Origin of the sequence: Mucilaginibacter sp., from assembly GCF_025362475.1 — a bacterium.
In the GTDB taxonomy this organism is placed as follows: Bacteria; Bacteroidota; Bacteroidia; order Sphingobacteriales; family Sphingobacteriaceae; genus Mucilaginibacter.
In genome coordinates, this window is sequence record NZ_JANYGH010000005.1 from 230,687 (window position 1) to 284,726 (window position 54,040).

The 54,040-nt window shown below is 39.2% G+C and carries 36 protein-coding genes (1 of these 36 only partly in view); 21 read left to right on the forward strand and 15 right to left on the reverse strand.

Going from position 1 to position 54,040, the window contains the following annotated elements:
- Positions 1–1,855 carry the 3' portion of a c-type cytochrome domain-containing protein gene (locus Q0R88_RS02855; RefSeq protein WP_295711950.1) on the forward strand. Its footprint begins 302 nt before the window's first position, so the window shows 1,855 of its 2,157 coding nt (coding positions 303–2,157); its start codon lies off the left edge, out of view; it ends in the stop codon at positions 1,853–1,855.
- Between the two features lie 45 nt (positions 1,856–1,900).
- Here Q0R88_RS02855 and Q0R88_RS02860 read toward each other — a convergent pair whose 3' ends face one another.
- From Q0R88_RS02860 to Q0R88_RS02870, 3 genes are all read right to left on the reverse strand, one after another.
- On the reverse strand, positions 1,901–3,298 hold the full coding sequence (locus tag Q0R88_RS02860) for a L,D-transpeptidase family protein (protein WP_295711952.1): 1,398 nt from the start codon (positions 3,296–3,298) through the stop codon (positions 1,901–1,903).
- Between the two features lie 158 nt (positions 3,299–3,456).
- Positions 3,457–3,870, reverse strand: coding sequence for a hypothetical protein (locus tag Q0R88_RS02865; RefSeq protein WP_295711954.1), 414 nt, complete (start codon positions 3,868–3,870; stop codon positions 3,457–3,459).
- Between the two features lie 151 nt (positions 3,871–4,021).
- On the reverse strand, positions 4,022–5,308 hold the full coding sequence (locus tag Q0R88_RS02870; protein ID WP_295711956.1) for an acetyl-CoA hydrolase/transferase C-terminal domain-containing protein: 1,287 nt from the start codon (positions 5,306–5,308) through the stop codon (positions 4,022–4,024).
- Positions 5,309–5,627: 319 nt separating this feature from the next.
- Here Q0R88_RS02870 and Q0R88_RS02875 point away from each other — a divergent pair, with 319 nt between their 5' ends.
- From Q0R88_RS02875 to hemN, 4 genes are all read left to right on the forward strand, one after another.
- Positions 5,628–6,815 (forward strand): PAS domain-containing sensor histidine kinase, encoded by a 1,188-nt coding sequence (locus Q0R88_RS02875; RefSeq protein WP_295711958.1) that lies wholly within the window; start codon positions 5,628–5,630, stop codon positions 6,813–6,815.
- Positions 6,812–7,864, forward strand: coding sequence for a response regulator (locus Q0R88_RS02880; protein ID WP_295711960.1), 1,053 nt, complete (start codon positions 6,812–6,814; stop codon positions 7,862–7,864). The genes Q0R88_RS02875 and Q0R88_RS02880 overlap by 4 nt, the downstream gene beginning before the upstream one ends.
- An 81-nt stretch (positions 7,865–7,945) precedes the next feature.
- On the forward strand, positions 7,946–8,977 hold the full coding sequence (locus tag Q0R88_RS02885) for a 2-hydroxyacid dehydrogenase (protein ID WP_295711962.1): 1,032 nt from the start codon (positions 7,946–7,948) through the stop codon (positions 8,975–8,977).
- A gap of 3 nt (positions 8,978–8,980) precedes the next feature.
- Positions 8,981–10,351, forward strand: a complete 1,371-nt coding sequence (hemN, locus tag Q0R88_RS02890) for an oxygen-independent coproporphyrinogen III oxidase (RefSeq protein ID WP_295711964.1) — start codon at positions 8,981–8,983, stop codon at positions 10,349–10,351.
- A gap of 16 nt (positions 10,352–10,367) precedes the next feature.
- Here the strand turns inward: hemN and Q0R88_RS02895 are convergent, their stop codons facing one another.
- From Q0R88_RS02895 to Q0R88_RS02935, 9 genes are all read right to left on the reverse strand, one after another.
- The gene (locus Q0R88_RS02895) at positions 10,368–11,102 is read right to left on the reverse strand and encodes a YoaK family protein (protein ID WP_295711966.1); all 735 of its coding nucleotides are present in this window, start codon (positions 11,100–11,102) and stop codon (positions 10,368–10,370) included.
- 71 nt (positions 11,103–11,173) lie between these two features.
- On the reverse strand, positions 11,174–11,863 hold the full coding sequence (locus Q0R88_RS02900) for a sulfite exporter TauE/SafE family protein (protein ID WP_295711968.1): 690 nt from the start codon (positions 11,861–11,863) through the stop codon (positions 11,174–11,176).
- Complete coding sequence (locus Q0R88_RS02905; protein ID WP_295711970.1) at positions 11,860–12,282, reverse strand: FixH family protein; 423 nt, start codon at positions 12,280–12,282, stop codon at positions 11,860–11,862. Before Q0R88_RS02905 ends, Q0R88_RS02900 begins: the two co-directional genes overlap by 4 nt.
- A gap of 3 nt (positions 12,283–12,285) precedes the next feature.
- Positions 12,286–13,659, reverse strand: a complete 1,374-nt coding sequence (ccoG, locus tag Q0R88_RS02910) for a cytochrome c oxidase accessory protein CcoG (RefSeq protein ID WP_295711972.1) — start codon at positions 13,657–13,659, stop codon at positions 12,286–12,288.
- 10 nt (positions 13,660–13,669) lie between these two features.
- Positions 13,670–14,569, reverse strand: coding sequence for a cbb3-type cytochrome c oxidase N-terminal domain-containing protein (locus tag Q0R88_RS02915; RefSeq protein WP_295711974.1), 900 nt, complete (start codon positions 14,567–14,569; stop codon positions 13,670–13,672).
- Positions 14,566–14,757, reverse strand: a complete 192-nt coding sequence (locus tag Q0R88_RS02920) for a hypothetical protein (protein WP_295711976.1) — start codon at positions 14,755–14,757, stop codon at positions 14,566–14,568. The genes Q0R88_RS02915 and Q0R88_RS02920 overlap by 4 nt, the downstream gene beginning before the upstream one ends.
- 7 nt (positions 14,758–14,764) lie before the next feature.
- Positions 14,765–16,891, reverse strand: a complete 2,127-nt coding sequence (gene ccoN, locus Q0R88_RS02925; RefSeq protein WP_295711978.1) for a cytochrome-c oxidase, cbb3-type subunit I — start codon at positions 16,889–16,891, stop codon at positions 14,765–14,767.
- 85 nt (positions 16,892–16,976) lie between these two features.
- A complete protein-coding gene (gene ccoS / locus Q0R88_RS02930; RefSeq protein ID WP_295711981.1) occupies positions 16,977–17,138 on the reverse strand; it encodes a cbb3-type cytochrome oxidase assembly protein CcoS in 162 nt (53 codons plus the stop codon).
- Positions 17,135–19,525: a heavy metal translocating P-type ATPase metal-binding domain-containing protein gene (locus Q0R88_RS02935; protein WP_295711984.1), complete on the reverse strand. Its 2,391-nt coding sequence runs from the start codon at positions 19,523–19,525 to the stop codon at positions 17,135–17,137. Before Q0R88_RS02935 ends, ccoS begins: the two co-directional genes overlap by 4 nt.
- 462 nt (positions 19,526–19,987) lie before the next feature.
- Here Q0R88_RS02935 and Q0R88_RS02940 point away from each other — a divergent pair, with 462 nt between their 5' ends.
- Entirely contained in the window at positions 19,988–21,769 is a 1,782-nt protein-coding gene (locus tag Q0R88_RS02940) for a hypothetical protein (RefSeq protein WP_295711987.1), read from the forward strand.
- A gap of 225 nt (positions 21,770–21,994) precedes the next feature.
- Positions 21,995–23,296: a divalent metal cation transporter gene (locus tag Q0R88_RS02945; protein ID WP_295711990.1), complete on the forward strand. Its 1,302-nt coding sequence runs from the start codon at positions 21,995–21,997 to the stop codon at positions 23,294–23,296.
- A gap of 52 nt (positions 23,297–23,348) precedes the next feature.
- Here Q0R88_RS02945 and Q0R88_RS02950 read toward each other — a convergent pair whose 3' ends face one another.
- A complete protein-coding gene (locus Q0R88_RS02950; RefSeq protein WP_295711993.1) occupies positions 23,349–24,038 on the reverse strand; it encodes a VIT1/CCC1 transporter family protein in 690 nt (229 codons plus the stop codon).
- Positions 24,039–24,269: 231 nt separating this feature from the next.
- Here Q0R88_RS02950 and Q0R88_RS02955 point away from each other — a divergent pair, with 231 nt between their 5' ends.
- The 7 genes from Q0R88_RS02955 to Q0R88_RS02985 all read left to right on the forward strand — a co-directional run bounded on the left by Q0R88_RS02955 (position 24,270) and on the right by Q0R88_RS02985 (position 41,933).
- Positions 24,270–25,070, forward strand: coding sequence for a patatin-like phospholipase family protein (locus tag Q0R88_RS02955; RefSeq protein ID WP_295711996.1), 801 nt, complete (start codon positions 24,270–24,272; stop codon positions 25,068–25,070).
- A 383-nt stretch (positions 25,071–25,453) separates the two neighbouring features.
- Positions 25,454–29,560 carry a hybrid sensor histidine kinase/response regulator transcription factor gene (locus Q0R88_RS02960; protein WP_295711998.1) on the forward strand — a complete coding sequence of 1,369 codons (4,107 nt, stop codon included), beginning with the start codon at positions 25,454–25,456 and terminating at the stop codon, positions 29,558–29,560.
- 502 nt (positions 29,561–30,062) lie between these two features.
- A complete protein-coding gene (locus Q0R88_RS02965; RefSeq protein ID WP_295712001.1) occupies positions 30,063–33,383 on the forward strand; it encodes a TonB-dependent receptor in 3,321 nt (1,106 codons plus the stop codon).
- A gap of 10 nt (positions 33,384–33,393) precedes the next feature.
- Complete coding sequence (locus tag Q0R88_RS02970) at positions 33,394–35,253, forward strand: RagB/SusD family nutrient uptake outer membrane protein (protein ID WP_295712004.1); 1,860 nt, start codon at positions 33,394–33,396, stop codon at positions 35,251–35,253.
- 102 nt (positions 35,254–35,355) lie between these two features.
- Positions 35,356–38,691 (forward strand): VCBS repeat-containing protein, encoded by a 3,336-nt coding sequence (locus Q0R88_RS02975; RefSeq protein WP_295712006.1) that lies wholly within the window; start codon positions 35,356–35,358, stop codon positions 38,689–38,691.
- 4 nt (positions 38,692–38,695) lie between these two features.
- On the forward strand, positions 38,696–40,036 hold the full coding sequence (locus tag Q0R88_RS02980) for a vanadium-dependent haloperoxidase (RefSeq protein ID WP_295712009.1): 1,341 nt from the start codon (positions 38,696–38,698) through the stop codon (positions 40,034–40,036).
- A 76-nt stretch (positions 40,037–40,112) separates the two neighbouring features.
- Complete coding sequence (locus Q0R88_RS02985) at positions 40,113–41,933, forward strand: beta-galactosidase family protein (RefSeq protein WP_295712012.1); 1,821 nt, start codon at positions 40,113–40,115, stop codon at positions 41,931–41,933.
- Positions 41,934–42,057: 124 nt separating this feature from the next.
- Here Q0R88_RS02985 and Q0R88_RS02990 read toward each other — a convergent pair whose 3' ends face one another.
- On the reverse strand, positions 42,058–42,609 hold the full coding sequence (locus Q0R88_RS02990) for an RNA polymerase sigma-70 factor (protein ID WP_295712015.1): 552 nt from the start codon (positions 42,607–42,609) through the stop codon (positions 42,058–42,060).
- A gap of 143 nt (positions 42,610–42,752) precedes the next feature.
- Between Q0R88_RS02990 and Q0R88_RS02995 the strand changes: the two genes are divergently transcribed.
- The 7 genes from Q0R88_RS02995 (at position 42,753) to Q0R88_RS03025 (ending at position 53,360) form a co-directional block, all read left to right on the forward strand.
- Positions 42,753–43,850, forward strand: coding sequence for a FecR domain-containing protein (locus Q0R88_RS02995; RefSeq protein ID WP_295712018.1), 1,098 nt, complete (start codon positions 42,753–42,755; stop codon positions 43,848–43,850).
- A gap of 258 nt (positions 43,851–44,108) precedes the next feature.
- Positions 44,109–47,408, forward strand: coding sequence for a SusC/RagA family TonB-linked outer membrane protein (locus Q0R88_RS03000; RefSeq protein WP_295712021.1), 3,300 nt, complete (start codon positions 44,109–44,111; stop codon positions 47,406–47,408).
- An 18-nt stretch (positions 47,409–47,426) separates the two neighbouring features.
- Positions 47,427–48,938, forward strand: coding sequence for a RagB/SusD family nutrient uptake outer membrane protein (locus Q0R88_RS03005; protein WP_295712024.1), 1,512 nt, complete (start codon positions 47,427–47,429; stop codon positions 48,936–48,938).
- A gap of 24 nt (positions 48,939–48,962) precedes the next feature.
- Complete coding sequence (locus Q0R88_RS03010; protein WP_295712027.1) at positions 48,963–50,012, forward strand: LamG domain-containing protein; 1,050 nt, start codon at positions 48,963–48,965, stop codon at positions 50,010–50,012.
- Between the two features lie 57 nt (positions 50,013–50,069).
- On the forward strand, positions 50,070–51,410 hold the full coding sequence (locus Q0R88_RS03015; RefSeq protein WP_295712030.1) for a sugar porter family MFS transporter: 1,341 nt from the start codon (positions 50,070–50,072) through the stop codon (positions 51,408–51,410).
- Positions 51,411–51,420: 10 nt separating this feature from the next.
- Complete coding sequence (locus Q0R88_RS03020) at positions 51,421–52,581, forward strand: glycoside hydrolase family 130 protein (protein WP_295712032.1); 1,161 nt, start codon at positions 51,421–51,423, stop codon at positions 52,579–52,581.
- A 371-nt stretch (positions 52,582–52,952) separates the two neighbouring features.
- Positions 52,953–53,360: a GNAT family N-acetyltransferase gene (locus Q0R88_RS03025; protein WP_295712035.1), complete on the forward strand. Its 408-nt coding sequence runs from the start codon at positions 52,953–52,955 to the stop codon at positions 53,358–53,360.
- Between the two features lie 453 nt (positions 53,361–53,813).
- Here the strand turns inward: Q0R88_RS03025 and Q0R88_RS03030 are convergent.
- Positions 53,814–54,040 (reverse strand): hypothetical protein (locus Q0R88_RS03030; protein ID WP_295712038.1); only part of this gene is annotated, 227 nt, incomplete at its 5' end.

A 54,040-nucleotide genomic window follows, 5' to 3' on the forward strand; every position in this document is an offset into this window, starting at 1 on the left:
TAAAGAGGCTGGTTATGAAGGTAACACGTTACAATGGCACAAATGGCTTGGGGTGAGTGTCGAGTTTATGGGTTATGGGGTATACCTTATTCGAAACACGCCGAAATATACAGCTACACTGGCCAAAACGGGGGCATTAGTTACCGTGTTTTGCTTAATAGTTGCCGGGCACTTTGGCGGGAATCTTACCCATGGCGAAGATTTTGTTTTGGGACCCATCATGGACAAAGAGAAAAATCTGGTTCCGATTGATAAGGCGTTAGTTTATCAGGATGTGATAAACCCAATCTTCATGGCGAAGTGTCAAAGCTGTCACAACCCCGATAAAATGAAGGGTCGGCTTATGCTTACCAGCCAGGAGGCGATACTGAAGGGTGGTAAAAGCGGGAAACTCTTTGTGCCCGGCGACCCGGCAATAAGCTTACTTCTTCAGCGCGTGCATTTGCCCGAGGGCGAAAAAAAACATATGCCGCCAGTGGGTAAACTACAACTTACTGATGAGGAGAAAATGCTCCTTTATCTGTGGGTAAAGGGCAATCCCGACTTTAAGAAAAAAGTTATCAGCTTGCCGGTAACAGATTCCTTAAGGATGATTGCATCAAAACTGCTAAAGCCCGTTGAAAGCACTGAGGAGGTTTATGATTTTTCTGCTGCGGATGATAAGGATATTAAAAAGCTGAACAATAATTACCGGGTTATTTATAAGCTGGCTAATGAGTCGCCGGCATTGGCGGTAAATATCTACAATAAAAGCACTTACAATATTAAGGCTTTGGAAGAGTTAAGTCCCGTTAAAAAACAGATTGTAGCACTCGACCTTAATAAAATGCCCGTAAAGAATGCCGACCTGAAAGTTATTGCCAGGTTTGAAAACCTTCGTCAGCTTAACCTTAATTTTAGCGATGTTACCGGCACTGGTTTAAAAGAGCTTGCCGCGCTTAAATACCTTAAAAGTCTCTCGCTGGCTGGCATAAAATTAAGTTCTGCCGATATAAAGCAACTTACCGCCCTAAAAAGCTTAACTGAACTGGCGGTATGGGATACCGGCTTAAAAACTGCCGAGTTGGAAACCTTTCAAAAAGCCAACAAGCATGTTAAACTTTTAACAGGATTTAAGGATGATGGAAAAGCCATAAAATTAACCAGTCCGCAGTTAAAAAATACGGCAATTGTATTTAAGCAAAGCTACCAGCTGGAATTAAGTAATCCTATTAGGGGAGTTGATATCCGTTACACTACTGATGGCAGTGCTCCTGATAGTATCCATTCCGCATCCTATAAATCCAGCGTAACATTTACACAAAGTACAGTGATAAGGGCACGGGCTTTTAAAGCAGGATGGATAGTTAGTGATACTGTTCAATTCAATATTTACAAAAGCACTTATACACCAGATAGTGTGGCTTTTTTGAAATACCCGGATGATAAATACAAAGGCGACGGCCCCAAAACAATAATTGATAAAGAACTGGGCGGAAATAATTTTGGCAATGGTAAATGGCTTGCATCACAAAAGGATATGGAAATGCTGTTGTGGTTTAATAAGCCCGTAGACTTGCACTCTATTAACCTCGACGCGATGCGTAACACCGGGCCACAGATATTTTTACCCTCTAAAATTGAAGTATGGGGCGGAGCTGATCAAAATCATTTAAAGCTTTTAAGCCATGCAGCTCCTGCTATGCCACTTAAAACTGATGCGTTCGGCATTATGAGCCTGGAGTGTAAACTAAAAACATCCCAATCGGTATCTTGTGTAAAGCTGGTAATTAAACCACTGGCAAGCGTGCCCTCCTGGCATCCGGCCAAGGGCAAGCCGGGCTGGGTTTTTATAGATGAGGTTTTTGTTAATTAAGACGTCCAGGCTAAAAAAATGGCGACACTTTCATCTATAAAATCCCTATTTCATACTTAATGATTGATTAACATTATAGAACTTCATTTCAAGGCTTTTATCCAAACTGTAAATATCATTGTAGGTAACTATTTCCCCGTCCTTTATCTCACAGGTGAGGTAAGTGATTTTAATTGGCAGCGGTTTTTTTAAAGCGATGTTCTTATTAACATGATTGAGCATCCCGTTATGAAAGGAGGCAATTTTACTTTCAGAATTATCATTTTTTAATAAAAGTGTTCCCAGCTTTTCTGCATGTTCAACACCGATAGATCCATTACTCAGATCCCTTTCTTTTTTCATGAATAGTGCCTGTTCCTTTATATCATGGATATATATATTATACGTATTAGGGAAGTGAAAAGCAAGTGAACCTGGGGCATCGATGAAAGATCGTTGAATGTTCGTATCCTTTTTATTATCAGTAGCCAGTTGATTGTTTTGCAGGTGGAGGTTATCTGTTTTTACCTTAGGTAATATTTTCCCGGGTAACATTTTTGGCGGAATCTTCAATTTTGGAGCAGTGGTAACGTAACCAACAGTACTTTGCAATGTTGGGGTGGGGGTTCCTGGTTTGCCGGCTATTATCCTGAAAAAGTAAGTAGAATCCCGAAGGCGTAGTTTTAATGTATATGATGGAATATTAATATGGATATAAGCACTGTCTTCAATATTTACCCATCTTAGCCGTTCCATATTAATTGCAATCTTCCTGATCACGGCCTGGGGAGTTTCATAGCAATCATTTTGGTATAAGCCCTCGAGCAAATGCATTTTACGCTGCATATCCCTGTATTCTTTTGATTTTGGCTGTACGCTCGCTATCGCGCCCATAGTGTTGGTTTGTTTAAGCGCCTGTATCAAAAATTTATCGGCTTGAAAACGGCCATTTACATTACCATCAATTTTACGGGCCGGATAATCAGGATTAAGTTTTCCGTAGTGCAGGTTGTTCATAAATGTTATAATAGCGTCAGTAAGCATAATATCAAACCGGGCCTGTTGATCCAGGTTTATTTTGCCTGGTGTATCTAATATATTATGCAGTTTATCGTAAAGTAGTTCTTTGGGGTGATAATCAGCATGAGAAAGTCCGAATTGTAATACGCAGTCAAGCATGAGCATAGCCTGCCAGGTGGGCCCTTCTCCGTTTTGCGGCTTTATCCAAACAGGAGTAAATCCATTTTGCTTATATAACCGAAGCACTGATTTAGGGTAATATAAATGGCTACTTAAATCTTTGCCGTTTACTTGTTTCTGAATTTCTTTACTAAATAAACTATCGCTTTGGAATACGTTTTTATCTGTATTATTAATGATTTTGGCGCAAACTTCCTGGCTATTAAAAGTTACCAGGATAGCGATTCCTATTAACAAAAAGTGTTTAACAAAAGTGTTTTTCATAACCATTAAATTGTGCTATAAAGTTCGGTTAAACCCGTTAGGCGAATAATGATCTATATCACATTTTAGATTGATAGTAAGCACCTGGAAGACAAAAAAAGAGGCCGCTCATAACCAGTATGACGCAACCTCTTTCAATTATTAATTATGGGGTGAGATTAATTTACAATCAACTTATCTTCATGCTCAACATCGAGTATAAGATTAAACAGTTCCTGCTTAATTAAACGGAATTCGCGGGTTAGGTTGGTCATAAAATATTCTAACTGTACCTGCGTTGAGGCTAATGCTTCCGTATCTTCAGGAATAATATCTTCGGCCATTAACTCCAGTTGTTTTATTTGCTTGTTAAGCAAGTCGTCAACTTCCATTTGTTCCAGTTTCTGAAGTGTTTTTCCGGTAGTAATGAGTTTATCAATATGGTTATTGTCCTTTAAGCGGGATATGTTGCTATCCAGCAAACGATGCAGGAACGAAGTTTCAATTTTGAAAAACTCAAGATCTGAGAGCCATCGCCGAGCGATGACATAATATTGTAATGATCTGGCAGACATGGCGGTTGTTGTTTCCATATAAATTCAGGTTTTATTTTTTTAATTCCTGTTAAGTAATTTATAAATATCGAAACTGTTAGTAGGTACTTAGATGATGATCGTCATTTATAAAGGTGACAGTTCTCATATTTTCAAATGCTAAATTGGGCGTCCGCTTATTAAACAGGTTTTATCGGGCATGTTCAAATCTTTGGAAATAAGAATTTTCCAGTATTTCCCGATGATCAGGGTGCGCAAGTTCTATCAATGCCCTGGCTCGTTGCTTTAAGTTTTTGCCGAAAAGATTAACTATGCCATACTCGGTAACCACCCAATGCACATGCCCTCTCGTGGTTACAACACCCGCACCTTGTTTCAAAAATGGCACTATGCGGCTAATGCCTTTGTTTGTTTGTGAAGGTAATGCGATGATTGGTTTACCCCCTTCAGACAGCGATGCACCATGGATGAAATCCATTTGCCCGCCGATACCTGAATACTGATAGGTACCAATAGAATCGGAGCAGACCTGGCCCGTTAAATCAATCTCAATGGCACTGTTAATGGCCGTAACCTTCGGATTTTGACGAATGATGCTGGTGTCATTTACATAACTTATATCCATTACCCTTACACTTGGATTATCATTTACAAAATCATATAACTTACGGGTTCCGGTTATGAAGGCGGTTACCGAGCGGCCGTTATTTAATTTTTTCTGGCTATTGTTTATTACCCCTGCTTCAATAAGTGGTATGATGCCATCTGAGAACATTTCTGTATGCAGACCTAAATTTTTATGTGTGCTGAGGTTTTTTAGTACCTGGTCAGGAATACTGCCAATACCTAATTGTAATGTTGCTCCGTTATCGACGAGCGAAGCTACGTGGTAACCAATTTTTTCAACCACAGCATTGGTTTCAAAAGCATAATTTACTTCCGGTAGTTCGGATTTATGCCAAACCATAGCGTTTATTTTATTTATATGGACAAAACTTTCTCCATGCGTTCTGGGCATTAACGGGTTTACCTGGGCAATAACAATTTTGGCAGTGTCAACTGCTGCCCTGGCAATATCTACCGAAGTACCAAGGGAACAATAACCATGAATATCTGGTGGTGATACCTGGATTAAGGCCACATCTATTGGCAGAATGTTTTTTCGAAACAATTGGGGGATCTGGCTCAGAAATATCGGAACATAGTCTCCATCGTCACTATTAGCTACGGCCCTGGTGGCCGCCGAAACAAACAGCGAATTAAAGAAAAAGGATTTACGATGTTCGGGCCTGTCAAAATTCACATCACCAAGTGTTGTGATGCTAACCAATTCTACGTTATAAAGATCATTGTGCCTTTTTTGTAAGGCTTCAACTAAACACACCGGAGTAGCGGCACTGCCATGTATAAAGACACGGTTACCGGGCTGCACCAATTTCAATGCTTCGTCTGCAGAGATATATTTTATATCAATCATATAAATCTTAAGCTTATTTAAATTTCGTTTCAAAACTAAATCCAATTTAGCATTGAAAAGCTGATTGCCGACATGTTAAAACCTGACAGTGATCATTAAATGTACAATATGGCATCAAGCAGTTCTTTGTGATATTCTTCACCGAAATGGTTACCGGGAAATTGTTGTCATTGCACTTAGGACTTTTAAATAGTGGCCTAATTACTTTATATTATAAAAAATGACCATCATCACATTTCTATATGAAAACAGTTATATTTTAATTGGAGCTTTATGTTAATATTTGTGATGGATATCAATTTTTTGATAAAACTGCCTTATGGAAAACACCGCCCTGTTAAAAGCTATTATTGATAATGCCATTGATGGTATTATTACAATTAATGGCCGTGGAATTATTGAAAGTATTAATCCATCGGCCTGTAAGCTTTTTTTGTGTAGTCCAGAAGAGGTGATAGGCCAAAATGTTTCAACGCTTATGCCTCCGCCGGATAAAGAGCAACATGATGAATATATCAATCGTTATCAACGAACAGGTAGTCCACATATAATTGGTATTGGACGTGAAGTAACCGGATTGAGAAAGGATGGGTCAACATTTCCATTCCGGCTTGGTGTAAGCGAGGTTCCTTTTGCCGAGAGAAAAATATATACCGGATTTATCCATGACCTTTCGAGGGAAAAGGAAGCCGAAGATCAGTTAAGGAATTATGCCGCTCACCTGGAAGAGTTGGTTGAACAGCGTACAATGTCGTTGAAAAACACGGTGCAAGCCCTGCAACAAGCAAAAGAAGAGGTTAGCATTTCTCTTGAAAAGGAGAAAGAGTTAGGCCATTTAAAAAGTCGCTTTGTTTCTATGGCTTCTCATGAATTCAGAACGCCTTTAAGCGCTGTGCAACTATCAGCCTCTTTGATAGAGAAATATGCCCAGCCTTTTGATAATCCTAACATCAGGAAACATGTGGGGAAAATAAAAAATGCGGTAGGTAATTTAACAACCATCCTGAATGATTTCCTGTCGCTGGAAAAACTGGAGGCCGGGAGGGTAGAGGCTTCATGCACACGGTTTGATCTGGTTAAACTCGCTGAAGAAATAACTGAAGAACTGCAGGTGGTGGCCAAACAAAATCAAAATATTATTTATCAGCATACCGGCACTCATAGTATAGTTAACCTTGACCAAAATCTGCTGAAAAACTGTGTCATCAATCTTATCGCGAATGCCATCAAATATTCTGGCGAGAATACTTTTATAGAGTTTAATACGGAAATCACTGATCATGTATGCATTATTACCATCAGAGATAATGGTATTGGGATACCAGATGCCGACCAGAAGCATTTATTTGAAGCATTTTTCCGCGCTCACAATACGGGCAATATTCCCGGAACCGGTTTAGGTTTAAATATTGTGGCACGTTATACCAGTTTGATGAACGGGCATATAGAATTTAAGAGTAATATTAACCAGGGAACCATATTCACTATTACATTTCCAATATCATGAGTAAAAAAGTTTTGATTATTGAAGATAATAACGACATCCGCGAGAACGTGGTGGAAATTCTTGAACTTGCCGGTTACCAGGTGTTTGATGCCAATAATGGAAAAAAAGGAGTCGAAATTGCGTTAAAGGAAATTCCTGACATTATTTTATGCGATATAATGATGCCCGAATTGGATGGTTACGGTGTTTTATATATGCTGAATAAGAATCCGGAAACCGCGGCTATCCCGTTTATATTTTTAACTGCAAAAGCCGAAAGACTGGATTTAAGAAAAGGAATGGAAATGGGGGCGGATGATTATCTTACCAAACCATTTGATGATATGGACCTCCTGAACGCCATTGAAAGCAGGCTGAAGAAAAAGGAAATCCAAAAAAACTTTTATAGCAAGTCATTAGATCGTTTAAATAACCTTATCTCCAAAAATGACGGGCTTTCTGAATTAAAAAAGATCATCCAGGATCGCAAAAGCCGTCACTTTAAAAAAAATCAGGTTATTTACTATGATGGGGACAAAGGTTCTGGCCTTTACCTTGTTATTAGCGGAAAGGTAAAAACGATTAAACTTGCAGAAGACGGACGGGAATTGATGACCGGTATTTACGCCCATGATGAATACCTGGGTATTAACGCTCTGCTGGCCAATGAGCCTTACGCAGATACAGCAACCGCTTTGGAAGATAGCGTATTGTGCCTTATCCCAAAAGATCAATTGGAGCAATTACTTAATCTGTATCCGGAAGTTGCCCGCGAGTTTATTAAACTTTTAGCAAATGATATAAGGGATAAGGAAGATCAGCTTATGCAGCTGGCCTATCATTCAGTACGAAAAAGAATGGCAGAGGCCATGATCAGGCTATATCGCCAACAAAGCGACGGTAAAGAAGGCTTTAAAATTACGCGGGAAGACCTCGCCGCTATGGCTGGTATGGCTACGGAAACTGTTAGTCGTACTTTATCAGATTTTAAGGACGAAGGATTGATTGAAAAAAAGGGCAGCCTGATCACCATTTTGGAGCCTGAAAAGCTTGCTAAAATGAAAAACTGATATAGGTCATTTTTTTGACTGACCTGGCTCATACTATAGGGGCAATCATAACGATAACTTTGTTTTATAAAAGTATTTTGGATGAAAGCGGTAGCCTATAGTATTAAGCCTTTTGAAAAAGAATATTTGGCGAAAGCCAATCAAAAGAAGCACGACATAACACTTATTTCCAACCCCCTGGGGCCGGATACGGTTATCTATGCCGAAGGGAAGGATGCGGTAATTGTTTTTACCAATGATGATGTATCTGCAACAGTTATTGAAAAACTGGCTGCCCTGGGAGTAAAGTTTATAGTAACCAGATCGGCCGGGACAGATCATATTGATAAAGATGCAGCAGCTATTTATGGTATAAAAGTAGCCAACGTGCCATCTTATTCCCCACAGGCAATTGCAGAACATTCCGTAGCAATGGCATTTGCCCTAAACCGGCAGGTAGTTAAGGCCGACCAGCATAGCCATGAATTTGATTTCAGAAACGATGGACTGATTGGCTTTAATTTTTCCGGAAAAGTGGTTGGACTGATTGGCTTAGGGAATACCGGGCAGGCAGCCGCATCGATATATCATGGTTTGGGATGCCAGGTAATAGGATATGATCCCTATTTTCCGAAGAATCTGCGCTATGTGAAACCTGCATCATTGGAGAATCTCCTAAGTACTGCCGATATCATTTCATTGCACATACCACTTACGCCGGATACCAAACATTTCGTCCAAAAAGCTACGCTTGATCAAATGAAAAATGGCGTGATGCTGATCAATACTTCAAGAGGTATGCTGGTTAATACCGTAGATGTGCTTAAAGCTATTGAAAGTAAAAAAATAGGCTATTTGGGGCTTGATGTATATGAGTTTGAAAAAGGTTTGTTTTTTGAAGATCATAAAAATGACCCCGTTAAAGATTCGTTATTAAAAAGTTTGATGAGCTATCCCAATGTTTTGATCACCCCTCATCAGGCCTATCTCACTAAAGAAGCCTTACAGGAAATTGCCGACCAGACCATTAAAAGCCTTGATCTTTGGCAATTGAACAAATGTGTTGGTAAAGCCTGCGCATGTGCACAGGAATGCAAAAAAAATCCAACTACAGAAAAGGTTATCCATTCTTAAGCTATGGAAAATATTAACAAGCAATTAGCCGATAAATATAATGTGGCTGTTCCGCGCTATACCAGTTATCCTACTATGCCGTATTGGGATAGTGACACTTTTAACACTTCACTCTGGAAACAATCTGTCAAATTTTCTTTTGACGAAAGCAACACTTCATCGGGAATTAGCCTTTATATACACCTCCCTTTTTGCGAAAATCTTTGCACTTATTGCGGGTGTAACACACGTATCACAAAAAATCACCGTGTAGAAAAGCCTTACATTGAAGCTGTTTTAAAAGAGTGGCAAATGTATTTGCAGGTATTTGAAGGTACGCCGGTGATTCGTGAAATACATCTTGGTGGTGGTACTCCAACATTTTTTAGCGCTGAAAATTTACATCAATTGGTTGATGGGCTGCTTCAAGGCGTTCACATTCATAAAGACGCTGCATTTAGTTTCGAAGCCCATCCGGCAAATACTACTGTTGATCATTTACAAACCTTGTTTGATCTTGGTTTTCGCCGATTAAGTTTAGGAATCCAGGATTTTGATCCAAAGGTACAGTTCATTATCAACAGGAGTCAATCCTTTGAGCAAGTATTGGCAGTAACGCAACAGGCCCGAAGAATTGGCTATACATCTATTAATTATGATTTGATTTATGGGCTCCCATTGCAAACATTAGAAGGTTTGATTAATACCATGAATATGGTTTCGGGCTTAAAGCCAGATAGGATCGCCTTTTACAGCTATGCACATGTACCATGGCTTAAGCCAGGGCAAAGGCGATTTACAGAAAATGATTTACCAAACCCGGATATGAAAAGTAAGTTACATGAAACGGGGCGAAACCAGCTCATTAGCTTTGGTTATAAGGAGATTGGTATGGATCATTTTGCTTTACCGGGAGATGAGTTATTGGAGGCCGAAACATCAGGTCATTTACATCGTAATTTTATGGGTTATACAAGCCAGCATACCCAATTATTGGTTGGGCTGGGGGTATCATCTATAAGCGATTCCTGGTATGCTTTTGCCCAAAATGTTAAAACAGTTGAAGAATACCTTGAACTTACAAAAAAAGGAGAGTTGCCTGTTTTTAAAGGCCATGTACTTACCAGCGAAGATCTTATTATACGCAAGCATATTTTAAATATAATGTGTAAGGGATATACTTATTGGATCCATTATTCAGAGCCATGTAAAGCCGTTTTTGAGGGGATGGAGAAGCTTCAGTCGCTTGAAGAAGATGGTTTAATTAAACTGGACTCGTTGGGTTTAAAGGTTACACCAAAAGGAAAACGTTTCCTGCGTAATATCTGTATGTGCCTGGATGCAAGGCTGTGGGCAGATAAGCCAGCCACCCAATTATTTAGCATGGCTGTTTAATTGCTCTAACTCCCGATCATTTATTAAACAAACCTTTAACGTTTCTGTAATAGCGTTTGACCGTGATCCGGAACACGTCATATATTAAAGTGTATATGAGTATGGTAACCGGTACAAAAAAAGAATAAAAGCTAAATGAGCGGAAAAGCCATGCACCACCCAACGCACCGCACATAAAGAAAAAAATAATGGCCATGCGTAACTTTATTCTTGGCTTTAATGCGTTATTTTCTTCGGGTTTATTTTGGATAAACTGAGCCAGTTCAATGCCCAGATCGGTAAATGTGCCGGTTAGGTGCGTTGTTCTGACCACCGAACCGGATACCATAGAAACAAGTGCATTTTGTAAGCCCATTGCAAAAAGCAGGCTGCCCGCAAATATTTCCTTTGCAACTAAGCTGTGGTCATATCTATACCCCAACAGGGCTACGCTGATAAGTATAGTTGCTTCAATCAATATTGGAATTACGTATGAATATTGTTGGTTTTTGCCGATCCTGGAAACAATTAAGCTTGATATGAAAGCTCCGGCCAAAAAAAGGAACATCCAAAGTGCAACTACCCTTGCAGTTCCCCAGTTTTGCAAAGCAATCTGCTCTGCAAATAATGCAGCATGACCGGTTACATTGGTAGTTAGAACACTAAATCCCAGGAACCCTGCTGCATTAACAAAGCCTGCAGTAATACCTAACAATGATGCCAGTTTTACATTATGCTGATAGGTTCTTTTTGTTCCCAGGTGTCTTAACATTCTTCAAAGTATTACCCAGTGGTATCGTGTTTAAGAAATTAAATATCAGTTAAAATAACAGGAAACTGTGTTTAATGGCAGGCATTAATTCCTGAGGATTGTTTAGCCGGGCTTAAATAGGGGATATCCAAATTAAGGCCACGCAAAACAAACCAAAGCCCAAGGCAAACCATGAGATAAGGCATTCCTTTATTAATACGGCGCCTTACAGCCGGACCGATAAAGCCAGAACTGACCGTCGCCAGCAACATGAGCGGAAATGTTCCCACACCAAACCAAAACATATATTGCGCAGAAGAAAATGGCGAAGAGGTATTAACAGCCCCGGCAAGGGCCAGGTAAACAAAACCACATGGAAGAAGGCCGTTTAACATTCCAATTGCTAAATGCCCTGCTTTGTGTTTCAATGCATAATTTATTAAGCGATTAACAGGCGCTAATATTTTAGGCATTAACCGGCTTTGCATAAGTTTTATTTTAAATAACCGTGAAAACCCAGCCATTATGATAAGTATACCTGTTAATATACTCACACTTTGCTGCAGGCCAGCCAACCAAAGTTGCTTACCAATAAAACCAATAAGTAATCCTAAAAACGAATAGGTGATAACACGGCCGGCATTGTAAATAAATTTATCTGTTGCTACAAGCCACCATCGCGCATGAAATGATGGTATAGCAAATGCAAGCGGGCCACACATTCCTATGCAGTGTACACTGCCAAATAAACCAATAAAGAAAGCTACCTGGTTACTGCTCATTTTATATCTACTTCCTGTTCGTATAAATAGGCTTTTTTATTACTTTGCCATTCCAATACTACCCTCCACCTGCCTTCTGTTAAGGCCCTGGCCGATATTTGTGTTACCAGGCCAGTATCAGTATTTAATTGAAATGTTTTATCTAGGGCCTCACTTGATGGCCTTATAAATTTAATATTCCCTTTGGCTGGTTCTGCAAAAGTGACGCTTACTTGCTTTTCGATAATGCTTATTAGCGGTCGGGCATGATCCTTTACCACTTGCTTTTCCTTATCAAAATCTTTATCAAAGTTTAAGCCTTTTTCATAATAATGATGGTCGTATTCGTCGGCCGGTAAAGCAAACATCTTTACGCACATTAATATAATAAACAGCATAAATAAACCCATGCCTATAATAATTCCTTTTCCCCAATTCATAATTTAATCATTTAATGGCCCAACAAATGTGGTGCTTACTGTTTTAATTACTTTTTTATTCACTACCAGGTTTATTTTAATATCCGTTTTTGGAGCGTGAATCTGCCGGGAAGGTACCAGGAGGAAAAAAACAGTTTTTACAGATCCGCCGGCGGCAACCTTGCCCGGTGCCTGGATATATCTTATCCCGATGGCCGGGTCGGCGGTTTGGAGCGTGATGTTCTTGTCCAGGTTTGATTTATTGATGATCTCGGCGTTATAAATATTACTGATAAAACCTCCCTTTTGCTCCTGGTACAGCATGCCGGCGCTGCGCATAACAGTAATATCCATATCTCCACGACTGAAAATAAAATAACTGAGCACGGTGATCAAAACAACGATGATACCGCTATAGCCAGCCATTCTACCTGTAAAAGATGGTTTTTGCTGTTTATGGATCATGTTTTCTGAGTAAAAACCGATGAGGTTAAGCGGCTTATGAATTTTTTCCATTACCTCGTTACACACATCGATACAGGCCGTACAGTTAATACACTCCATTTGTGTTCCCTGCCTTATATCTATCCCTGTGGGGCAAACAGACACACATAAACCACAATCCACACAGTCGCCTTTAGTATTAACAGGTTCAATAGTTCTGGATAATTTACCGCGTGGTTCGCCACGTACTTCGTCATAAGCAACAACAAGGGTGTCCTGGTCAAGTAATACTCCCTGAAGCCGTCCGTAAGGGCATATTACAGTGCAAACCAGCTCGCGTACCTGGCTATATACCAGGTAAAAAACAACGGTAAATATCCAGATGCTTAAAAATCCCGACCAATGCAGTTCAACAGGCTCTCTGATGATCTTGAACAATGTTTGGCTGCCAACCAGATAGGCCAGGAAAGTATTTGCAATAAGGAATGAAAAAATAACAAACAGGAGGTGTTTGGCTGTCTTTTTCCATATTTTTTCCTTGTTCCAGGGACCGGCATCTAACTTTTTTTGTTTGTTTGCATCGCCTTCTATCCAAACCTCTATTTTTCTGAAAAACATTTCCATAAAAATAGTTTGCGGACAGATCCAGCCACAAAAAATACGGCCGAAAGCGATTGTAAATAAAACAACACAAACTACAAAAACAAGGGTAGCCAATACAAACAGGAAGATATCCTGGGGCCAGAAAACCTGCCCCAGGATTACAAATTGCCTGTCGATAAAGTTTAGCATCAATAAAGGCTGCCCCTTTATTCTGATTAACGGACCTGTGAAAAACAGTATTAAGTATGCATAGCTAATCCATGAACGCCATTTATATAATTTACCTTTCCGTATCAGCGGATATATCCATTTACGCTTCTCTGTTTCTTTCCCTTCCAGTAATCCGTCCATGATCTGTATTTTAATTGTTAGATGCTAATTTGTTATCCGCATCTGATTCTTTAGTTCCCTGGGGTTCTTTAGCCCCAGCAGGCTTCGTTCCGTGTATAGATTTTATATAGTTAGCCACGTCGGATATCTGTTTGGGTGATAGTTGCTTTTCCCAGGTTGGCATGCCTTTTGCCAATACGCCATACTTAATTGTTTTAAACAAATCGTTTATTTTGCCGCCATGCAGCCAATAATCATCTGTAAGGTTTGGCCCAACACTGCCCTGCGCGTGGTCGCCATGGCAAGGTGCGCAAGTTGATTTAAAAATAGTTTGCCCAGACGCTATCACCGCGGGATCATGTACCAGTTTTACAGTGTTTTCGTCAACCCGGTTAGCAGCTTTGCTTAAAAATACCTTCTTTTCTATATCAGCCTGTACCATTTCTGTTTTATATTCTGCATATTGTAACTGCCCTGTTTTAAAAACATGGTAATTAAGCAAGTAGGCAACGCCAAAAACGATAGAGCCGTAAAACAAGTACATGAACCAGCCGGGTATTGGGTTATCCAATTCCTGTATGCCATCATAATCATGCGCTATCAGTATCTCATTTTCTTGTTCCATCGGCCTTAGGGAAAGCAGTTTTTGCCAAACCTCGGCTTTGGGTTTCTTTTCTTTTTTTGCAGGTTTCATTTCTGCAATGATTTGCTCTTCGGTATAGCCCTCATATTTAAAAATGATCCTGGTTAAAACTTTAAAAGTTTTCAGTAAAATCAACATAACTATGAGGAATAAAAGAAGCATAGTTACGATAGCCCCATAGCCGATGTAATTCATTATATCGGTAGGAATCAGGCTATCGCTTGCCGCCATAGCCGGTTGCATAAGCAATATTAAGGCTGAGGATATGATGATCCGGTGAAATTTCATGATTGGTAAGGTTGTTGTAAATCGGTTAAACTATCTTGTAGCGGTAAATCACTCATATGATCTACATGCGGTTTGCGAATACGGATAAGCATAACCGTTACTACAATAAAAAACACAAAGAATATCCCCAAAGAGAAAAGCAGGTAAGCCTGGTTTGCGTTAATGTTTTCTGTGAATTGCTTAAACATGATGTAATTATTTATTGGCTGTTTTATTTGCTTTGATATCTGTTCCCAAACGTTGCAGGTAAGCAATAATGGCGATGATCTCTTTGTTGCTTTTTACCTTGATGTGGTCCTGGTACAGGTTGTCTTTTATTTCTTTTGCCTGTTTATCCAGGTCCTGGTTAGCTATATTCTCGTATCCTACTGGATAGGGAACACCCAAAGTGCGCATGGCGTTTATTTTAACCCGGGTTGATGTGGTATCCAAATTTTGAGTTATCAGCCAATCGTAATTAGGCATGATACTTCCCGGCGACATCAGCCTCGGATCCATTAAGTGATTATAGTGCCAGGCGTTTCCATATTTCTGTCCTTCCCTGGCTAAATCCGGACCGGTACGTTTAGAACCCCAAAGAAATGGGTGGTCATAAACAAACTCGCCTGCTTTACTGTATTCACCATAACGCTCAGTTTCTGATCTGAAGGGACGTACCGTTTGTGAGTGGCAGTTTACGCAACCTTCTCTTATATAAAGATCCCGGCCCTGTAATTCAAGCGGCGTATAAGGCTTTACAGCAGCAATTGTTGGTATGTTTGATGATATGGTTAAGGTTGGCATCAGCTCAATAAAAGTTCCAACAAGGATAACAAGCAATGCGGCTATAAGCATCTGAATAGGTTTACGTTCAAGCCTGCGGTGCCAGCTGTTTTCTCTCGCAATGGTATGTACAGGCTCAAGGGGCATAGCCTGGGCTGCCTCATTAGCTACCAGTTTACCTTGTAAAGCGGTGCGCGTAAGATTATAGGCCATAACAATAACGCCTAACAGGTACATGGCGCCACCTGCAGAACGCATCATATGCATGGGCAGGATTTGCAAAGTAGTTTCCAAAAAGTTTGGATATTTCAGCATTCCCTCTGATGTAAATTCTTTTAACATCAGGCTTTGCGTAAAGCCGGCCCAATACATGGGTATGGCATAAAATAAAATACCCAGGGTGCCTATCCAGAAATGGAAAGAAGCCATTTTTTTAGAGAACAGTTCTGTTTTATATATACGGGGGATAAGCCAGTATAAAATGGCAAAGGTGAGGAAGCCGTTCCAGCCCAGGGCGCCAACGTGAACGTGCGCGATGATCCAATCGCTGAAGTGAGCAATGCCGTTAACCTGTTTCAAAGAAAGCATTGGTCCTTCAAAGGTGGCCATACCATAAGCGGTTAAGCCAACAACCATGAATTTTAAAATAACATCATCCCTTACTTTGTCCCATGAACCACGAAGGGTAAGCAATCCGTTGATCATACCACCCCAGCTTGGGGCTATAAGCATAATAGAAAATGCGACACCTAAAGATTGTGCCCAACCCGGTAAGGTAGTATATAATAAGTGGTGGGGGCCTGCCCAGATATAAATGAAGATAAGGGCCCAAAAGTGCAGAATACTTAATTTATAAGAGTAGATAGGACGATTAGCCATTTTGGGCAAAAAGTAGTACATCATGCCCAGGTATGGGGTAGTTAAGAAAAACGCAACCGCGTTATGGCCATACCACCATTGTACCAGGGCATCCTGAACGCCGGCATAAACCATATAGCTTTTAAAACCTGATACCGGAAGCTCAAATGAGTTAACAATATGTAAAACAGCAATGGTAATAAATGTGGCAATGTAAAACCAAATGGCTACGTACAAATGTCTTTCCCTGCGTTTAAATATCGTTCCAAACATATTGATGCCAAAAATTACCCAGATAATGGTGATGGCAATGTCAATAGGCCATTCAAGTTCGGCGTATTCATGTGAGGTGGTAAATCCTAATGGCAGTGTAATTACGGCCGAAACAATGATGAGTTGCCAGCCCCAGAAATGGATCTGGCTTAAAGCATCACTAAACATGCGTGCCTTAAGCAGGCGTTGTAAGGAGTAGTAAACTCCCATAAAAATGGCGTTACCAACAAATGCGAAAATAACCGCATTGGTGTGAAGAGGGCGGATACGTCCATAGGTTGTATACTGGTTACCCATGTTGGCGGCAGGATGGTAAAGCTGAATGGCTACAATTAAGCCTACAGTCATTCCAATAATACCCCAGATTACGGTAGCGATACCAAAATTCCGGACGATCTTGTTGTCATAATAAAAATTTTCGGGCTGCATAAAATGTTGTCTTTTTCTGGTTGTAAAACTATTGAGGAGTGGCGGGTGACAGAATGATGACAGTTGGCTTTAAAGGTGATCGTAGTCACTTTTTATCCTCATCTGGATGTTCATCATCCAGTAAAATGCGAATGGAGGGCGTATACAGGTCATCATTTTGCCCGCTGCGCTGTGCCCATAAAAAGGCACTTAAAAATCCAAGGGCCAGCAATACGCTGCAGCCGATGAGGAAATAAATGATGCTCATATTAATTTTCTTCTTTTTGCTGTAAAATGTGTGGCCAGTGTGGTAAAGGATATTATGGTAACGGTACTCAATGGCATCAGTACAGCAGCTATAAGCGGGGAGAGGCGCCCTGTTACCGCGTAACTTAAACCGATAATGTTATATGTTAAGGAGATGAGGAAGGACAGGTGGATAATGTTAACCGTATCTTTTGAAAAACGAAGAAATGCCGGTAATTTATCAAATGAACGTCCATCCAGGATGGCATCGCTCCCGGGCGAAAAGTTATTTACATTATCGGTTACAGCAACTCCAAGGTCACTTTGCTTAAGTGCTCCCGAGTCATTCAGTCCATCACCTAACATCATCACTTTATGCCCTTTTTGCTGAAGATTCTGGATCATATCAAGCTTTTGTTGAGGCGACTGATTAAAATGCATCCTGGAATCATCATGAAAAAAATGGATCAGTTCATTCCTTTCATGATTCTGATCTCCCGAAAGCAGGAACAGCTGGTAATCTGGCGATAGTGAACTGATCTTCTCCATACCATCACGATACTCATGAGCAAATCCAAAATAGCCCAGGTAATAGCCGTCGATCATTAAATGAACGCGCGTTATTTGCTTTGTATCTATGTAATACCCAAAAATGAGGTCGCCACTTCCAATATGAAGCTGGTGCCCTGCAATGTTGGCGTTAATGCCCTTGCCTGGTATTTCTATATATTCATTTACCGGTAATTTCCTCATGTCGCCTAAAAATTGGCATATCATTCGGCTTAAAGGATGAATGGAATTTGAGCAGGCGCTATACACCATTTGCTTTTGTACATCAGATAATTCTCCGCTCAATTCAATCCGTTTGCTGTTGCCGGTGGTTATGGTTCCTGTTTTATCCATTACCAGGGTATCAATACGGGCCAGTTGCTCTACTACAGCTGTGTTTTTCAGGTAGAAAAGGTTGCGATCGAAAATACTCAGCGCGGCCGACATGGTGAAAGGTGTGCTTAAGGCAAGCGCACACGGGCATGCAACAATTAACACCGCAGTAAAGGCATCTATTCCTCTTCTGAAATTAAACGGAAGCCAAGCCATCAGCGAGCCAATGGCAATTATAATTAATACAATAGTGAAATATTTGCTAACCGTTTCATTAAAGGTTTTCATGCGGTTATCCTGCTTGCGGGTAAACGCTTCATTGTTCCATAGTTGGGTGAGGTAACTCTGTGATACAGGTTTAACAACTTCCAATTCTATTGCTTCGCCGGTTTGGCGGCCACCGGCGTAAATTATCTCGCCCAATGTTTTATTAACGGGTACAGCTTCTCCTGTAACAAAGCTAAAATCTATCAATGCCTTGCCTTTTAAAAGAATGGCATCTGCGGGAATGATCTCATTATGACGGATCACCATGCGATGCCCGGTTACTAACTGGGCAAGCGGGATAGGCTTTTCAATTTCATCAGTTAAAACCTGAACAGCAACCGGAAAAAAGGACCTGTAATCTCTTTCGAACGAGATATGGTGATAGGTTTTTTGTTGCACAAATTTGCCTACCAGTAAAAAAAATACAAGCCCGCAAAGGGTATCTGCAAAGCCTGCACCGGTATGTGTTAATATTTCTGCCACTGTACGTGCAAAAAGCACCGCGATACCAAGGGCCAAGGGAAAGTCAATATTCAGTATTTTGCTTTTTAAATTTGTCCAGGCTGAAATGAAATAGCCGCGGCCACTGAAAAATACCACCGGTAACGCAAAAAGTATATTTAAATACCCAAAGAACTGTTTAAAGCTGTGTTCATATACCGAGAGCCCAAAGTATTCAGGAAAGCTAAGAAGCATTACGTTACCAAAACAAAACCCCGCTACAGCTATTTTTTGAACAAGGTTACCTTTATCTGCCTTGTTTTGTTTTTTTATGATATCCTGCAGACTGATGAGCGGTTCATAGCCTATATCATAAAGAAGCTCTACCAATTGCTGTAAACCGAGCTGTTGGTGATCAAAACGCACAACCAACTGTTTTTTCAAAAAATCAACCCTTGAATAATGGATAGCAGGATTGAACCTGTTTAGCTGCTCAAGTAGCCAAAGGCAGGAGCTGCAATGTATGTGTGGTATATAAAAGGTGATGAGGGAGATGTGATCATCTGTGTAGTCAAGTAGTTCTTTTAAAATCGAGGGTTCACTCAAATAATCAAACCGTTTATCAATTCTTGCCCTGGTGGCGCCCGGATGATCATTGTAGTTATAGTAGCTGCAAAGGCCGCTATCTGCTAATATTTCATAAACGCTTTTACAGCCGTGGCAGCAAAATTGCTTTTCATCAATACTAAATGATGTGGTTAAACATTCATCACCGCAATGGTAGCAGGTTGTTTTTGCAATTGTAGGGGCTTCCGTCATTTTGTTAAATTTGGGTTGCTCAAAAATGAACTTTCAGCAGTTCACACAGAATGATGCGTGTTGTGTAAAAAAGTGATCTCGATCACCTTTTTGATTAATTGACGGTGTACATTTCATCCTGCCACCTTTCATTTCAACACCCCATCGGCATTTTTAGCAAATCCAGATCACCAGGATAACGATAAGCACCGTAGTGTTTCTGCCCCCTATAGATTATATATGATGAAAGTTTTCCCAACAAATGACTTTCATCATTTATTGCAGCTGCCTTACCCTATAGTTTTGCGGCTTATTAGTTTAAATGGAAATACCAGAGATTTTAAATGTAACTATTGTTGAAGCCCATTTAACGCATCCTGGCGTATTTGAAAGGTTTGGCGCACTTAAGCAAGGATCATCATTTGTAATTCAGAATGATCTCAAACCATATATTAACTATCACAGCCTAAAATATATACTATTATGAGTCATACATTTCACATCCCGGTTTTAGGATTGGGTTACTCCATTGATACCCCTTTAAAGGTTGCCCGTTATGGCATTTCATCAGTTATGTCAATTGTAGATGATGAACTGATTGAAAGGATACGCGGATATCACACACAGCTTAATGGCTGGGTATATGTTCCTATCCTAAAAAAAGAGGAGGACTATCGTGCTAAACGAATAACTGCTTATCTTGATTTGGTTGCCAACCTGGTTGATAAACAGTTTGAAGAATTGAAGCAGCTGCCTTTTGAAACAGGTAATGATCTGTGCAGGTATTTTGAATTATTACCCGAAAGCGCGCGTTTAAAACAAGGCTATGATTTGATGATGGATTATCCTGAAGGAAATCAAAAACAGTTTTTTCAGGAATTGCTTAAGAAAGAAATGACCAAGGGTGCCATCGACGTTAATATCATGTCGAAGGTTGATAAAATGAATTATACCGTTCAGGGAGAATCAACGGGCGAGCAGAACACAGATGCGCTTGCTGCTCTTCGTGGGTTTGCTAAGAGCAAGCTTACATCCTCTGTGATTCTATCTGCCGGTATGAACCCGAGGTTATACAGCTACCTGGAAACATTTAATGATTTCTTGCCCAATGAGCACGGAACAATCAATAAAAAAGTTATTTTGAAAGTGAGTGATTTCCGTTCGGCATTTATACAGGCTAAATTCCTGGCCAAAAAGGGTTTGTGGGTATCTGAATTCCGGGTAGAATCAGGACTTAACTGTGGAGGTCATGCCTTTGCTACTGAAGGTTTTTTGTTAGGACCGATTCTGGAAGAATTTAAGCAAAAGCGACAGGAAATGGTGAACGAGTTATTCCAAAGCTATCAATCAGCCCTGCTTGAAAAAGGAATTATTTGCGCTGTATCTCCTAAACAAAAATTAAGTGTGCAGGGAGGGATAGGTACAGCACAGGAAAATAGGTTTTTGATTGAACATTATCAATTAGACGCCACGGGTTGGGGTAGTCCGTTTTTATTGGTTCCCGAAGTTACCAATGTGGATAAAGGTACACTCGCGCAGCTGGAGCATGCTGTAGAAAGTGATTTCTATTTGAGCGGTTCTTCACCGCTGGGTATACTTTTCAATAACTTTAAAAATAGTACTGCCGAGGTTCAACGGCTTAAGCGTCTTGAAAACGGAAGGCCAGGCAGCCCCTGCATAAAAAAATATCTTAGTACCAATACAGAGTTTACCGAAAAACCTATATGTACGGCATCCAGGGAATATCAAAACCTGAAAATACAGCAACTGCAAACCTTGGATCTACCCCAGGCAGAACATGATAGGCAATACCAAACAATTACTGAGAAAATTTGCCTATGTGAAGGGTTGTGCGCATCCGCCTATCTCAAGTATGATCTGTTGAAACCGAGAGAAAATAAGGCTGTGGCTATTTGTCCGGGTCCAAATCTGGCGTATTTCTCCGGAATCTATTCTCTTGAGGACATGATAAAACATATTTATGGGGCAACAGACCTGCTTGGTAAAATTAAACGGCCACATATGTTTATAAAAGAGTTAAACCTTTATATTGATTATCTTCAAACCGATATCCAAGCTCAACTTAAAGATGTTACAGACAAGAAAAAGAAACAACTTTCTAAATTTAAACTACAGCTGCAAGAGGGGATTAATTACTATAAGGCACTTTTTACGGAATCAACTAATCAAACCTCACAGCTATTACAGGAATGGGTACATGAATTAACCACTTCAGAGAAAGAATTAAGTGGAATAAATATCTAAATTGAAGTAAATTAACAACACAAAAAAGAGGCAGTCGCATTATATGAAGACTGCCTTTTTTATAAACGGAGAGAGAAGGTTCTTTTTTGGTTGATTTTTAAGTAAAAATTAGGTTGATGTAGAGTGTTTTATCTGGTTTTCTTAAATGCTTCCTATTTCCCGGGCTAATATTTATTTTAGGTTCATTTTAAACCCGTATATTGAAATGCCAATATTAATATTTATATGGAATCAAAGGGGCAGCAAAAGAAATCAAAAAACAAATTTTTAAAATTCCTTACAATTTTAGGTCCGGGACTTACTACAGGCGCCGCTGATGATGATCCGTCCGGCATTGCAACGTATTCCCAAACTGGCGCACAATTCGGGTATGGGCAATTATGGACAGCGCTGTATATGTTGCCGTTTATGACTGCCGTTCAGGAAGCATGTGCACGTATTGGTTTGGTAACAGGTAAAGGTATTTGCGCCGTTGTTAAAGCACATTATAGTAAATCTGTTTTATATGCCGTGGTGGGTTTGGTAGTGGTAGCAAATACAATAAATATAGGGGCCGATATTGGTGCCATGGCATCCGCAGCACAATTGTTATTTCCGGCGCCATTTGTTGTTTTAACCCTGGTATTTACGATAGTTATTCTTTTATTAGAAATATTTACCAATTACAAAACCTATTCAAAAATATTGAAATGGTTGTCCATTGCTTTACTGGCTTACCCTTTAACATTATTTATAGTTCATCAACCCTGGGGAACTGTTTTAAGAGCGAGTATTGTACCTCACTTTGAGTTTAGTTTCAGTTTTTTATTTATAATAACTGGTGTTTTAGGTACTACCATATCTCCTTATATGTTTTTTTGGGAGGCGTCCCAGGAAGTGGAAGAACAACAGGCAGAAGGCCGAATATTTCATAACAAGCCCCAGGTTAGCTGGTCACATATCAGCAGAATGAGAATAGACAATAATTTTGGTATGCTTTTTTCTGAATTTGCTACCTGGAGTATTATTGTTGTAGGAGCAACGGTACTTCATAAAAGTGGTGTAACTGATGTTAAAACTGCCGCTGATGCTGCAAGGGCTTTGGAGCCTTTGGTTCATAGTTTTCCAAATGCAGGTTTTTTGGCCAAACTGATATTTTCTGTTGGCATTATTGGGTTGGGTTTATTAGCTGTTCCCGTGCTTTCGGGTTCTGCAGCGTATGCCGTTTGCGAAGCATTTGAATGGAAATCAGGCTTGAACTTAAAATTCAGGAGGGCGCCCGCGTTCTATTCGGTAATCTGCATTGCCACGATGATTGGCTTATTAATTAATTTTATTGGTATCGATCCGGTAAAGGCCCTTGTTTATGCGGCAGTGTTAAATGGCGTTGCAGCTGTACCTTTACTATTTCTGATTATAAGGATTGCGGGCAGTAAAGAAATTATGGGGCAATATAAAAACCAATGGCTTTCCAATACCCTGCTTTGGGTTACGTTTTTAGCAATGGGAGCCGCAGCGGTTGCCATGTTCTATACCATATTTAAGTAACTCAGTAGTTTGGTTTTTAGGGTGTTAATAAATGGAAAGTGATTTCAATTAATCACTTTCCATTTATTAGTTTTGCCATTCCAAACGCGGCACCGGCTGCTAATGCGCCAATAACAACCACTTTTAATGCACCACCTAAAGCTGGTTGCCCTGTTAGTTTACTTTTAAAATAACCAAAAACAAACAGGCAAATTAAAGTTACTATGCAAGAGTAATTTAAAGCCTCCTGAGCATTATCAATTATGAGGTAAGGCGATAAAGGAATAATTCCTCCTGCTATATAAGAAAATCCTATAGTTAAGGCGCTTTTTGATGCGCGGTTGGCGTTTGGCTCTTCCAAACCGAGTTCATACCTCATCATAAAGTCAACCCACTTCTTTTTATCTTTAGATAGTTCCTCAGCAATTTCATCTTGCAAATGCTTCGACAGGCCAAATTCTGCAAAAACTTCTTTTACTTCTGCTTTTTCCTGTTCAGGCACTGTCTCCACTTCGTTATATTCTCGTTTAAGTTCAGAGTTATAGTGATCCACCTCGGTACGGCCTGCTAAAAAGCCTCCCAGCCCCATCGCTATCGAACCTGCAACTATTTCGGCAATGCCGGCAGTTACTACCAGCCCCGAAGAACTAATAGCCCCGCTAAGCCCTGCTGCTAAGGCAAAAGGAACGGTTAAACCATCCGACATGCCTATAACAACATCCCTGATGATTTCTGAACTGGTAACATGATGTTCTTTATGCATTTTGATAATATTAATAGTTTGACTTTTAGAATGTGCGTTTAAGATAAAATATTAAAAACAAACATGAACAAAGCAATCCAATTATTTAAATGCAGGTTTATAATGTCAGTGTATTATGCCCATTCTCAATGATTTTTTGAAGTGAATTATTGGAGGACTTTTTAAAACGTTCGCAAAGATTTAAACTTAATTATAGATAGAAAGGTTATATATTAAGTTTTTAAGATGTAGATGAATACAAGTACCGATCAAAATAAATCTGAAAAAGTAGGATTAGCACTGTCAGGTGGTGGAATAAGAGCCGTAGCCCATTTAGGTGTTATACAAGCCCTAACCGAGTATGGAATTAAATTCTCACATATCTCCGGTACAAGCGCCGGAGCAATTGCCGCGGCTTTTTTTGCTGAAGGTTATGCTCCGAAAGAAATTTTACAGATGATTAAGGATACCAGCCTGCTCAGATTGTTGCGCCCCTCACTTGGCCACGCCGGTTTAATATCTATATTAAAGGCCCGTTACCTGATAAAAAAATATATTCCACATAATTCCTTTCAAAAACTCAAAATTTCAGTGACTATTACTGCTGTAGATTTGGGTGAGGGGAAGCTGGTTTATTTTACTGATGGCGAGCTTGATATGGCAGTTTTAGCCTCGTGCTGTTTGCCTGGTATTTTTAAACCCATAATAATTGACCATCATATGTATGTAGATGGCGGAATACTAAATAATCTCCCGGTTGAACCATTGATAGGCATTTGCGACCTGATTATTGGCTCATCTTGTAATCATTTGCCTACAGTTACAGAAATTAAATCTTTTGGGAGCCTGATTGACAGGGCTGCTATGATCTTGATAAACTCCACCCTTAATACACATAAAATTTTGTGTGATGTGGTGATTGAGCCGCATTGGTTGGGCGGCTACGGAATATTTGATACCAACGCTGCCGAAGAAATTTACATGATTGGCTATGAAGAAGGCTTGAAAACAATTAAAGGGAACGAAAAGCTGAAAACATATTGTGCGAAATAAAATAGACTGATAGTTGAACCGCTTTGGTTAACTATTTTATTTTTAGATAGTGTAAGTATTTGAAAAGCGAAAAAAGGCTTTAGGAGAATGTTTTGATGTTAGTTTCGGCAGCTTTGTGAAAGGAATATTGAATAATTGGAAATTAAGATGCTTATTACGCAAATAATTCCGCCAATTTCGCCAAACGCATTATTTTAAATTTTATTGTCATTAGCACACTTATTTTACATAAATAAACTACATTTGAATATATAGTTTCTGTACAGAAAGCTTGATCCTTTATAAACCGGTTATTCATATTAATGAGAAGATTTTTATTTACTCTTGTAGGAGTTACAGCCTTTTTCTTTAGTTTTTCGCAGAGCCTATTTACAAAAAAAGTAATGAAATATTCATTGAAAGATGGACTTTCATTCGGGATAATAAATGGTATAACTCAGGATAATAAAGGATTTGTGTGGTTTGCCACTGGTGATGGTTTAAATCGGTTTGATGGTACAAATTTTAAAGTGTTTAAATTTGAACCTAATAATCCTTATAGCCTGCCTAGTAACTATGTTCAAACTATATATAAGGATACACAAGGACATATCTGGATATCATCCAGACGGGGAATTTATCAATTTGATACCAACAGAGAGCGTTTTATAAAATTGAACCCGCCTGGTGTTCAATCCAATTATTTAAACAACGTAAACAGCATTTTTGAAAATAAGAAGAACCAATTATGGTTCTCTTGCGGTGCTTCCGGATTCTCATCCTATAACATAAAGACCAGTCAGTTTAAAAGTTACACTAAAAAGGAATTGCCAGGTTTGTTGGGTGATTTATCAGTTATTAATGTGGTTGAAGATACCTACGGTCTATTATGGGTGGGTACGCGCGATGGTGGGCTCAATGTATTTAGCACACGGAATGGAGGCGTTTTCAAAAATTTAAATAATCAGTTCCCAATTAGTCAGGTCCCTCAAGGACTGATCACCTGTATCTATGAAGATCATAATCATGATATGTGGATAGCTACCAGCAAAGGATTAGCTCTTTACAGAAGAAAAGAGAATGAATTTCATGTTTTTTTAGGATCTGATTATAAGTTAAGAAGTAATTATTTTTATTCTCTTTTAGAGGATGATCACAAAAATCTGCTTGTCGGACTTCAGGATGGAGGTTTGTATAATATAGATCTTGAAAAGGCAGAAAAATCATCATACAAGAATATAACTATTGATCCGGTGAAATCGGAAGATAGCTATAATATTACCGTCCGTACTATTCAAACCTTATTTCTGGACCGGGATAAAAATATCTGGGCCGGAACCTACGGTGATGGTATTTACTTACTAAGTAGCGTCCCTGAAAAGTTTAAAAAATTTCAAAATAAATTAACAGATGCTTATGGTAGCAGTTTCTTAAGATATTATGGAATGTGCATTGATGATGAAGGTTATTTGTGGATGGGTACCGACGGTGATGGAATATATAAGAAAAAGCTAAATGGTGAAGTTGTAAAATATTATAGGGCAAACGGAAAAACCGGCTCATTAACCAGTAATAATATACTTTGTGCCTATAAAGATCATTCAAATACATTATGGTTTGGTTCTTATTCACACGGACTTTTCAGATATGATAAAAAAAACGATTCATTTACTAATTTCATTCATAAAGCAAATGACCCATCAAGCATCGGTTTAAACGATGTAAGAGTGATTCTCGGAGATTCAAAAAATAACTTATGGATTGGTACAAATGGAGGCGGACTAAGTTTATTATCTGCGGGCAGCAATAAATTTGTCAATTACAATCCCCAGAATAGTAATATTAGTTCAGATTATATTCGCGCGCTTTCGGAGGATAAATATGGTAATCTTTTTATAGGGACATATGCCTCTGGCCTCAAATATTATATAAAAGATCAAAATAAGTTTGTTACCTATTTTAGTAAGGCCCAGGTTGAAAAGTTTTTGCCAAGCCACTTCATATACTCTTTGTATTTAGATGAAAAAGAGAATCTCTATATAGGTACAGAAGGAGACGGACTTGTTTTATATGATATCAAAAATAAACAGTTTAAGAGGTATACCGAAAAAGATGGATTGGCAGATAATACCGTAAATGCAATACAAAAAGATGAGGCAGGCGATATTTGGATAAGCACCAACAAAGGCTTATCAAGGATTGATGTACATACCAACAAAATTATTAATTATGATAGCTCGGATGGGTTACAAACTGGCCAATTTAACCCGGGTTCGTCAATGTATTGCGCTAAAAACAAGTTTATGGTTTTTGGCGGTACCGAAGGCTATAACGTTTTCTATCCTGCAACAGTTAAGCAAAATCTGTTTAAACCCAAAGTTTTAATAACAGGCCTTCAGTTGTTTGGTAAAGAGGTTGAAGTGGGCCAAAAGGATAGCATATTAAGTGAAGTTATTGAGGAGTCAAATAATATTACGCTAAACCCCGATCAATCGGTTTTTTCTATCCAATATGTAGCGCTAAATTATGCTTATGCCGAAAAAAGCCAATTCACCTATAAATTGGTTGGATTAGAAAAAAATTGGAATAGTGTAAAGAATCAAAAATCAGTTACTTACCGCTACCTCCCGGCGGGTGACTATGAATTTAAAGTTAAAGCAGCTAATCAGGATGGTATCTGGTTTGAAAACTATGCTACCTTAAAAATAAAAATATTACCTCCCTGGTATAAAACCTGGTGGGCTTATTTAAGCTATTTATTTATAGTAGCCACGCTTATTTATTACTATTTACTGTATCGGAGTAACCAGGCTAAGTTGAAATATGAAGTAAAAATAGCCCACATGTCTGCCGAAAATGAAAAGGAGCTTAATGAACGTAAATTATCCTTTTTTACAAATATCTCCCATGAGTTTCGTACGCCACTTACTTTAATCATAAATCCCGTTAAAGAATTACTGTTTAATCCCGAAGAAAAAGAGATAGAAAGAGGTAACTTGAATATTGTTTTTCGTAATGCACGCCGGCTATTAAGTTTAGTTGATCAATTATTGTTATTCAGAAAAGCGGAAAGTGAATCTGATGGGCTTAAAATTGTAAGGCTAAATATTGTAAATCTAAGTAAAGAAGTTTTCTTGTGCTTCAGCCATCAGGCAAAAAGCAAAAATATATCGTTTGATTTTGTTTCAGACACCGATGCGATAGAAGTATTTGCTGATAGGGAAAAGATAGAAATTGTTTTATTTAATTTAATATCAAATGCATTTAAGTTTACGCCAGATTATGGGAAAGTAAGTTGCTGTATTTCTCAAACTGAATCTTCGGTTAACATTGAAATAAAAGATACCGGGTGTGGAATAGCCGAAAATATTGGTGAACAATTATTTAATAAATTTTACCAGGTACAAAATGAAATGCCTTTAAACGGGGGATTTGGTATAGGCCTGTATCTTGTAAAAAAGTTTATCGATAATCATAAGGGAAATGTTACTTATCATAGTACAAGCAGAGAAGGAACCACGTTCAGGATAAGCTTGTTGAAAGGTAAAGAGCATTTGGCGGCTAATTATATTTTTGAAGATGTTGCAGAAACCTCCGTTTTTTTGGATGAGCTTACTGATGGTCATGAGTGGATACCCGCGAATAATAGAAATTTAGCTGCGGTAAAGAGCAAAAAAGCCGAGCCTTATAATCTTGAATCAAAATCAATGCTGATTGTGGAAGATAACGCAGAGATCAGAGCCTATTTAAAGCAAATTTTTTCTGCAGAGTTTGAAATTTTTGAAGCAGTGAACGGTTCAGAGGGATTAGATATGGTATATCAATTTTTGCCGGATATTATTATCAGTGATGTGATGATGCAGGGATTAACTGGTATAGAGTTATGCAGCAGAGTTAAAGAAGATCCGGCACTAAATCATATCCCGGTTTTGTTATTAACTGCAAGCTCATCACCCGAAATTAAGCTTAAAGGAATAGAAGGTGGGGCTGATGATTATATAAGTAAACCGTTTGAACGGGAATTACTTGTTGCCCGGGTTAATGGCCTGCTCAAGAGCAAAAATAACCTTCAGAAATATTTTTATAACGAGATCACTTTAAAATCAAATGACCTTAAGGTTCCGCCTGATTATAAAGAATTTTTAGCGGCCTGTATAAAAGTAGTGGAGGATAACCTGGGTGATAAGGATTTTTGCATCAAAACCCTGGCAGATACAATAGGAATGAGCCATTCTAATCTTTATAAAAAGATCAGAGCTATTTCAGGCCAATCTGCCAATGGGTTTATAAGATTTATACGACTTAGAAAAGCTGCTGAAATGTTTCTTAATACTAATTGTACTGTTTCTGAAGCCGCTTACAACGTGGGTATTAATGACCCTAAATATTTTAGAGAACAGTTTAGTAAACTGTTTGAAATGAATCCCTCCGAATATGTCAAAAAATTCCGTGCTCCTTTTCATGCTAATATTACCAGGAACGCAGTTAAATTGAAAACAGGGAAATTTTAATTTAACTATAGGGTAAAAGTCTGCACATCGGTAAAAAAAACTCCATTTTACCAATTACCCCCTTAAGTTGTATGAGTTTACCCCTCATTAACAATCTTTATTTTACTCATCTTAGTGCTGCCAAGTATAAATGTAAAACCCACATTTATTTTATTGAAGAGAAAGTATATGATAATATTAAGTTATTAAACGCTGGTTTAACAACTATAATATTGTCATGAAATGTGGGAATTTCAAGGCTGATCTTATTAATAGATTAATAAGGGGAGCAACCGGGTGATAGTATTATTTATTGTTATTAATGATAATACGGCTGGATATGCTTCTTAAATGTTTGCTGCACTGAACCAATTTTTAATTTATTATAAACCTCAAAACGCTAAATGGAAAAAAAACAAACTTAAGAAACCCGCAAACAGGGGTGGATTATAAGAATAATTAGCTCCTAAATTATCTCGCTTTTATAGTGTGCATTAAATATTAATTAATTAAATAAGATAATATGGAATACAATTTACATAAGACTGTAAACTTGTTAAGGGTCTTTAAAATTGCGCTGAGTCAAATATTAATAGCTTTAATATTTGCTGGTCTGTCATACGCCGGCGTAGCAAAAATCGAAAAAACAAAATTTACAAAAACAAACGGGGGGGGGATCAAAGAAAACGCCCCGATAAAAATTTCGGGAAAAGTAGTTGATCAAACAACAGGCGAAACGCTGGTTGGCGTATCAATATTGATCAAGGGTACAAACACGGGGAGTGTAACGGACGCAAACGGAAAATTTACAATTACGGCTGCCGATAATGCTATATTAGTTGTATCGTATATTGGCTATAACACTTCGGAAGTGCCTGTAGGTGGTAGAAGTGTTTTAACTATTAAATTACAGTCATCATCCAAAGGATTAAATGAGGTTGTGGTTGTTGGTTATGGTGTACAAAAAAAGGTAACCGTTACCGGGTCTGTAACGTCTGTTAAAGGGGACGAATTAGTAAAATCGCCTGCTGTTAACCTTTCTAACTCAATTGCCGGGCGCATGCCGGGCGTTGTTGCCACAAATGCAAGCGGCGAACCTGGTTACGATGGTTCAACCATCCTCATCCGCGGTAGAAATACCCTGGGCAATAACGATCCATTGGTTGTTATAGATGGAGTTCCGTCACCTGCAGGGCAAAACAACATCGATCGTATAAACCCTGCTGATGTTGAAAGTATTTCGGTGTTGAAAGACGCCTCGGCAGCTATTTATGGCGCCAGGGCTGCAAATGGTGTTATTTTGATTACTACCAAGCATGGTAAAACAGGAAAACCCGATCTTTCTTATACCTATAACAAAGGATGGGGACGGCCTACAACTATACCTAAAATGGCTAATTCAACCGAATATGCTACTCTGGTTAACGAAATAGACCTGTATGGTTTGCCTTCAAATTATTGGGGCGCTGCTTCTACCGCACTTAAAACAGTGGGAAAATTTACCCGGCCGGATAATGGGGCTACGACAACGGCTACCTTTCAGCCAGCCGATTTCCAAAAATTCGCTGACGGTTCTGATCCCTGGGGGCACCCTAATACCGATTGGTTTAAAGCAACAATAAAAGACTGGTCTCCTCAATCACGTCAAAACATTCAATTATCGGGCGGTTCTGAAAATATCAAGTACCTTACCTCAATAGGTTACCAAAACCAGGATGGATATTATAAAAACTCGGCAACGGGCTATAAGCAATATGATTTCCGCTTAAACGTTGATGCAAAGGTTAATAAATATATCAACACTTGGGTAGGGGTTGCAGGTCGCCAGGAAAACCGTTTTTTCCCGGACGGAGGAGGTGCAAATGATATATTCAGGATGTTGATGCGTGGTTATCCATACAGGCCGGCTTATTGGCCAAATGGCTTACCGGGCCCCGATATTGAAAATGGCCAGCAACCTGTATTGATTACTACTAACCAAACTGGTTATGCTAAAGATACCAGGTATTATGTACAAACAAACGGTAAATTGGAAATCTCAATCCCCGGTGTAGAAGGATTAAAAGTTACCGGAAATGTTGCTTTGGATAAATACATGCAACAAACCAAGAATTGGCAAACACCATGGTATGTGTACAGTTGGGATAATGTTACCAAAGATGCAAGTGGCACCCCAGTACTTACCAAAGTAGCCCGCGGTCCGGCACAGGCAAATCTTAGTCAGGGATCTGATGATCAGCTGAGTAGTTTGCTTGAGGGTATAATAAGTTACAACCACAGCTTCGGCAGCCATAACATTTTATTGCTTGCGGGTGTAACCAAAGAAAAATCAAACGATAGCCAATTTGGTGCCAACCGTAAATATTTCAACTCAATAGCTATCGATCAGTTAAATTGGGGTGGCAACTCAGAGATAGGGAATTACGGTACTGCATGGCAAAAAGCACGTTTAAATTATTTTGGCCGTGTTAATTATAACTATAAAGAAAAATACCTGGTTGAGTTTTTATGGCGGGTAGATGGTTCTTATATGTTTCCCGATACTCACCGTTTTGGTTTCTTCCCGGGGATATCTGGCGGTTGGAGAATTTCGGAAGAGAATTTCTTTAAAAATAACGTAAAATTCTTTCAAAATTTGAAATTGCGTGGGTCATGGGGACAAATGGGTAACGATTATATTGTTAAACCAGGCACCAATACCTTATCAGAATATGCTTATCTGCCATTATACAACGTTGGCTCATACATCATAAACGGTGCGCCTGCCCAAACATTGTCAGAAAATGTGGCTCCAAACCCCAATTTCACCTGGGAGGTTGCCAACAATACCAATGTGGCATTGGAAGGTACTACATTAAACGGAAAATTGGATTTTACATTTGAGGCATTTTTAAACAAACGCACCCAGATATTGTTAGGTCAGCTTGGTTCTGTGCCTGCAACAGCAATACCGGGGGGACTGTTACCTCCTGTAAATTACGGAAAAGTGACCAATAAAGGATATGAGTTTCAATTGGGTTACCACGACAGGATTGGTGAGGTAAGGTATAACATAGGTGTTAACGGCGGATATACCAAAAACCGGATTGACAAATGGGACGAAGCTCCCGGAGCACCAGCCTGGCAAAGATCTACCGGACAATCTATAGGTTCTCAGCTTTATTACGTGTATGATGGCATATTTTCTACCCAGGCAGAAGCCGACGCTTATAACAACGGCCCTAATAAGGGTGGGTACAGCAGCGTAGGTGCCAGTATAATTCGTCCTGGTGACATGAAGTATAAAGATTTGCATGGTAAAAAAGATGCCAATGGTAACGATATTGGGCCGGATGGCAAAATTAACGGAGATGACCGCGTGTGGAGTAATAAAAGCACGCTGCCTACTTTCCAGGGTGGTTTTAATTTTGGAGTACAATATAAAAACTTTGACCTGACTGTTTTATTCCAGGGTGCAGCAGGTGGGCAACTCTTCCTGCAAACAGAGTCAGGAACTATTGGTAACTTCCTGCAATATAGCTATGATCATCGTTGGACGGTTGATAACCAAAGTACAAAAGACCCACGTACGGTTGATAGAAATAACCAGTATTATTCAAGTGGAAATACTTATTGGTTGCTTAATACGAATTATATCAGGCTTAAAAATGCCGAATTGGGTTACACTGTCCCGGTAGCGTTAACCTCAAAAATTGGTATCAGTAATTTGCGCCTATACGTTAATGGCCTTAACCTGCTTACATTCTCTAAACAAAAAATATTTGACCCTGAAGCAACCAGTTCATCTGGTCAGTATTATATACAGTCAAAAGTTATGAATATGGGCGTGAGTGTAAAATTTTAATTTGAACGATATGAAAACATTTATAAGAAATATTTCAACAATCGCGATGCTGTCTGGAGTGCTGCTTACTTCGTGTAAGAAGGATTTTTTGAGTACAACACCAATGAATCAGGCATCAGCAGCGATTACCTGGGCAGATCCAAACCTTTCTGAGGCCTTTGTAACAGAACTTTACAACGGTTTACATGATGCCGAGCTTAACCAGGAAAGTATGGATTGTATTACTGATAATGCGCTCTATAATTTTGGGAAACAGGATATAATGGAAGGGAATATTAGCCCGGATCATTTAGGATGGGTAAACAATACCTATGAGTGGAATGAAATGTACGCCCGGATAAGGTCTTCTAATCTTGCTTTGGAGCAACTTGCCAAATCTAAGCTTGATAAATCACTTGTAGACAGGCTGGCCGGCGAAGTACATTTTATGCGTGCATACTTTTACAATCAAATGCTGCGCTATTACGGCGGAGTTCCGATAGTAAAATCAACTTATGCGGTTGGTGCTGCTGACTATACTATTGCCAGGAATACTTACGCAGAATGCGTTGATTTCATAGTGAGCGATTTAGATGCAGCCAGTACTTTGTTAACTGGTAAAGATTTAGCAAAAGGACGTGCTACAAGTGATGCAGCTTTGGCTCTAAAAGCAAGGGTATTGCTATATGCAGCCAGTGATTTGCATGATATACCAACGGCTAAAGGTAAGTCAAGTGTTATATCCGGATTCGCACATCCAGAATTATTAGGTTATTTAACCGGTGACCGCGCCGCCCGTTGGCAAAAAGCGCAGGATGCGGCAAAAGTTATATTGCTTAAAACTGGCACATACGGTTATTCACTTAATTTATCAGCTCCTGCTTCTGCGACAGACGGATTTACAAATTATCAAAACTCCTATTTATCAAGAAATGGTGGTGAAAAAGAGATAATTTTTGCCAGGTACTATAGCAATAGTAAAGACGAATGGGGTGCATGGTATGGCAGAAATAACTGTACTAATGGATACCATGGCTGGACATCAAGCGAACCTACTCAAAATATGGTAGATGATTATGAAGCATTGGATGGAACTGGAAATGCAGTTAAATTCGATTGGAGCAATCCTGCGCAGGCAGCTGCACCTTATGCTAATAGGGATCCTCGCTTTTATGCATCTATTTTATATGATGGCGCCCCATGGAAACCACGTACACCAGATGGTGCAGGGATAGACCCTTTTAATGAAATACAAATGGGTACCTATCAAACCGGCAGCTCGGCAAGTCCGGTAACTTATTTCGGTTTGGATACAAGAAACGGTCCTATTGAAAACTGGAATGGAACCCGCACAGGTTATGCTATCAGAAAATTTATGGATCCTAACCCGGCTATCGTTGATCAAAACACCCGGTCGGAAGTGCCATCACCATTAATAAGGTATACAGAAATTGTATTTAATTATGTAGAAACGTGTTTAGAACTGGGACAGGAGACCGAAGCCAAAATCTGGCTTAATAAAATCCGTTTCCGCTCAGGCATGCCGGCAATTACAGATGCAGGTGATGCGCTAAAACAACGCTACCGGAATGAGCGCAACGTAGAAATGATGTTTGAAGAACAACGGTTTTATGATGCGCGCCGCTGGCTGATTGCTCCTACAACTCTTGGAAATAAAGTGAAGATTATAAAAATTACGGGCACTTTAAAGGCTGGTAAATCAGTAACTGTTTATAGGCACAGTACCGATAATTTCAATTACACTTACACTGTTCAGGAGCTTGATCCGGGAGTTGAAAATCGTAGCTGGAATGATAAGCTTTATTTTCCTCCTATTAGCAGGGATGAGATTAACAAAAACAATAAGTTAATTCAAAACCCAGGATATTAACCCAAGGATTATAAAATTCTTATATATTTATTGTAAAGAATGCCGGTAGTAAAATGCCGGCATTCTTTTAAGTTTTTAGTCCATTAATTTAAGCTGAACCGGGTGAATACAAACATTAAATTATTTCCACATCTACTTTTTATCGTAATTATTGCACTAACAAGTTGCGGTCATCCAACCGAAAATAACGAATCAGGTGTAAACAACAGCAATCCGTTATTTACCTTATTATCAAAAGATCAAACCCATGTAGACTTTAGTAACACTTTAACAGAGGGGTTAAATACTAATGTCTTGATGTATGAATACTTTTATAATGGAGGAGGAGTAGCCACAGGCGATTTAAACGGAGACGGCTTACTGGATGTATATTTTACCGGCAATATGACCGATAACAAACTGTACCTTAACAAAGGGCATATGCAGTTTACAGATATTACCGCCATAGCCGATGTTGCAGGCAGACCAGGTCCCTGGAAAACGGGAGTTACTATGGCCGATGTGAACGGTGACGGCAAGCTGGATATTTATGTTTGCTACTCGGGAAACGTAAGAGCAGAGAAGCGCCAGAATCAACTTTTTATTAATACCGGAAACGACAAAGACGGAAATCCACACTTTACAGAACAGGCGCAGCAGTATGGATTAGCAGATGCCGGGTATAGCACACAAGCTGTTTTTTTTGACTATGACAGGGATGGTGACCTGGATATGTTTTTATTAAATCATAGTCCTATTCAGTTACCTGTTTTAGATGAAGTAAATACGGCTGCTATCTTAAAAAAATCAAATTCGCCAAACGGCGTTCGACTATACAAAAACGATAATAACGTTTTTAAAAATGTAACAGAACAGGCTGGAATTAGCAGCTCGGATCTTACTTATGGTCTTGGAGCGGCAATAGCTGATATCAATGGTGATGGATGGCCTGATATTTATATTTCTAATGACTATACCATACCCGATTTTCTGTACATCAACAACGGAGATGGCACATTCACTAACAAACTGCAATCTTCCCTGGGGCATACCTCACAGTTTTCTATGGGGAATAATGTTTCTGATATAAATAACGATGCTTTACCGGATATTTTTACGCTGGATATGCTTCCGGAAGATAATCACAGGCAAAAACTATTGTTCGCGCCGGATAATTATGAAAAATTTGGCTTAACTCTTCGCACAGGTTTCTATTATCAATATATGCGCAATATGATGCAGATAAATAATGGTAATGGCACTTTCAGTGAAATAGGGCAACTATCAGGTATCTCGAACACCGATTGGAGCTGGGCGCCATTATTTGCCGATTATGATAATGATGGCTGGAAAGACCTCTTTGTAACCAATGGCTATACCCGCGATTTTACCAACATGGATTTTGTAAAATATATGGGCGATTTTTTGAAGGACAAAAGAATGATGCGCAAGGATATATTCAACTTAGTGCAACAAATGCCATCATCACAAGTAAAAAGCTATTTTTTTAAAAACAACGGTAATTTAACTTTTACCAATACCAGTGCGCCATGGGGCATTACGGAGTCATCAAACAGCAATGGTGCAGCCTATGCCGATCTGGATAATGACGGCGACCTTGACCTGGTTGTAAACAATATTAACCAACCTGCATTCATCTATCAAAACGAATCTGATAAACAAATAAATAACCATTACCTGCAATTGAAATTGAATGGGGCAGAAAAAAACACGCAGGGTGTAGGAGCAAAAATTACCATATACATAAAAAATAAAAAGCAATACCTGGAGCAAATGCCAAGCCGCGGATTTCAATCCAGCGTTTCGCCAATCTTGCATTTTGGATTAGGTACGGATAAAGTAATTGATTCTTTGCGCATAATATGGCAGCAGGGAAAAGAGCAGGTTGTTAAAAATATTAAAGCCAATCAGCTGCTAACTTTAAATGAAAAAGATGCCGCTAACATTCATCAAACACTCAAAATTGAAAAGCCGATTTTTACAGAGGTAAACTCACCTATAGTTAATAAACAGGAAAAAAATAGTCTTAACGATTTTAAACGGCAGCCATTGATGATAAACCCGCTATCGTTTTCGGGGCCATGTATCACAAAAGGAGATGTAAATGGCGATGGATTGGAAGATGTTTATGTAGGCGGAGGCAATGGAATGCCGGGTATGCTGTATCTTCAGCAACCGGGTGGCAAATTCAATGCAAAACCAGAACCCGCTTTTGATGCTGATAAAAAAAGCAATGACACGGATGCGCTATTTTTTGATGCCAATGGCGATGGAAAGCCAGATTTGTATGTATGTTCTGGGGGGTATAATAATTACATTCCAGATGATCCTTTATTGCAGGACAGACTTTATTTAAATGACGGGAAGGGCAATTTTACCAAATCAAAAGATGCATTACCGGTAATGCGCAGCAGTAAAAGCTGTGTTAGGATGGCCGATATCAATGGCGATGGGCACCCGGACTTATTTGTAGGCGGAAGAGTAATACCAGGCAGATATCCCGAAGCACCTCAAAGCTTTATCCTGGTAAATGATGGTAAGGGGCATTTTACTGATGAAACTGTAAAATATAACTCCGGATTAAAGCATATAGGTATGGTGACCGATGCCGCATGGGTAGATATGAATGGGGATAAAACACCTGATTTGATTTTAGTAGGAGAGTGGATGCCGGTAACTGTAATGCTCAATGAAAATAGCAAACTGGTAAACAGCACTAATACTTATTTTGATAAACCCAATAGCGGCTGGTGGAATAAGATACTTGTGGAAGATTTTAATCACGACGGGCATCCGGATCTGCTTGTTGGGAATCAGGGATTAAATACCCAATGCAAAGCCAGCGATAAAGAGCCTGCAGAAATGTACTACAAGGATTTTGATGATAACGGTGCAGTTGATCCTATCTTTTGCTTTTACATACAGCATCAAAGTTATCCTTATGTTTCCAGGGACGAACTTTTAGAACAGATTAGTATGATGCGTTCGCGTTTTCCTGATTATAAAAGTTATGCTGATGCTTCTCTTACCGATATTTTTACTGCTGTGGAGTTAAAAGGAGCAGGCCACTTACAGGCTAATAACCTGGCTACTACCTTTTTCTTAAGCGATGGTAAAGGTAAATTACATTCATCTTCATTGCCATTACAGGTACAGTTCTCGCCGGTATATACAATCACGTCTTTAGATTATGATCATGATGGTAAGCAGGATTTGCTTTTATGCGGTAACATCAATAAAGCCCGGTTACGTTTAGGTAAATATGATGCAAATTATGGCACTTTATTAAAGGGTGAGGGTAAAGGCCATTTTGAATATATACCTCAGTTACAATCGGGTTTTAAATTATGGGGAGATGTAAGAAGTGCAATTGAAGTTAACCATACTTTATTGTTTGGGATTAATCAACAGGGAGTAAAAGCCTATAAAGAATTTTAATGATATGAAAAGAAAGGCTTTTTTAGCATTTATATTGTTCACTGCGGCCGTGTTATATAACAGTTGCAGCAATAAGAAACAGGTACAACCATCATTAACAAGCGCCGATATTTCTAAAGTGATTGATCATATGACGGTTATTATGATCCATGATGTAACAAACCCACCTTTGGCCGCACGTTTTTATTCGTATACCTGCCTGGCAGGCTATGAAGTTATAGCAGAAAACGACAAAAGTGTTAAAAGCATGCATGGTATTTTAAATGAATATCCTGTTGTTAAAAAACCGGCATATGCCAAGGGCTATGCTTATCAGCTTAGTGCGTTAATAGCCATGATGGAAATTGCAGGAAAGCTGCAGCCATCTGGGAGTTTGTTGATTAAATATGAGCAGGCTTTTTTGGATTCGTGCAAAAAGATAGGTTTTACAGATGAAGTAATTGATAGCTCCAAACATTATGCGCAGGCTATTAGTAAGCAGATCCTCGCTTATGTTAAAAAGGATAGATATAACAGGATCAGTAATTATACCAGGTATACTCCACTGGGAAAGGATGGCGCCTGGGATCCTACACCTCCGGCTTATATGGCCCCGGTTGAACCTTATTTTAATACCATCCGTCCGCTTACACTTGATTCTTCCTCTCAATTTCTGCCGGCACCGCCTATACCTTTTTCCACTGATAAACAGTCTGCTTTTTATAAATTCATGATGATGAACTACAAAGCGAGCGGAAAAGGCCTAACAGATGAGCAACGAACAATAGCTGGCTTTTGGGATTGCAATCCATTTGCTGTTCAGGATAACGGCCACATGCTGATAGGCGTAAAAAAGATCTCGCCCGGGGCGCATTGGATGGGAATCACAGGCATAGCATGCAAACAAACAAAAACAGGCTTTTCAAAAGCACTGGAAATCCATACTATGGTGGCTACAGGATTATTGGATGGCTTTATATGTTGCTGGGATGATAAATACCGAACCAACCGTGTTCGCCCGGAAACTGCTATCCGCAAGTATATTGATGTTAACTGGAAACCACTGTTGCAAACACCACCTTTCCCTGAATACATCAGCGGCCATTCTGTGATATCATCAGCGTCGGCAGTAATTCTTACCCACTATTTTGGCGACAATTTTCATTACACTGATAATGTGGAAGAAAAATATGGACTTACTCCCCGTAATTTTAGTTCATTTAGCCAGGCGGCTACCGAAGCTGGTATGTCTCGATTTTGGGGCGGCATTCATTTTAAAGATGCTATTGATAATGGTATAATACAAGGAGTTAAGGTTGGCCAATGGGTATTGAGCAAATATAATGGCCAGGCTAAACACCAATAAAAGACATTCTTCTTCTAACAAATCATAATTCAACTACACTGTTGTAAAATATTAAAGAGACTTAATAATCCCAAACATGAAACTCAAACAGCTCATACTACTTACAATATTTTTTTTAAATGTCATCAATACATTTGCCCAGACACATACGTTTGCAATGGCTGATGAGTCTTTTTTGCTTGATGGCAAACCATTCCAGATGATATCGGGCGAGATGCATTATCCCCGGGTACCGCGCGAGGCCTGGCGGGCGCGGATGAAAATGGCAAAAGCCATGGGATTGAACGTTATAGGTACATATGTTTTTTGGAACCTCCACGAACCGCAAAAAGGGCTTTTTGATTTTACCGGCAATAATGATGTTGCGGAGTTTGTACGTATAGCACAACAGGAGGGATTGTGGGTAATATTACGTCCAAGTCCCTATGTATGTGCCGAATGGGAGTTTGGAGGTTACCCTTACTGGCTGCAAAATGAAAAAGGATTAGTAGTGCGGAGTAAAGAAGCAACGTATTTGAAAGAGTATGAAAGCTATATTAAACAAATAGGCAAACAACTGGCGCCGTTACAAATTAACCATGGTGGTAATATATTAATGGTGCAGATAGAAAATGAATATGGTTCATATGGTAGTGATAAAGAGTACCTGGCCATTAATCAAAAGTTGTTTAAGGAGGCTGGTTTCGATGGATTATTATATACCTGTGATCCTGCACCCGATTTGGTAAAAGGCTATTTACCAGGTTTGCTTCCGGCTGTTAATGGCTTGGACAATCCAGCCAAAGTCAAAAAAATTATAAAAGATAATCATGAAGGCAAGGGGCCTTATTATATAGCGGAATGGTATCCGGCATGGTTTGATTGGTGGGGTACCAAACACCATACCGTCCCTGCCAAAGATTATGCCGGTCACCTCGATTCTGTTTTGGCGGCGGGCATATCTATCAATATGTATATGTTTCATGGAGGCACAACCCGTGCATTTATGAATGGCGCTAATTATAAAGATGAAACACCCTATGAGCCGCAAATAAGCAGCTATGATTATGATGCTCCCCTGGATGAGGCGGGTAATGCCACACCAAAATTTATGAAATTCAGAGAGGTTATACAAAAATACTTACCTTCTGATGTACACTTGCCTGCGGTTCCTGCGGCTAAACCGGCAATCAGCATACCATCAATTAAACTAACGCAGGCAGTGAATTTACTGGCAACGTTGCCAGTGCCGAAAGAAAATTTAACTCCCTTAACTTTTGAAGATTTGCACCAGGATTATGGTTTTGTATTATATAAAACTACCATTCAAGGAGGGAAAAGCGGCGTGCTTAAGCTTAAGGATTTAAGAGATTACGCTATTGTTATGGTAAATGGTAAAAAAGCAGGCACGCTTGACCGCAGGTTAAACCAGGATAGTTTAACACTTACGCTGCCAGCCGGAAAAGTAACTTTAGAAATATTAGTTGAAAACCTGGGGCGGATAAACTTTGGCAAATACCTGTTGCAAAATAAAAAGGGAATTACCGAAAAGGTACTTTTTGGTGGCATCGAGTTAAACCAGTGGAAAATGTATTCGCTTCCGTTTAATAACTTAAGCAAAATTATATTCAATAATGCTGCTGTTAATACACAATCACCGGTTATAAGGAAAGGTGTTTTTAGCCTGAACAGCGTGGGGGATACTTATTTAAATCTTAGCAACTGGGGTAAAGGCGTAGTTTGGGTAAATGGACACAATTTGGGCAGGTATTGGAATATTGGTCCACAGCAGACAGTGTATTTACCTGCAGAGTGGCTTAAAAAAGGGAATAATGAAATTGTTATCCTGGAATTGCTGAAACCGGGCCAAAATCAACTTTCGGGAATAAGTAAGCCGATACTAAGCCAGTTGTTGTAATTTGATTAATACGATTCGCTTAGTATTATAGATGGTATAGGGCTGATGGATTAGAAATCGCAGTGTGGTTTTTAATGCTTCAGCCCTGATATTTGGATGGTATAAGTTAGTAGGGACGTGAAACCTATATTGCCGAAGATTTTTTTATAGATTCTGAGATTTTTTTTAGTGCTATAGCCAACTGGTTTTCTACAGTTTTTACAGACAAGTTTAACAATACTGCAACTTCTTTATATTTAAGGCCGTCTTCTTTTATAAGTCTGAAAATAAGTTTACACTTGGAAGGTAAGTTATTGATAAAGCCATTCAGGGTATTGACACCTTCTTTACTGATCATCACACTTTCTGGATCAACAGTAATGTAGTTGTTTTCATTGAATATCGTTTCAATATCCTCATAAAGGTATTTACGCTCGTTTCTTAAATGATTTAATGAAAGATTTTTCACAGATACATACAGATAGGTATTCAAATTTTCTATCTCAGTAAAAGTGTTCCTTTTCTTCCACAAATTGATCAGCACATCATGAACTATCTCCTCCGCGGTTTCATTACAATGCACCAGGGATGTTGCAAACCGGTATAATTTAACAAAATATTGCCTGTACAGGTCTTTAAAAACCTGCTCATCCTTAAGGTCTGTCCGCTCAAAACTTTTGTTGAGAATAACTTGCATAAGTAGGAGATACCCTGTTTATAATTGGTTAATAAAGGTAGAGTTTTTTTAATGATATATTAATCCCCAAATAAAAACCTTTTTTTTATAAAATATTTATTTTTCATTTGGGGGTTTTTAAACTTCTCTGTGTCTTGTATTATATGACATCAGAAGAAAAGATTTGGCTGCTCATCTCAAGATCTGTATCAGGAGAAATTTCTGCTGATGAGATTGATGAACTGGAATTGATATTCCAGGCCAGGCCAGAACTGCGTGCTGAACATGAGAGTATCAGGAATCTTAAAACAATGGCTCCCGGAAGTTTTTCTATGGCAGAGCGCCGGGCTATGGAACGGGGCCTTGAAAAATTTGATGAGGCCCTGAACAATGAAAGCGGTTTCGCCGAAAAGCCACTGATCTACCACGGGCGGCTTGATCCGCTGCAGCGCAATACCCGCAAAAGCTGGATGATTGCTGCTTCTGTGACTATTTTACTGATGGCAGGCCTTTGGATTAAATTTTATACCGGTCATAATGATACGCCTATCCAGCAACAAGCCATTGTAACACCAAACGGAAAAAGGGTACACACTATTTTACCTGATGGATCATCTGTTTGGCTTAACGCAGCGTCATCAATTAAATTTGTTAGCAACCTAAACAACCTTGGTAAACGAGAGGTTTTTTTAACCGGTGAAGCTTATTTCGATGTAAAACATGATGCTCAACATCCATTTATTGTACATGCCGGCAAACTTAATGTTGTTGTTTTAGGAACCGCTTTTAACGTAAAAGCTTATAATAGCGACCAGTTCGTTGAAACAACTCTGATAAGGGGTAAAGTAGAGATCTTAAACGAGAACACGCCATCTGCTCATATAGTAATGTATCCTAATGAAAAGATTACTATAAATACAATTAAAAACACGGCTAAAAAAGTGTTGCTGATCAATAAAGCCACGATAAAAGATTCAATGATTGTATCCTCTCCAGCATCGGTTGCTTTACCGGATACCGCCATTGATGAAACAGCCTGGCTAAATAATAGACTGTCATTTAAGCAAAAAAGTTTTGAGGAGATTGCTGTACAGCTTGAGCGCTGGTATAACGTCAGGATAGTTTTTGATAATAATAAATATACTACAAAGAAATTTACGGGAACATTTAACAACCAGGGAATTAACGAAGTTATCCATGCTTTTCAATATACCGAACCATTCCACTATTCAATAGCCAATAATCAGATTCATATATGGTAACCAGCCAATTAAATAAACTAAAAAGAGAAGAAAGGAACTATCAGATGAAATAAATCATACCAACCAAAATGTTTTATTAGTCTCAAAAAATAAGGAAGTGCGGGAACACTTCCTTCATTGGGGCCAGTGCATACAACCTAATATCTGGACGGATCTCAGGAATTTTATAAACTTTACTAACCTCAACAAATCAAAAGTATGAAAAAAACTTTTAGTTCTTTCATTAATCCTCCGTGTGTCAAAAAAATTCTTTTGTACGTGAAATTAACATGTATTCTGCTTTTAGTTACCCTTATCCATGTTTCGGCAAGGGTTCATTCTCAGGAAAAACTCGATTTAAATGTTAAAAACGTTAACCTGGAGAAATTTTTTGAACTACTTGAAAAAAGAAGTAGTTACACCTTTTTGTATAGCGATCAGGCTATACCCAATAAAGTCGTCAACATTGATGTTAAAGACTACACCGTTCTGCAGATACTTGATTTTACATTAAGAAACACCGGTTTATCATACCGGGTATTATCTGATAAGCTGGTAGTCATCACACAGTTATCTGCACCACACGTGGTAGATATTAAATTTACAGGTAAAGTAGTTGATGCAACAGGCGCACCGTTAATAGGGGCTACTGTAGGTTTAAAAAACGGTAAAAATATTGCTGTTACCGATGTTAACGGCAGCTTTGTTGTAACCGTACCCGAAACAGCCGTTTTAGTGATTTCCTATATAGGTTTTCAATCACAGGAAATAGCTGTTGCAGGCAGAACCACTTTAACCATTACACTTAAAGATGCAGCTGGCAGCCTTAATGAAGTTATTGTTATTGGCTACGGTACTCAAAAGAAAAAGGATTTGACCGGTGCGGTATCGGTAATTAGTGCAAAGGACATCAACGCGATACCTGTGGGTGGTGTTGACCAGATCATGCAGGGTAAATCTGCCGGGATATCGGTGAGCCAAAACACGGGAGCGCCCGGCGATGCCATATCTGTAAGGATAAGAGGAGTAGGGACTATAAATGATAATAACCCCCTATATATTATAGATGGAGTACCTACTAAAGATGGTATTAATGAAATATCACCGGCTGATATTGAAAGTATTAACATCTTAAAAGATGCCTCCTCTGCCGCTATCTACGGCGCCAGGGCATCAAATGGTGTAGTAATAGTTACCACTAAGCGTGGTAGCTCTGGCAAGGCGAAGCTATCTGTAAGTGCTTATACTGGTGTTCAAACTGCAGAGAATCTTATTAAGATGGCTAATACATCACAATATGTAACAGCTTACAATACCGCCGCAAAAAATGACGGACGGGCACCTATATCCGATAGTCTTGCCAAAACATTTTCTGATGTGAACTGGCTAAAGCAGGTACTCAAGCCTGCGCCGGTAACCAATGCACAGTTTTCAGTAAGCGGTGGAAATGATAATTCGCAATACATAGTATCTGCCAATTATTTTAACCAGGATGGATTAATAAAAAATTCATCATTCAATCGTTTTAACCTGCGTACGGCAATAAGCAGCACATTATCAAAATACCTTAAAATAGGTACAAATATTAACCTTGGGTATTCTAAAACGAGGCAGGTAGGTACCTCTGGTGATGGATATGGAGATGGAAACCCCGGGCCAAGCGTGGTTCGGTATGCTTTATTCCGCACTCCAGCAACCCCTGTTTATAATGCGGCAGGTCAATTTGTAGATTTACCCGCTCATTATGATGTATTGGGCGATGGTATAAACCCGGTAGCGCTTGCAGATGCCACAAACCGCAATTTTTACAACTATACCATTTTGGGCGATGCTTTTGCAGAAGTGACACCGATAAAAAATTTAAGAATTAAATCCGACATCGGTATTAATATGATCCTGACAGATTATAAGCAATTCTTTGAAACTTATGGTATCGACCGTTCTTTTAATTCTCCAAGTTCCCTTGCACAATCGCATCAAAACGAATTGAATTATAACTGGACAAATACAGCAACCTATGATTTAACCTTAGGTAAGCACGTAATTAATTTTTTAGCGGGTACAGAAACCATCAAAACAGATGTGCAGGCTTTATCAGCCTCCCGTACCAACTTTATTGATCAATCGTCAACCTTTCAATACCTGGATAGTGGTATTGGTACGCAACAAAATGGTGGTAACAGATCTGATGTTGGCCTGTTTTCATTATTCGGACGGATTGGCTATCAATACAATAATAAATACCTGGCAAGTGTGAATTACAGACGGGACGGTTCTTCGCAATTATCTCCCGCTTCGCGCTATGAAAGCTTTTATTCTGGCTCATTAGGCTGGCGTATTGATCAAGAAGATTTCATGAAGGATATTAAACCCATATCAACGTTTAAATTAAGGGCAAGCGTTGGGCAGTTAGGGAATTCTTCCATCGGTAATTATCCATACGCATCGCTTGTATCCGGTGGTTTTTATTACCCTTTCGGCGGTACATCCAACCAGGGTTATAGCATCGTTCAAAAAGGAAATCCTAACATCAAATGGGAGTCAAGCACACAGGAAGACGTGGGTGTAGATTTGGGTTTCTTTCAGAATGCATTAACACTTACCGCTGATTATTATATCAAAAATACCTCGAATGTATTGTTGAAGCTGCCTGAGCCAAGTAGTGCAGGAAATGGCGGTAACCCAGCAGTAAATGCTGGAAAAGTGCGCAACAGCGGGCTTGAGCTGGAACTTGGTTATCGTGGTAATATCAATAAAGACTGGAGCTATTCCTTAAACGGTAATTTTGCTACGGTGGTTAACAAGGTTACATCGCTTGCTGGTGGACTACCAATTGTTGGTGGACGTATAGATAATAACTATTATGCAACACTTACGGAAGCGGGGCAACCTATTGGCTCATTCTACCTTTTACAAAAAGAAGGTATTTTTCAGAATGCTCAACAGGTGTTCACACATGCTTACCAGGGACCTGGTATTAAACCGGGCGATGTGATGTACAAGGATATTAACAATGATGGTGTTATTGATGAAAAGGATCGCTCATTTGTAGGTAGTCCAATTCCTAAATTCACATATGGCCTTACAGCTAATATCCAGTACAAAAACTTCGATCTGAACCTGTTTTTCCAGGGAGTATATGGTAACAAGATTTACAACCAGGTACTTACAGATATAGAAGGTTTTTACCGACCATTTAATATAACTGAAAGAATAGCAACCCAAAGCTGGACAGGACCAAATTCAACAAATGAATTTCCGCGTTTATCATGGTCAGGGGGGCAAAATAATAAGATGCCATCAACTCGTTTCCTTGAAGGTGGCTCTTACTTAAGGCTTAAAAATATCCAATTGGGATATAAACTGGGTAAAAATGCCTTAAGTAGCCTTAGCATATCATCTTTAAGGATATTTGTTAGTGCTCAAAACCTGCTCACTTTTACCAAATACACAGGTCTTGATCCCGAAATGTATAGCAACAGCAACAATTCTGGCGATGGTGACCGGGCGGTAGGTATTGATTGGGGAACTTACCCATCGGCACGTACAATCACTTTTGGTGTTAACGCAAATTTCTAATCTAAATTTAATTAAGAGATGAAAGCAAAAAATATTATTATATATACTACCGCCGTCCTTGTTTTTATGAATACGGGATGTAAGAAGAATCTGGAGCAACCTATTTCGGGACAATACCAGGCAGATAAATTTTTCACGTCAGATGCTAATGCAACGTTGGCTGTAAATGCTGCCTATAATCCGCTTACTTTCACAGATGCTTCTTCTAATGCCATATGGGTATTGGGCGATGTGGCATCTGATGATGCGATAAAAGGAGGAAACCCTGGTGATCAGGCCGATTTTCAAAGCATTAATGATTTTAACATCTTATCATCAAACTCAGCAGTTGAAGGCGTTTGGAAAAGATATTACGATGGCATTTTTAAATGTAACGTAGTTACCGATGGATTAACAGATGCAAATAAAGCAGTATCTGATGATGTTAAGAAAAAAGTAATTGGACAGGCTCAATTTTTACGGGCTTACTATTATTTTAATTTAACTGTTGCATATGGCGATATTCCATTGCATCTTAAAGTAGAAACTCCCGAGGAACTACAAAGTCCGGCGTTGCCACAGGCACAAATTTTTGCGCAAATAGAGAAAGATTGCCAGGCAGCTGCCAATAGCTTGCCAACAACTTGGGGTACTACTGATCTGGGCCGTGCAACAAAGGGAGCAGCGTTATCACTCCTTGCTAAAACCTATCTTTTTGAAAAGAAATGGGATTTGGCAGCATCTACAGCTAAATCAGTTAACGAATTAGGGATTTACAGCTTACTGCCAATTTTTGCAGATAACTTCAGGGCTGCTACAAAAAACAATGCGGAAGCTGTTTTTTCTATCCAGCATGCAACCGGTTTGGTGCCATTTGCTGGAAATACATTGAATCAATGGTTCGCTCCACGTTCGCAAAATGGTTATGGGTTTTTCTATCCAACACAAAGCCTGGTCAACAATTTTGAAAAATCAACGGGTGGCGTTGATGATCCAAGGCTTGACTACACAGTGGGCAGGGCAGGGCACCCATGGTTTGATACCAGTTTTGATCCTACATGGACTTCCACCGGATATTTAAGTAAAAAGGATATTCAGCCGTTAAGCGAAATTCCAACGTCTATAAAAGGTGATGGTAACTTAAATTACCAGGCCATCAGGTTTGCAGAGGTTTTGTTGATTCAGGCTGAGGCTTTAAATGAAAAAGGAGACGCTGCCGGAGCTTTAGCGCCTTTGAACCTTGTGCGCAAAAGAGCACGTGAGAGTTATGTGAATGATAAAACACTGCCTGGATATGCCGGCGGAGTTATACCGGCTGGTTTATTACCAGATATAACAATTACCGACCAAAGTCAGTTGCGGGATGTTATCCGCAAGGAAAGACGCTCTGAACTGGCGCTGGAGTTTCATCGCTTTTTTGATATTATACGTTATGGTTCAGCTTACGCCAACGATGCACTTAAAGATGTGCCTAACTTTAGCTTTAGCAGCAATCAGTTTTTCCCTATTCCGCTAAGCGAAAGGCAAACCAATTTAAAATTAGGTAAGTAACGGTAACACTTAAAATATTATAAAATGAGTAGATTCAAAAAATCGTCAGCAGCTTTCATGGTGATGATAGCGTTGATAAGTATATTTCAATCCTGCACAAAAAGTGCGGATAAACCCAATTATAATTCTGACAAAACAAAGCTGGGCTTAGCCATTGATTCGGCAACTTTATTGTATACGGCTACGGTTGAAGGCAGTAAACCAGGACAATACGCTGTAGGTGCAAGAACCGATCTTAAAACAGCTATTGACCTTGCGACAGGTGTTAAAACAGGCACATTTACCCAACAGCAGGTAAATAATGCGCAGGCAAATCTTAATCGCGTTTTAACGCAGTTTAAAAGCCGGCTTATCCAGGAAGTATCTGCAGCTAACCTTATTGCACAATGGAAATTTGATGGAAATGCTAATGATGCTACCACAAATGGCCATAACGGAATGTTAAAAACAGGTATAATTGGTCCCGGTAATGCGCCTGTAGATGGTAATACGCTGCCAAAGTTGATTGCCGACCGTTTTGGCAGGACAGATAAGGCCTTCGATTTTAATAACGGAGCCTATATTGAAGTGCCCTATGACATCACATTAAACCCAAAGGAGTTTACAATAAGTATTTGGATAAAAAGGCATAGCACTTACTCCGACAACTATATTATGTCTTTAAATCGTTGGAACGGGTTTAAATTCCAACTGCAAAGCAATAATTTTTTATTCATGACCTTTCATGCTGATAATGGCTACCATGATGTGGATGATAATCCCGGCGCCGTACCATTAGAGGTATGGACTCATGCAAGCGTTTCCTATACCAATGGCACTATGAAGTTTTATGTTAATGGTGCCCTGGTGAAAACCGCAGCTGTAACGGGAGCTCCGTTAACTCTTGCCAATCCTGTTAATCTTACAATAGGGCAACAGCTTCCTAAAAGTTTGATTACTACAGATCAGTCAAGTGATTATGCCTATTATGGTGGCTCATTCTTCAATGGCTCAATGGATGATCTCCGTTTCTACAACAGAGCCTTAACGGACGCCGAGGTGTTATCGATTTATACTATTGAAAGTACTTTATAGCTAATATAAAAGGGTGGCAATATAAAGCCACCCTTTTTTGATCTTAACCAATCTTCTATGAAAAGTTATACCATATTAATATCCATAGTAGCAGCTTTAGGCGGCTTGTTATTTGGCTTTGATACAGCTGTAATTGCCGGTGCAGTACATTACTTAAAACCTTTTTTTCAGCTTAACGATGCGGAAATTGGGTTAGTTGTAGCTATGGCATCTATTGGATGTATCCCGGGGGCGTTGTTTGCCGGCGGTTTGGCAGATAAGTTCGGCCGTAAAAACCTTATGATCGTAACTTCCCTTTTATATATTATTGCGGCATTAGGAAGTGGTATTGCCGGCAGTTTTGTTCAACTCGTTATTTATCGTTTTATTGGGGGGATAGCTATAGGTATGGCATCAACCCTTGCGCCTATCTATATCTCAGAAGTAGCACCTCCGTCATTCAGAGGAAGATTAGGTATGCTACAGCAACTGGCAATAGTTACTGGTATTTTGCTTTCGTTTATATCCAACTATTTGATAGTAAATGCCTCTTATACATTTTTAAATAATGATAATTATTGGCGCTATATGCTGGCCGCCGCAGTAATACCATCGGTGATATTTTTTATCCTCTTATTACTTGTGCCAGAAAGCCCCCGATGGCTGGTATCCAAAAACAAAATTGCTGATGCCAAAAAGGTGTTTGGCAGTATTTACTCAGAAGAGGAAAGTTTGGCACAGGTAAAAATGGTAACAGATGATATCGAATCAGAAAGTACTCCGGCACTTAAGGATGTGTTTACACCACGCTTCAGAAAGGTGGTGATAATAGGTTTGGTGTTTGCCTCCATAGCACAGCTTACAGGCATTAATATCATATTTTATTATGCTCCGCTGATATTTGAAAAAATACATTTTGGAGGGAGTGTTTTATTTCAAACCATATTAACAGGTGTTGTTAACCTGATATTTACTTTACTTGCCTTTCCGTTGATTGACAGACTTGGCCGTAAAAAGCTATTACTTTCGGGCTCAGTTATTATGGGGCTATGTATGTTCATCTTAGCTGCGTTGTTTTATTTTAATCTGTTGCAAAATTATTTTGTGTTACTTACCATATTCATTTACATCGGCGGCTTTGCCTGTACCTGGGGCGTTGTGCTTTGGGTTTATGTGGCAGAGATATTTCCCAATAAGATCCGTGGAACAGCAACTTCCATTGCGGTATTTGGTAACTGGGTAGCAAACTCTATTGTTTCGTTAACTTTCCCGCTCATGCTTTCTCAACTGGGGCCTGTAATCACATTTGGCCTTTATGGAATAATTAATATCAGCATGATTTTATTTGTAAGTCGTTATGTGTTTGAAACAAAAGGTGTGCCCCTTGAAAAAATTGAAGAATTATATGCCAATATTTAACAAACCATTTATGCTGATTAATTTAATAAAGACCGGAAAGATTTTGGCCCTTGTATTAGTGGCCCAGACATGCTTAGGTCAATCAAATAAAAATATTTTACCGTCATGGGCTTTTGGCGGGTTTGAAAGACCTGCAAATATCAATCCTATTATATCGCCCGATACCAGCTCGAGGTTTAAAGACCCGGTAAGTGACAAGATGGTACCGTGGGAAGCAAATGATACTTTTAACCCGGCCGCAGCTATAAAAAACGGTAAAGTGGTTGTAATGTATCGCGCGGAAGACCTGTTTGGTATAGGAATCGGTTTTCGCACATCCCGTTTAGGATATGCAGAAAGTACCGATGGCATTCATTTTAACCGAAAAAAAACACCGGTACTTTATCCGGATAATGATATTGCCAAGCAATATGAATGGCCTGGTGGGTGTGAGGATCCGCGTGTAGCAGTTACGCCCAATGGAACATACGTTGTGTTTTATACCGAATGGAATCGTAAGCTACCTCGTTTGGGTGCAGCCACCTCTAAAGATCTGGTGCACTGGAAAAAACATGGTCCTATCTTTGAAACCGCTTACCACGGTAAGTTTTTTAATATTGCAAGTAAGTCGGCATCCATTTTAACAAAAGTGGTAAATGGAAAGCAAGTAGTGATTAAAATTAATGGTAAATACTGGCTGTATTGGGGAGAGCAACATGTTTATGCTGCTACATCAACCAACCTGGTTGACTGGGCGCCGGTTGTGGATAAAAATGGCGAATTGAAACAATTGATATCCCCCCGCAATGGTTATTTCGACAGCGATTTAACGGAATGCGGACCGCCGGCCTTGATGACAGAAAAAGGTATTATCTTATTTTATAATGGTAAAAACAAAGCAGATGATAATAGGGATAAAAGGTTTAACGCCAATTCGTATTGCGCAGGGCAAGCTTTATTTGATAAGAAGGATCCTTCTAAAAATATTACCAGGTTGGATGTGCCTTTCCTGCGACCTATGGAGCCATTTGAAAAAAGCGGACAATATGTTAATGGTACAGTCTTTATAGAAGGCATGGTTTATTTTAAAAAGAAATGGTTTCTGTACTACGGCTGTGCCGATTCAAGGGTTGGTGTTGCAATATATAACCCATCCATGCCAGCTTCTGCAGATCCTGTTGAAGATAAGTAATAACAAGGCAACGGTTTAAAATAACGATAGATGCGGCCTCTTTAATTTTGAGTCATAGGCCAGACGTATATAAATAAGTATAGACTGTTTTTACCAGTATAGACTGTTTTTACCAGTAGATTTTTTCGTGCTGCTCTCCGCGGTGCAACAACGGCTTTGGCGTTATCGCTAAGGCCGTTTGTGTATCCTCCATAAAAGTTTTCGGGCAATTCATTTATATTACTTCCAAAATCGTATGAATTGTTTATCAGAGTAATCATGTGCAATAGGTATTTTAAAACGGCTCAAACTTTACAATTTGTGTGCATTATTCGCATTTTTTTTATCGTGTAGAAAAATAGATATAAATTGTGTTTCAAGCCCAATCGCAAATGAAATCAAAAATTTATGATTTAATGTATCCATTGATCAATGATGGTAGTGGAACATATGAACTTGGTGATTTAAATGCCTACATTGATAAAATCATCGAAAAGGGATGTTTAATCTCTATAATGGAGAACGATGTTCTACTTGCTTTTTTAGCATATTACGCTAATGACTATGAAAATAAGCTTGCTTTTTTATCAATGGCGGTAGTTTCACCATCAACACGAAAAATGGGGTATGGAAGAAGGTTGGTTGATTTTTGCTTTGTCGATTTAATTTATAAAGGTTTTAAAAGATGCCTTACGGAGGTAAATGCGAACAATCTTGCTGCGTTGAACGCTTGTAAGAAATTAGGTTTTAATGAATTGGAAAGAAAAGGTCCATATATAATTTTGGAAAAGTTATTATAGTAGTTATCCTTAGTTACTGAATTGATCTCAATCAATTCAGTACAGCTCTATTCTAAGACTCTACTCTAATATTGATAGCTTTTATCCGTGCATTGCGTAGCAGTTAAAAATAACTGTAGGAAATAGGGATTGTGAGCTTTCAATCCTTTTTTGCTTTTCCGTCTTTGTGAAATAATGTTTTACTATATATAACGGTATGGTATCCTGTGAAGAATCCCCCGTTTCCCCGCATAATTCCCGTTGAACAGCCCTTTGATAAAGTTTTTAAGATTGATCGCTAAGGAGTTAAGCATATAGGTTAAGTAATTGTTAAAAACAGCTTGCGGAATTGTGAAATCGGCGTACCTTTGCAGCCCGCAAACGAGGAAGCGGGATTTGTTCTTAGAAAGGTTACTGAAAGGGTTTTTGAAGCAGGAAGAGTGAAAGCGAGAAGAAGAAGGCTTCAAAAAAAGATCAGATAAATTTTCGGAAAGCCAAAAAGTTTGCTACTTTTGCACCCCCGCCGCTGAGGAAGAATAGAGAGAAGGAAAAGGGGATTGAAAACTGAAAAAACGCTTGAAAAAATAAAAGCGAAAAAGGTTTTGGAAAAGCGGAAAAGGTTTCTACCTTTGCAGACCCAAACGGAAGGGTCCTTGAAAGAGGAAAAGAAGTAAAGAAAGCTAAAGCGATTTTAGCCAATA

Excerpts from the sequence above, each read along its gene's own strand:
- Q0R88_RS02860 (WP_295711952.1), bottom strand. The coding sequence starts at position 3,298 with ATGAAAAACACTTTTGTTAAACACTTTTTGTTAATAGGAATCGCTATC.
- Q0R88_RS02865 (WP_295711954.1), bottom strand. The coding sequence starts at position 3,870 with ATGGAAACAACAACCGCCATGTCTGCCAGATCATTACAATATTATGTC.
- Q0R88_RS02870 (WP_295711956.1), bottom strand. The coding sequence starts at position 5,308 with ATGATTGATATAAAATATATCTCTGCAGACGAAGCATTGAAATTGGTG.
- Q0R88_RS02875 (WP_295711958.1), top strand. The coding sequence starts at position 5,628 with ATGGAAAACACCGCCCTGTTAAAAGCTATTATTGATAATGCCATTGAT.
- Q0R88_RS02880 (WP_295711960.1), top strand. The coding sequence starts at position 6,812 with ATGAGTAAAAAAGTTTTGATTATTGAAGATAATAACGACATCCGCGAG.
- Q0R88_RS02885 (WP_295711962.1), top strand. The coding sequence starts at position 7,946 with ATGAAAGCGGTAGCCTATAGTATTAAGCCTTTTGAAAAAGAATATTTG.
- hemN (WP_295711964.1), top strand. The coding sequence starts at position 8,981 with ATGGAAAATATTAACAAGCAATTAGCCGATAAATATAATGTGGCTGTT.
- Q0R88_RS02895 (WP_295711966.1), bottom strand. The coding sequence starts at position 11,102 with ATGTTAAGACACCTGGGAACAAAAAGAACCTATCAGCATAATGTAAAA.
- Q0R88_RS02900 (WP_295711968.1), bottom strand. The coding sequence starts at position 11,863 with ATGAGCAGTAACCAGGTAGCTTTCTTTATTGGTTTATTTGGCAGTGTA.
- Q0R88_RS02905 (WP_295711970.1), bottom strand. The coding sequence starts at position 12,282 with ATGAATTGGGGAAAAGGAATTATTATAGGCATGGGTTTATTTATGCTG.
- ccoG (WP_295711972.1), bottom strand. The coding sequence starts at position 13,659 with ATGGACGGATTACTGGAAGGGAAAGAAACAGAGAAGCGTAAATGGATA.
- Q0R88_RS02915 (WP_295711974.1), bottom strand. The coding sequence starts at position 14,569 with ATGAAATTTCACCGGATCATCATATCCTCAGCCTTAATATTGCTTATG.
- Q0R88_RS02920 (WP_295711976.1), bottom strand. The coding sequence starts at position 14,757 with ATGTTTAAGCAATTCACAGAAAACATTAACGCAAACCAGGCTTACCTG.
- ccoN (WP_295711978.1), bottom strand. The coding sequence starts at position 16,891 with ATGCAGCCCGAAAATTTTTATTATGACAACAAGATCGTCCGGAATTTT.
- ccoS (WP_295711981.1), bottom strand. The coding sequence starts at position 17,138 with ATGAGCATCATTTATTTCCTCATCGGCTGCAGCGTATTGCTGGCCCTT.
- Q0R88_RS02935 (WP_295711984.1), bottom strand. The coding sequence starts at position 19,525 with ATGACGGAAGCCCCTACAATTGCAAAAACAACCTGCTACCATTGCGGT.
- Q0R88_RS02940 (WP_295711987.1), top strand. The coding sequence starts at position 19,988 with ATGAGTCATACATTTCACATCCCGGTTTTAGGATTGGGTTACTCCATT.
- Q0R88_RS02945 (WP_295711990.1), top strand. The coding sequence starts at position 21,995 with ATGGAATCAAAGGGGCAGCAAAAGAAATCAAAAAACAAATTTTTAAAA.
- Q0R88_RS02950 (WP_295711993.1), bottom strand. The coding sequence starts at position 24,038 with ATGCATAAAGAACATCATGTTACCAGTTCAGAAATCATCAGGGATGTT.
- Q0R88_RS02955 (WP_295711996.1), top strand. The coding sequence starts at position 24,270 with ATGAATACAAGTACCGATCAAAATAAATCTGAAAAAGTAGGATTAGCA.
- Q0R88_RS02960 (WP_295711998.1), top strand. The coding sequence starts at position 25,454 with ATGAAATATTCATTGAAAGATGGACTTTCATTCGGGATAATAAATGGT.
- Q0R88_RS02965 (WP_295712001.1), top strand. The coding sequence starts at position 30,063 with ATGGAATACAATTTACATAAGACTGTAAACTTGTTAAGGGTCTTTAAA.
- Q0R88_RS02970 (WP_295712004.1), top strand. The coding sequence starts at position 33,394 with ATGAAAACATTTATAAGAAATATTTCAACAATCGCGATGCTGTCTGGA.
- Q0R88_RS02980 (WP_295712009.1), top strand. The coding sequence starts at position 38,696 with ATGAAAAGAAAGGCTTTTTTAGCATTTATATTGTTCACTGCGGCCGTG.
- Q0R88_RS02985 (WP_295712012.1), top strand. The coding sequence starts at position 40,113 with ATGAAACTCAAACAGCTCATACTACTTACAATATTTTTTTTAAATGTC.
- Q0R88_RS02990 (WP_295712015.1), bottom strand. The coding sequence starts at position 42,609 with ATGCAAGTTATTCTCAACAAAAGTTTTGAGCGGACAGACCTTAAGGAT.
- Q0R88_RS02995 (WP_295712018.1), top strand. The coding sequence starts at position 42,753 with ATGACATCAGAAGAAAAGATTTGGCTGCTCATCTCAAGATCTGTATCA.
- Q0R88_RS03005 (WP_295712024.1), top strand. The coding sequence starts at position 47,427 with ATGAAAGCAAAAAATATTATTATATATACTACCGCCGTCCTTGTTTTT.
- Q0R88_RS03010 (WP_295712027.1), top strand. The coding sequence starts at position 48,963 with ATGAGTAGATTCAAAAAATCGTCAGCAGCTTTCATGGTGATGATAGCG.
- Q0R88_RS03015 (WP_295712030.1), top strand. The coding sequence starts at position 50,070 with ATGAAAAGTTATACCATATTAATATCCATAGTAGCAGCTTTAGGCGGC.
- Q0R88_RS03020 (WP_295712032.1), top strand. The coding sequence starts at position 51,421 with ATGCTGATTAATTTAATAAAGACCGGAAAGATTTTGGCCCTTGTATTA.
- Q0R88_RS03025 (WP_295712035.1), top strand. The coding sequence starts at position 52,953 with ATGAAATCAAAAATTTATGATTTAATGTATCCATTGATCAATGATGGT.